The following is a 55653-nucleotide window of genomic DNA, read 5'->3' as shown; positions in this document are numbered from 1 at the left end:
TGGCCGACATGGGCTTCATGCCGCAGGTCACCGCCCTGCTCGACCAGGTCCGTCCCGACGGGCAGCGGATGCTGTTCTCCGCCACCCTCGACCGCAACGTCGACCTGCTGGTCCGCCGCTACCTCACCGACCCGGTCGTCCACTCCGTCGACCCGTCCGCCGGCGCCGTCACCACGATGGAGCACCACGTGCTGCACGTGGAGGACACCGACAAGCACGCCACCACGGCGGAGATCGCCGCCCGCGAGGGCCGCGTGATCATGTTCCTGGACACCAAGCACGCGGCGGACCGGCTGGCCAAGAAGCTCCTCGCCGTCGGAGTCCGGGCCGCGGCCCTGCACGGCGGCAAGTCCCAGTCCCAGCGCACCCGGACGCTCGCCCAGTTCAAGGACGGCCACGTCACGGCACTGGTGGCGACCAACGTCGCGGCCCGCGGCATCCACGTCGACAACCTCGACCTCGTCGTCAACGTCGACCCGCCCACCGACCACAAGGACTACCTGCACCGCGGCGGCCGCACCGCCCGCGCCGGCGAGTCCGGCACCGTCGTCACGCTGGTCCTGCCGCACCAGCGGCGGGACATGACCCGCCTGATGGCCGACGCCGGCATCACCCCGCAGACCACCCGGGTCCGCTCGGGCGAGTCCGAGCTGAACCGCATCACCGGCGCGCAGGCGCCCTCGGGCGTGCCCGTCGTCGTCACCCCGCCGGTGGCCGCCGAACGCCCCAAGCGCACCGGCTCCCCCGCCGGCGGCCGGCGCGGCCGTCCCGGCCAGGGCCGCCGCCGGTCCGCCCCGCAGGCCGGCGGTCGCTGAACGGGTCCCGGCCGCCCCGGAGTTCCGGGGCGGCCGGACCGATCCTGCCCCGCGGCGCCCGGTCCGGCACATCACTGGAGTAGGCTCCTGACCCATGTCGCACCCTGATGACCTGCTCGTCGACCTCGCCGCGAGAGTGGAGTCGGAGCAGCACAGTCGGATGTCCCTCACCGTGGTGATCCCCGGAGCCGTCATCACCGGACGTCTGGCCCCGGAAGCCATGTGGAAGCAGCGCGTGGCCGAGGTGCTGCGGGACTCCGCCCAACTGGCCCCCTTCTCCGACGTGTTCACCGCCCCGGACCCGGACAGGGACCCCGGCGGCGAGTCACCGGGACAGCGCGCCCGGCCCACGCACCTCCACTTCCACGTGGCCCGCATCCTCCAGGGCAACTTCGGCATCCCCGACACCGGCGGCATGTACCGCGTCGCCCTGGAGGACGTCAACGCCTGGACCGTCGGGGACATCAGCTACTCGGACCAGTGAGCGCACCGGGCCGACGCTTCGCGTGAGCGGCGGGCCGTCCCTCAGGGCTTGTACGGAGCTGGTCGCGTACGGGCGGCGGGCGTCCGGTGAGGGCGTCCCGCCGCCCGCCGGACGTGCCGCCCCCCGTCGCACCGGCGCACCTCACGGCGCGGCGCAGCCCGTCGTACCGGCGCACCTCACGGCGCGGCGCAGCCCGTCGTACCGGCGCACCTCACGGCGCGGTTAATTTTCGCTCAACCCCTGGTTGCGGGGCGGTGAGCGGGTGACCATGGGGCCATGACTCTGGCCGAGCGCGCCATGGAACGACTGGAAGTCTGGCCCGACCTCAGTGCGGGCCTGCCCAGTTGTGGCACCGGGCGGGCTCTTCGTTCCGTCCACCACGAGATCGTCCACTTCCACTCGGGCCGGGACGTCGACCTGCATCTCACCGTCCCCGCCATCGAGCGGTTCCGGGACGATCTACGCGGGTCGACCGCCGTACACCTGATGCCGGGGTCCCGCTGGGTCACCGTCCACCTCGACTGCGACGGGGACGTCGACCTGCTGATGAGCCTGGTCAGCGTCGCCCTCAAGGCCCATCTGGCCGAGGGGCCCGACGCGGTCCCGCTGCCCGCCTCGTGCAACTTCCGCCGCGTCACGGTGGTGCCGCGCGGGCACGCCGGCGACCGCTGACCCCACGGGCCGTGGCGGCCCCCTCCGCAGAGGACCGCCGGGTGTAGCGGGCTACACCCCCGGTCGGGGAGAGCACACCCTCGTGACGGCCGGCGCGGCACGGGATCGTTGATCTCACCAGGTCGACGGCTCCCCGCCGGGGAAGTCCACGGCCCTCACCGAAAGGCCCGTCCCATGAAGGCGCTGCTCTCCTCCAAGCCCGTCCTGTGGTTCCTCTTCCTGTTCAACCTCGCCGTGGCGGCGGTCGCGCCCTTCGCGGTGGACGGCGGGCAGGGCCTGTTGACCAGCGCCGGCATGGCCGTCGTCGCCGCCGGTGCGGGGGTCGCGCTTGTTCAGGGGCGGGGCCGGCGGACACAGGGCTGACCCCCCTTTCCCGTTCTACTTGCTTAACTCAATCAATTCTGTTTAAGCTTGAGTAACTCAAGCAAAACCATGTGTCCGACGGAGGTTCCCGCCATGTCCGACGCCCTTCCCCGACCCGCCGAGGCGGCCACGCCCGCCCCGCCCGGATCGAACGCCGTGGTGGCGGTGCTGGCCCTGGCCGGAATCGTCGTCTCCCTCATGCAGACGCTGGTCATCCCGATCGTCCCCGAGCTGCCGAGGCTCCTCGACGCCCCCGCCTCCGACACCGCCTGGGCGGTCACCGCCACCCTCCTCGCGGCGGCCGTGGCCACCCCGGTGGTCGGACGGCTCGGCGACATGTTCGGCAAGCGGCGCATGCTGCTGGTCAGCATCGTGCTGCTGGTGTCCGGCTCGGTGGTCTGCGCCCTGGCGGACTCCCTGGTCCCCATGGTCGTCGGGCGTGCGCTCCAGGGACTGGCCGCCGCGGTCGTCCCGCTCGGCATCAGCATCATGCGGGACGCGCTGCCCGCCGAGCGGCTGGCCGGCTCCACCGCCCTCATGAGCGCCTCCCTCGGTGTCGGCGGCGCCCTCGGCCTGCCGGCGGCCGCTTTCATCGCCGACAACTTCGACTGGCACCTCCTGTTCTGGCTCTCCGCCGCCCTCGGCACCGTCGCGCTCGTCCTGGTCGTCCTGCTCGTGCCGGAGTCCACGGTGCGCGCCGGGGGCCGCTTCGACCTGGCCGGCTCGCTCGGCCTGGCGGCCGGGCTGCTCTCCCTGCTGCTCGCGGTCTCCAAGGGCGCCGACTGGGGCTGGACCAGCGCCACCACCCTCGGCCTCGCCGGCGCGGCCGTCGCGATCCTGCTGTCCTGGGGCTTCTACGAGCTGCGCGCCGGGCAGCCGCTGGTCGACCTGCGCACCACCGCGAAGAAGCAGGTCCTGTTCACCAACCTCGCCTCCGTCGCCCTCGGCTTCTCGATGTTCGCGATGTCGCTGGTGCTCCCGCAGCTGCTCCAGCTGCCCACCCGGACCGGTTACGGCCTCGGCAGGTCGATGATGACCGTCGGCCTGGTGCTGGCCCCGCAGGGCTTCGTGATGATGGTCATGTCCGCCGCGTCCGCCAGGCTCACCAGGGCCAAGGGCCCCAAGGTCACCCTGATGACCGGCGCCCTGATCGTGGCTGCCGGATACGGCCTGAGCATCGCCCTGATGAGCGAGGTATGGCACCTCGTCCTGGTGTCCTGCGTCATCGGCGCCGGCGTCGGCTTCACCTACGGCGCGCTGCCCGCCCTCATCATGGGTGCCGTCGACCCCACCCAGACCGGGGCCGCCAACAGCCTCAACACGCTGATGCGTTCGCTGGGCACCTCGTTCGCCAGCGCCATCGCCGGCGTCGTGCTGGCCCAGATGACCACCGACTTCGGCGGCTACGCCCTCCCGGCGGAGAACGGCTTCAGGACCGTCATGGCCATCGGCGCCGGAGCGGCCCTGCTCGCCTTCGCCCTCGCCACCTTCATCCCGAAGCGCCCGGGCCCCACCACCGACCCGGCGCCCACCCCCCGGCCGACCGCCGAGGCCAGGGCCTGACCTGAGACGGGCCCACCGCGCCACCGCCCGTGCAGCCGCCCCACCCGGCCGTCGCTCCGCACCCTCCGGGGTCGCCCGTCCCGCCTCCGGAAGGAACGCCCATGTACACGCTGTTCTCGCCGGAGCCCGCGGCGGCGCACGAGGTGCGGCGCGCGGAGCGCCCGGAGACGACGACCCCGGCCGCCGCCGCTCCCGGCCCGCTCGCCTGCTTCCTCCGGTTCACGGTGCTGGGCGGCGGTGTCGGCGTGCTGTCCAGCGGCGCGGTGGCGGTGCTGGCCGGGCTGCTGCCCTGGGCGGTGGCGAACGCGCTGGTCACCGTCGCGTCCACGCTGCTGTGCACCGAGCTGCACGCGCGGTTCACGTTCGGGACGGGCGGCCGGGCCGGCCGGCGCCGACACTGGCAGTCCGCTGGTTCGGCGGCGGTCGCCTACGCGGTGACCTGCGCGGCGATGCTCGTCCTGCACCTGGTGCGGCCGTCGCCCGGGACGGCGGCCGAGCAGTTCGTCTACCTCGGCGCCGCCGGGCTCGCGGGCCTCGGCCGCTTTCTGGTCCTGCGGCTCGTCGTCTTCGCCACCGGCCGCACCCGCGCCACGACGACGGCGACGCTCGCGCACGTCGGGGAGAGGCCGTACACCCTCGGCCGTGCCCGGCGGACACCCCGGGAGACGCGGGCCCCCCTCACAGCGTGGGCGAGGCGGACGGCGGCAGCGTTCGGCCGGTCGCACCCCGCCTCACCCTGGACGGCCTCACCGGCGGCCTCGGGGTGACGCGGCTCACACACCGCCAAGGGCGGCCGGACACCGCACCGTTCGCGGAGGTCCGGCCGCCTTCCGGTGCGGGCCGGCGGTGGTCGACGGTGAGGTGTTCCCGCCCGCCACGTGGGTCGCGCGGGAGGGCCCGGAGCGCGAGGTGCACGGTGAGGCCGTACCGGTCGCCGGCGGCCGTACGACGGTCCTCCCTGCCGGCGGCCGGGGTGCGCGGACGACGTCCGCCACCGGCACGGGACGGCCGGGTCGCCGCCGTCCCGCGCCGCCCGGAGGACCTCCGCCGGCCGGCCCGAGCGGGCGGGGAGAGACTCCGGCGGTGGGAGCGGTACCACCGGCAGGCGGGCCCGCCGCGGCTTCCGACCGGCGGCCCCGCGAACCACTGGAGAAAACCCCCTCCTCATCTGTCACAGGCATGCCATACGCTGCGCATAGCAGCCGCGCCCCGGACGCCACCGCGATCAGCGGTCGGTTCCGGGCGTTGCGCGGCGCTCTCAACTACCGGTGTCCCACCGGTTTCCTTGTGGGGGTAACAGCAACTGTGCGTACGCGCAGCATCTCTACCGCGACGGCGCTCGCGGTTCTCTTCAGCTCGGCGGCCCTGAGCGTCGTCGCGGCCGGTACGGCGTCGGCCGCCTCGGCGACCGTCACCTCGCCGGGCGGCATCGTCGCGGACGGGGCCCTTCAGCGGGTCTTCGTCGGCGACAGCTCGGCCGGCCGGATCGTCGCCGCCACCTACTCCGGCAGCCTTGTCGACTCGGTCAGCGGCATCGGCCAGATCTCCGACCTGGCGCTGTCCGAGGACGGCGCCACCCTGTACGCGGCCGCGCCCGACCTGCACGAGATCGTGGCGCTCGACGCGGCCACCCTCGACGTCAAGCACCGCTACACCGTCTCCACCACCACCGGCCCGCGCCACGTCGCCTTCGCCGGCGGCAAGCTCTGGTTCTCCTACGGCGACCAGTGGGACGGCGACCTGGGCTCGGTGGACCCGGCCCTGGACCCGGCGGGCGAGACCGACCCGGTGGCGCTCGGTCAGTACTCGAACAAGGTGTGGGGCCAGGCGCTGCTGGACACCGACCCCAGCCAGCCCGGCGTGCTCGCCGTCGGCGAGACCGGCCTCTCCACCGACTCGATGGCCGTCCTCGACGTGTCCGGCGCCACCCCGCAGCAGGTCGCCCTGTACGGCGGCGACTACACGCTGAACAGCGGCATCGGGGACATCGACCTGATACCCGGCGGCAAGCAGGTCCTGGTCAACGGCCACGACCGGGACGCCTACGCGGACGGCACGTTCAAGGCGGCCGGCTCCTACCCGGCCGGGCAGCGCGCGGACGTCGCCGCCGACGGTCTCATCGCCCAGATCGCCGGCGACAAGGTGGCCGTCTACAAGCCGAACACCACTCAGCCGGTGCGCACTTACACCACCGGCAGCGGCGGCACGGGCGACCTGGCCTGGGCCCCGGACTCCTCGCGGGTCTTCGCGCTGGTCCCCTCGGGCGGCGCCTACGTCCTCAAGGCGCTCACCGGTCCGACGCTGAACGCGCCGACGCTCACGGTCAGCGCCCCGTCGTCCGCCCCGCGCTCCAAGCAGCTCACCGTCAAGGGCAAGCTGTCGGCGACGGTTCCGCTGCCCGCCGGCGTGAAGGTCCAGGTCACCCGGACCGACATGGAGAGCCCGGACGGCAGGGCGCTGCCCTCCGTCACGGTGAAGGCGGACGGCACGTACTCCTTCACGGACACCCCGCCGGCCGGCGGCACGGTCACGTACAAGGTCAGCTACGCGGGCGACGCCGAGCACTCCTCGGCGAGCGGCTCCGACAAGGTCGCGGTCTCCCGCGCCTCGACGGCCCTGTCGCTGAACAAGAACGGCAACCTCTACAACTACGGGACCGACGTCTCGTTCACGGCGCACCTCGGCACGACGTACAAGAACCGTACGGTCGAGATCTGGGCGGACCCCTTCGGCGGCGACAAGCCGAAGAAGCTCGTCAAGACCGGCAAGGTCAACTCCCACGGCAACCTCTCGGCGACCGTGGACATGACCCGCGACACGACCGTCACCGCCGTCTTCAAGGGTGACGCCCGCTACGCGCCGAAGTCGGTGAAGTCCACGGCGTACGCCCGCGTCAAGGTCTCCACGTCCGTCTCCAGGCACTACAAGACGGGCAAGATCGGCTCGCACTCGTACTACTGGTTCCACAAGAGCACCGACCCGCTGCTCACCACGACCATGACGTACTACCCGGGCCGCCAGCAGCGGTTCGACCTGGACGTCTACTACAACGGCACGTGGCACTCGGGCGACTCGGAGTACTTCGGGCTGGGGACGAACGGCAAGTCGGCCGTGCGTCTGGAGGCTCCCGGCCAGGCCGGGATCAAGGCGCGGATGCGCTCGGTGTACGTCAACGGTTCCTCCGGCGACTCCGTGAACTCGACGACGTACGGCGCCTGGAAGTACCTGTACTTCTCCAACTGACCCGCTGTCGGGCCCTCGGGCGGCGGTTTCCCCCGCCGCCCGTGCTCGCCGTCGGCCGTCGCCGACGTGAACTAGCGGGCCGGGCGGAGACCCCGGCCGGAGACCGGCCCGGAGGCCGGGCGCCGAGGGCATCGGGAGGGGCGGGGAAGCGCCCGGAAGAACAGAAGTAGAACTCTTAAACAATTCTGGAAAACAGCCAGGGGCCCGCACCGGAAGGTGCGGGCCCCTGTGTTACGCCGGGTGAGCGCAGATCAGGCGGGGACGATGTTCTCCGCCTGCGGGCCCTTCTGGCCCTGCGTGACGTCGAAGGTCACCTTCTGGCCTTCCTGCAGCTCACGGAAGCCCTGGGTGGCGATGTTCGAGTAGTGGGCGAAGACGTCGGGACCGCCGCCCTCCTGCTCGATGAAGCCGAAGCCCTTTTCCGCGTTGAACCACTTCACAGTACCGGTGGCCATGTCATAACTCCTGAGACAGTGCTGGGAGCTCACACCGCGTGAGCCCCGCTCATCGCCGTGATGATCACCTGCCAGGGAAAAACCGTCAGCAAAATGGCAACCAAAACTGCAACTGGGACCCAAGCCTAGCACCCGAAAAGCGCGGAAAGCATAAGTGGAAAAACACACGCCCGGTCCCGGTGGAATTCCTGTTCCGTCGACATCAGATTTTCCTTCGCGGCCCCGGCCGGATCTCTTCGCCAGGGGTCACAGGTCCCCGCCGTGACGCTACGAGATGCCCTGGGGGCCGAAGGTGAGGGCGTGTCGTGGGGCGGGGTGCGCATGTCACCCGTACGGCCGCCGCCCGAACGGGGCGACCGGAACGTCGGGAAAGGAGCGGCGCGGAGTCGCTATTGCACCCGTACGGGCGAATAATCAAGGTATGAGCAATATGACGTTCGAACTGGCGGCCTCGTCGGGTGAGGTGCTGGACGTGCTCGCGGCCTTCGCGGGTGGCCTGATCATCGCCGGCGCCCTGGTGGGGGCCGTGTTGCTGGGCGTGAGGCTCGGGGACAAGGAGTCCCCGAGACCCAGGCCGGAGGAGCAGCCCCGGCTGCCCGCGACCGGCGCGATCCGCGAGACGCGGGAGATGCGGGAGGCCGAGGAGGTCCCCGTCGCGGCGAACGAGACGGAACGGCTCATGCCGTACCAGCTCCGCCACGCCGGTACCAGACGGGGCGAGGACCAGCGGCGGCGGCGCTGGCTGCCGGGCTCCAGCGGCTCCTTCGGCAGCGGCGGCCTGGGGCACACGTAACGGGCCCCGACGACGCGGGGGCCGCCCCGCCGTCCGCGGTGGACGGGGGCAGCCCCGCCTCGGGTGCCTCGGATCAGGTGGTCCGGGATCAGGTGGTCCGGGATCGGGCGACCTCGGATCCGGTGGTGTCAGACGCGGCTGTCCGCCGGGCGGTAGACCGCCAGCGCCCAGATCACGAAGAAGTCGATCGCGATCACGACGAGCGACCAGATCGGCGCGTAGGGCAGGAACAGGAACTGCGCCAGCATGCTCAGCGAGGCCAGGAAGATACCGGTGACGCGCGCCCAGGTCTGGCCCATGAGGATGCTCGCGCCTGTCACCACGGCCAGCACGCCCAGGACGAGCAGGATCCAGCCCCATCCGGTGAGGTTGATCTTGTAGACGTAGTCGCCGATGCGGGCGTACACGTCGTCCTTGGCGAGCGCGGAGATGCCCTGGAAGATCGCCAGGACACCGTTCATCAGCATCAGGACACCGGCGAAGACGATGCCGCCGGAGGCCCAGGCGGAGTTGGTGTGTCCCGCGCCGGGGCTGCCGGCCTCGGGTGCCGAGCCGGCCGGCCGGTGCCCCTCGGCCCAGGCCGAGGAGGTCTGCTCCTGGCCGGTCGGCGGCTTCGCGTGCGGCTGCTGGGTCATGGCCGTACCCCATATCTTCCGGGGCGTCGGGTGTCGTACGCCGTCCGCCCGTATGTCGTCGGTTCTCCGACGATCCGGCCGGAGCCCGGCCGCCACCACGGGAGCTGGGCCGAACGGGTGACGCCCGGCATGCGGCCGGGCGCCCGCCGATCTTCACTGGAACGGAAGACACCCACACGGGCCCGGCAGGCCCGGGGCGAGGCTTCTGGAGGCGAGATGGCCGGTTACCGCGCGCGCCGGACGGCGGCCGGAGCGCTGACCGCCACCGTGGTGGCCGTGGCCGCCGCGCTGGCCGGCTGCTCCAGCGACGACAGCCCCTCGGACGCGGTCAGCAAGGCCGCCTCGGCGGCCCGGTCGGCGGGCGCCGAGGTGACGGCCGCGGCGTCCTCCCTGGCCTCGCGGGCCTCGGAGGCGTACGCGTCGGCGACGGCCGAGGCGGGCCGCACGTTCGACGACATCAAGGGCGGGGCCGACGCCAGGGGGTCCGTCACGCTCGGCGCCCCGGCCACCGACGCAGACGGGCGGACGACGGTCGACGTCACCGCCGCGAACACCGCGGGCTCGGCGAAGTCCTTCGCCGTGCAGGTCGACTTCACCGGTCAGGACGGCGGGCTGCTCGACGTGGTCGTCGTCACCGTCTCCGACGTGCCGGCCGGCGGGTCCGGCAAGGCCACCGCCCGCAGCAACCGGAAGCTGACCGGCACCGGCACGGGGGAGGTCCGGACGAAGGTGGCGCGGGCGGTGCGGTACTGAGCCGGCCGGCCGCCGCGCGAACCGGGCGACGAGGCACCGAGGCACCGAGGCACCGAGGCAGGCGATGAGCGAGACAGCGGAGGTCTTCACGGAGGCGGACTACGCGGCCCGGATGACCCGTGCCGCGCGGGAGGCGGCCCTCGCCGGGCTCGCCGGACTGCTCGTCACCCCCGGGCCCGACCTGGTCCGGCTGTGCGGCTACCGGCCCGCGGCGGTCACCGGGCGGCTGACCCTGCTGGTGCTGGCCGCCGACTCCGAGCCCCGGCTGCTGGTACCGGCGCGGGAGCTGCCGGACGCCGAGGCCGCTCCCGGCGCGGGCGCGCTGCGCACCTTCGTCTGGCAGGACGGCCAGGACCCGTACGCCGCCGCGGCCGGGCTGCTGCGCCCGCACGGCCACTACGGCGTCTGCGACTCCACCTGGGCACTGCACCTGCTGGGGCTCCAGGAGGCGCTGCCGCTGACCACCTACCGGCCGCTGACCGTCGTGCTGCCGCTGCTGCGCGCGGTCAAGGACGCGCACGAGGTGGCCCGGCTGGCGGCCGCGGGCGCGGCGGCCGACGCGGCGTACGCGGAGATCCTCTCGGTGCCCTTCGCCGGGCGCCGGGAGTCCGAGGTGGCCGCCGACCTGGCCCGGCTGCTGCGCGAACACGGCCACAGCCAGGTCGACTTCACCCTGGTCGGGGCCGGCCCCAACGGCGCCGACCCGCATCACGAGGCGGGCGAACGCGCCATCGAGGACGGCGACATGGTCGTGCTCGACTTCGGCGGCCTGCGCGACGGCTACGGCTCCGACACCACACGCACGGTCCACGTCGGCGAACCGACCCGGGAGGAACGGCGGGTGCACGCGGTCGTCCGGGCCGCACAGCAGGCGGCCTTCGAGGCGGTACGGCCCGGCGCACCCTGCCGGGAGATCGACCGGGTGGCCCGCACGGTGATCGAGGACGCCGGCTACGGCGACCGTTTCGTGCACCGCACCGGGCACGGCATCGGCGTCACCACCCGCGAACCGCCGTATCTGGCCGAGGGCGAGGACGAGCCGCTGGTCACCGGTATGTGCTTCTCCATCGAACCCGGGATCTACCTGCCCGACCGTTTCGGGGTGCGCATCGAGGACGTCGTGACGTGCACCGAGGAGGCCGGGCGCCGGCTCAACACGACCCCGCACGACCTGGCGATCGTGTCCTGAGCGGTCGTCGGGCCCGCCCGGTGTCCACGACCGGGGCTCACGCCATCCAGAAGAAGACCGCCGTCATGCGCTTCTCCTCCAGTGTGGTCCCGCAGTAACCGGTCGCGCTGTGCACGAGGTTGGCGCTGTACAGGAGCAGCCGGTTGTGGCGGTGCGGCACCCGTACGTCCTCCTCGAAGGCGTCGGCGGACACGAACCGGGTGCCGAGCGCGTCGACGAGGTTGTTGTGCGGGGCCTGGACGACGTTGCCGCCGAGCCGTCCGCCGGGCAGTGACTGCCGGTAGAAGCTCGTCCCGCAGTCCTTGGGCACCGACGGGTTGAGGTAGAGCACGGCGGCGTACCGGCATAGGGCCCGTGAGTCGGTGTGCGGCCGGGGCTCGCTCTCGCCCTCGCCGACGACCTGCACGCAGTTGTGGTTGAGCGTTCCGCCGCCGGGCGCCTGCTGCACCCACAGCCGGCCGGCCCCGGTCGCCTGGCGCACCAGCCGCTCCACGCGCCCCAGTTCGGCCTCGTCGAGGCCCGGCATGGCCCGCAGTCCCGGCCAGCTCTCGGGTTTGTGGGGGTGGCCCTCGATCCAGTCGTCCTTGGCGAGGCACCGCTCGCGGACGGCGTCCGGATCGGACAGGACGTCGTCCAGGACCCAGTAGTCGCGCCCCTTGGTGGGCTTGCGGTAGGGCAGGACGGGGAGAGAGGGGAGGGAGGGGAGAGAGGGGAGGGCGGGACGGCCCGGGGGGAGTCGGTGGGGCTGTGGGGGCATGCGGCCGAATGTAGGACGGGGGATCGTCTCGACTCTCCCGCAGCGCGGTCAACGTTCCGTCAACTCGGGCGCACGTCAGGCGACTTATGCGCCCTTTGACCGCCGGCGCCGGACGGCCGCACCGGGCCCGGCTGAGGTCCTCGTCACACCATCCGGCCTCACTCTTTACCAATTCAAAAGGTTTCCGGTGGCGCCGCCTCCGTATTTCCCTGCGTCCGACCCGCTCCACGGCGGGACCGCCACGAGGCAGGAGGCATGGTGCGCTTTTCGCGGAACGCGACGGGAACGATCTTCGTGGGCGGTGCCTTGGGCCTGACCCTCGCCGCGCTCGCCTATCCGTCGATGCTGGGCCTCAGTACGGTCTCGAGCGCGCCGGACCGGATCATCGCCCAGACGCAGTGGGGGCCGCTGACGGAGTCCGACCGCGACTTCGTGGTCAAGGTGCGCGCGGCCGGCCTGTGGGAGTACCCGGTGGGCCAGATCGGCCTGCAGAAGGGGACCACCAAGGGGGTCCTCACGGCGAGCCGGCACCTGATCGACGGGCACGCCGGGCTGGACGCCACCTGTCGCAAGATCGCCCCCATGCTGAACATCACGCTCCCCAACGTGGCGAGCCCGCAGCAGCAGGGCTTCGTGTCGCAGTTGAGCGCGGACACCGGCAAGCAGTTCGACATCGACTTCGCCAACATCCTGCGCGTCACGCACGGGTCGATCTTCAACGGGATCGCGAAGATCCGTTCCACCACCAAGAACTCCCTGGTGCGGGCGCTGGCCGACCAGGCCAACCAGACCGTTCTGGACCACATGACGGTCATGGAGAAGACCGGTCTGGTCAACTTCGACCAGGCGCTCTTCACGCAGACCACCCCGCCGAAGCTGCCCAAGTCGGACCTGACGCCGCCGGTCCCGCCGGCCGGTCAGCCGGAGGTCGTCCTCACCCCGCCGGCGAACAGCACCTCGACCCCGCAGCCGCTGCCGACCGTGGGGTGACGGCCGGTCCCCGCGGGCCCCGGCTAACCGCCGAGCCACACGGTCGTGTCCGGGCCCAGGAGGCCGCCCTCCAGCGGCCCGCTGGCCAGCAGCACCTCCCCGGCCGGCAGCGGGACCGCCTCGTCCGACAGGTTCGCCGCACAGCGCCAGCCCTCGTGCCGGGCGAACCGCAGGAGTCCGGGCGGGGCGTCGTCCGCCCAGGTCAGCGTCTCCCCACCGAGCAGCTTGCGGCGCAGCTTCAGGGCCGTGCGGTAGAGCTCCAGCGTCGAGCCCTCGACCCCGTCCTGGGCCTCGACGGCGTACGCCGCGAAGCTCTCCGGCTGCGGCAGCCAGGCGGCGCCCGCCCCGAAGCCGTACGACGGCCCCGTGCGCGTCCACGGCAGCGGCACCCGGCAGCCGTCGCGCCCCTTGCGGACCCGGCCCGTCTGCTCCCAGATCGGGTCCTGGAGGACCTCGACGGGCAGGTCGGCGACCTCGGGCAGACCGAGTTCCTCGCCCTGGTAGACGTACGCCGATCCGGGCAGCGCCAGCATCAGCAGGGTGGCCGCGCGGGCCCGGCGCAGGCCCGCCACCGGGTCGACGGCGGGGGCGTGGCCGCCGGACAGCAGCCAGGCGTTGTCGTCGGTGCCCGGCGGGAGCATCAGACGGGAGGCGTGCCGGACGACGTCGTGGTTGGACAGGACCCAGGTGGCCGACGCCCCGGCCGACGCGGCCGTGGCCAGCGAGTCGGTGATCACCTGGCGCAGTTCGGCCGCGTCCCAGCCCGCCTGGAGGTACTCGAAGTTGAAGGCCTGGCCGAGTTCGTCGGGCCGGGCGTACAGCGCGCGCCGGGCGCCCGGCACCCATGCCTCGGCGACCGCGGCGCGGGGCGGGCGGTAGGTGTCGAAGACGGTCCGCCAGTCGCGGTAGATCTCGTGCACCTCGTCCCGGTCGTAGAAGGGGTGCGTGCCGGGCGGGAGGGTGGCGAGCGCGGCCTCGCCGGCGCTCTCCGCGGCGGCGAGGTCGCGCAGCGGCTCGCCGAGGTCCTTGGCCAGGGCGTGCGCGACGTCGACGCGGAAGCCGTCGACCCCGCGGTCGGACCAGAACCGCAGGGTGGTCCGGAAGTCGGCGCGGATCTCCTCGTTGTCCCAGTTCAGGTCGGGCTGCTGGGGGGCGAACAGGTGCAGGTACCACTGTCCGTCCGGCACCCGGCGCCAGGCGCTGCCGCCGAACACGGACTGCCAGTTCGTGGGCGGCAGCTCACCGTGCGTGCCGCGGCCGTCGCGGAAGACGTACCGGTCGCGGGCGGCGGAGCCGGGCCCGGCCCGCAGGGCCTCCTGGAACCAGGCGTGCTGGTGCGAGGTGTGGTTCGGCACCAGGTCGACGATCACCTTCAGGCCCAGCCGGTGGGCCTCGGCGCCCATCGCGGCGAAGTCGTCGAGGGTGCCCAGGCGCGGGTCGACGTCGCGGTGGTCGGCGACGTCGTAGCCGCCGTCGGCGAGCTCCGAGGGGTAGAAGGGGCTGAGCCACAGCGCGTCGACGCCGAGCGCGGCAAGGTGGGTCAGGCGCCCGGTGACACCCCGGAGGTCGCCGAGCCCGTCGCCGTCGGCGTCGGCGAAGCTGCGCGGGTAGACCTGGTAGACGACGGCCTGCCGCCACCAGTCGGGGTCCTTGCCGGAGAGGTCGGGCGTGGTGCGAACGGTCACGCGTGTTCCTCCGTGCCGGGTAGGGGCGGATGCCGGGCGGGCGATATCAAGAATCCTGTCCACTTGGCCGGAAAAGTGAACATCCGGCCTGCCTCCCCACTGCCCGGAGCGAGCTGTTCCCTATGTGGGGGAATGGTGATGGCCGGCTCAACCCCCTTTGTGTCGGCGCAGGTTGACAGCCCTGAGCCGGGAGATCCACGATGTCCGCACGCTGTGGCGCATGTGACCTATGAGCCCAGTGTTTCTTCGGGTTATTCACCCCCCGCACACGCCAAGATGGGATACGCATGTCCATAGCGAGACGTGTCACCGTGCGCCGCCTGCTGGGGACGGGCGCCGCGACGCTCGCCCTCTGTACCGCCTCCGTCGCCGCCGCCTCCGGCGCCTTCGCCACCGGCACGCCCGGCGGTGACGGCTGGAGGTCCGCCGACGGCTACCGGCCGGGTTCGGGCGCGGGCACGATCACGGAGACCGACCGCTGCCAGTTCTCGCTGGACGGCTCGAACTTCTACGACTCCGTGAAGGTCGACGACCAGAACCTGCGGCCCACCGACGACGGCAAGGTCCACATCAAGGTCCGTACCGCCGGGGACGCCACCACCTGCACCGCCTCCCTGGCGTCCTACCTCGCCCACGGGTCCAGCTTCCGCACCTCCGGCGAACAGGTCTTCGTCGACTTCGACAGCGTGACGGTCGAGCCGGGCCGGACCGAGTCCCTCGACATCGCCGTGCCGGACGCGGGCTGCTTCGCGCAGATCGACCTGTACCGGGGCGCGGTGAAGTTCGACGGCCAACTCGACGCGAAGGACGGCTTCGACCACGGCGACCTGCCCAAGGGCCCCGACCACCCGGTCATCAAGGACAAGCTGATCGCGGCCTGGAACGGCGGCACGAAGGACTGCACGACGGCCCCGTCCCAGACGCCGTCCACGCCGACGCCGACCCCGGCGGCCCCGGGATCCTCCGAGCCCTCGCAGCCCGCGCGGGAGTCCACGCCGCCGGCCGACGAGACGCCGTCGAGCGGGGGCGACACCCCGGTGCCCGCCACCACCGCGCCGGCCACCACGCCCGACGGTGGCGGCGGTGACCTCGCCGAGACCGGTGCGAGCAGCACGACGGGGCCGATCGCGATCGGGGCGGCGGTCCTGCTCGCCGGCGGCGCGGGTCTGGTGATCGCGACGCGTCGGCGTCGGAGCACGGGTGCGTGAACCCTTCCAGGGGGCTCGGCCCCCTGGACCCCGGCTCCTCGGACGCGGGAGGGGCTGAAGGTCACGCGCGCGGCTGAGAACTAGGGGGCGGCCTGGTCGAGCAGGGTGGCGACTGTCGCGTCGACCAGCCGGTAGCGCACGATCCGGCCCTCCTTCTCGCCCTCGACGACCCCCGCCGCCCGCAGCAGCCTGAGCGCCTGCGAGACGGCGGGGTCGTTCATCCCCGTCGCGATCGCGAGGTCGGACACGGCGAGCGGTCCGGTGCGGTGCAGGGCCAGCAGCAGGGCGAGCCGCCGGGGCTCCCCGAGCAGCGCGAAGCGGTCGGCCCAGGCGCGGACATGGCCGGGTTCACCGATGGCGGCGATGGCGTCGCACACCCGGTGGCCGTCGATGGTGCGCCGGTCCGCGCGGTCGGCCGGGACGAGATGCATGGCGCCATCCTCGCAGGCCCGCCATGTGATCTTCCATACCTGCGCAGGTGCGCAGCTATGCAGCGGAGCGCCCGCCGCCCTACGGTGGTCGGGCCGTGGTGCTCGGGAATCCGGTGACGACCCCTCAAAGGTCCATGCCGGAGCGGCCCTCGCCACTGTGATCGGGGAGTTTCCGGCCCACCGTCCCGCGAGGGACAGCCACTGGTCGCCGCAGGGTGACCGGGAAGGCGGGCCGGCGGCGCAGACCCTCCTACGCTCCCGGCTTCGGTCGGGCGGGAGGTACCCGTAAGCCAGGAGACCGGCCACGGCATCTCACGAAGTGATCCACGAGGTGCTGGAGCGTGACCGCATGACCCTGCCCGAGCCTGCCCAGGCGTCCGGACCCGCGTCCTTCAGGTGGCGCCGGGAGGACACCGTCAAGACCGCCGGCCTGCTGACGGCCGTGGCCGTCCTGCACGTCGTCGCCTTCGGGATCCTGTTCCTGCTGGTGGTGCCGGAGCACTACGAGGTCGGCACCAGGGCGTTCGGCGTCGGCCTCGGCGTCACCGCCTACACCCTCGGCATGCGGCACGCCTTCGACGCCGACCACATCGCCGCCATCGACAACACCACCCGCAAGCTGATGGCCGACGGCAAGCGGCCGGTGTCGGTGGGCTTCTGGTTCGCGCTCGGCCACTCCAGCGTGGTGGTCCTGCTCGCCGCGCTGATCGCGGGCGGCACCCAGCTCGCCGGCCGGGTCATGAACGAGGGCTCGCGCACCCACCAGGCCCTCGGCTTCATGGGGACGACGATCTCGGGGACGTTCCTCTACCTGATCGCCGCCCTCAACCTGGTCGCCCTGCTCGGCATCCTGAAGGTCTTCAGGGCGATGCGCGCGGGCACCTACGACGAGCGGGAGCTCGAACAGCACCTGGATTCGCGGGGGTTCATGAACCGCATCCTGGGCCGGCTCACCAGATCCATCACCCGCCCCGGGCAGATGTTCCCGCTCGGTTTCCTCTTCGGTCTGGGCTTCGACACCGCCACCGAGGTCACGCTGATGGTGATGGCCGGCTCGGGCGCGGCGGCCGGCCTGCCCTGGTACGCGATCCTGTGCCTGCCGCTGCTGTTCGCCGCCGGAATGAGCCTGTTCGACACCCTCGACGGCACCTTCATGAACTTCGCCTACCAGTGGGCCTTCTCCAACCCCGTGCGCAAGGTGTTCTACAACCTGACCATCACCGGGCTGTCCATCGCCGTCGCGTTCTTCATCGGCACCATCGAACTGGTCGGCGTCCTGCACGAGAAGCTCGACCTGCGCGACGACCTCAGCGGCTGGATCGCCGGCCTCGACCTGGACAACGTCGGCTACGTCATCGTCGGCCTGTTCGTCGTGGTGTGGGCGGCGGCCGTGACGTACTGGAAGGTCGCCAAGGTGGAGCAGCGCTGGGCGGTACGGCCGGCGGACGGCAGCTGAGCCCGGCCGGGCCGCCCCGGTCGTGGCCTACGGGCCCTCGACCGTCGTCAGCCACAGCTTCACGTACCGCTCCACGTCCACGCCGAGGCCGACGTCCACCAGGGTCTGTTCCCGTACGCCCTCGTGGATCTCGGACTCGCCGGGGCGCGGACGGCGGTCGACGAGGGTCTGGCCGCGGGTCGGGCCCGGGGCCAGCGCGACCTCCACCGGCAGGCGTTCGGTGGTCAGCCCCGCCGGGTCGACGACGGCGCACACCGCGCCCGCGTCGCCGAGACCACCCGTCGGGGTGGGGTCGCCGGAGGTGGCCGGGTCGCGGTGGGCGAGCAGCTCACCGGCCAGCCGCAGCCGGGGTTCGGCGCTCGCGCGCAGCCGCTGCACGTCCCCGGCCGGGACCAGGACCCGCTGGAACACGTCGAGGCCGTACATGGTGATCGGCACCCCCGCGGTGAGCAGGACGGCGGCCGCCTCCGGGTCGTGCCACACGTTGAACTCGGCGACCGGGGTGGCGTTCCCGGTCGCGACCGCGCCACCCATGAACACGATCCGCTCGATGTTGCGCACCACCTCCGGATGCGTCCTGAGCAGCAGCGCGATGTTCGTCAGCGGGGCCGTCGGGATGAGGGTGACCGGACGCGGGCAGGCGAGGATCTCGCGGCGCAGCAGCGTCACCGCGTCCACGTCCACCGGCACGCGGGTCGGCGCGGGCAGCCCGAGGTCGCCCATGCCGTCCTGCCCGTGCACGTGCCGGGCCGTGCGCACCGGCTCGATCAGCGGGCGCTCGGCGCCTCGCGCGACCGGGATGCCGGGGGCGCCTGCCTGCTCCAGCACGGTCAGGGTGTTGCGTACGACGCCGTCCACGTCGGTGTTCCCGGCCACGCAGGTGATCGCCCGCACGTCGAGTCCGGGGTGGCGGACGGCGAACAGCAGGGCGAGGGCGTCGTCGACACCGGTGTCGCAGTCGATGATCACCGGGATGGGCTGACCGTTCACGGCGGGGCTCCTGTTCCTACGACCGTCCCAGCACGGGCTCTACGGGAGCGACCTTACGCAGCCCGGCGGGCTCCCCGTGGTCCGCGCGGGGGCGCGGGCGGGCGTCCGGGCCGGGCGGGGGCCCGCGCCGGTAACCCGGACGGACCGTCGCGCTGGTGGCGGAAGCGGCGCGGTGGTGCTGTGGGAACACCCGTACCGGATCTTCGCCGCGCGCAGGAGGCCCCCGATGACCCGTCCGCAGGAGGCCCCTCGATGACCCGCCCCCCGGCCCGCCGTCTCCTCGTGGGCGCCTCGGCCCTGTGCCTCGCCGGTCTGCCGGTGCTCACCGCCTGCTCGGCGGGGGCCACCGCCCCGCCCACGGCCCGCCGCTCCCCCGCCGCCTCGCCCTCCCCGTCCGCCGCCGCGCTCACCACGGCGCAGGCCGAGGCCGCGCTGGTCACCGCCGCGGATCTGGGGGAGCCCTGGGAGCCGACGCAGGGCGCCGCGACCTGGCGGGACACGCTGCTCAAGGCGAAGGCCGACCCGCCCGACTGCGGGCGGCTGCTCGACGCCGTCTACACCGAGGAGGTGTTCGGCCCCGAGACCGCCGTCCACGCGGTCGCCGGCCTCGACGACGCCATGGACCAGGCCCAGTTGCGCTACCAGGTCCTCGCCCACGACCCGGCGGACGTGGACCGCACCCTGGCCTGGCTGCGCTCGCTGCCGGGCAGGTGCGGGCAGTTCACGGCCGCGTCGGCCGGGGGTGCCGTGCAGGGGGCGCGGGTGGCCGACGCGGCGCTGCCGGCCGTCGGGGACGCCCGGGAGGGTCTGCGGATCACGCTGGCCGGCGAGAGCGCCGACGGCGAGCCGACCACCCTCACCGTGGACCTGGCCGCCGTCCGGGTCGGCGACGACGTGATCGTCCTGACCAACGGCGGCCTCGGCAACGTCTCGGCGGACGTCACGGCGGCGGTCGTACAACTGGGGGCGCAGCGGCTGACGGACGTCCGCAGACAGGCCCGGCTGGAGGTGTGAGCCGCGGCGGGGCGGCTCAGGGACGCCCCGCTGCCCGCTGGAACAGGGCCGCCGGTTCCATGGTGCGCTCGGCCAGCCGGCGGGCCACCGCGGTGAGAGTGGTCCCCGTGTTCTCCGCGTGGCGGCGCAGGATGTCCAGCGCCTCGCCGAGGGAGACGTCCGCGTACTCCGCCAGCAGGCCCTTGGCGAGTTCGACGGTCGCCTTCGCCGAGACCGCCGCCTGGAGGGACGTCAGCAGGTCCTGCGGGCGCCGGGACTCGGCGGGCCAGTGGGTCAGGGTGAGCGCGACGATGTCGCTCAGGCCCTGCGCCACGGCGAGGTCGCTGTCCGGCAGGGCCTCGCGGCGCCGGTTGGCGAGGGTCACCGCGCCGATCGCCGTCCCGTCCAGCCGCAGCGGCAGGGCGTGCACGGTGAGACAGCCGGACTCCAGGGCGTGGGCGGTGTACGCGGGCCAGCGGCCGTCGGCCCGCAGGTCGTCGGCGGTGACCTGCTCGCCGGTGCGGTAGCAGTCGACGGAGGGTCCCTCGTCGCGCCGCACCTGGAGCACGTCCAGGCCGCCCAGGTCGTCGGCGGAGGCGGCCATCGTGCGCAGCCGGCCGCGCGCGTCGGCCATCACCACGCCCACCGCGTCCACCTCCAGCAGGGCCACGCAGTGGTCGCCGAGCCGGGCGAACAGGTCGAGCGGGTCGAAGTACGCGCCGAGCGTGTCCGCCAGGTCCACGAAGGCGCGGGTGAGCCGCAGTTCCCGGTTCATCCGAGCCTCCTCGCACCGTCACGCCGCACGTGAGCCGGTCGTCCGGTGGTCTCCCGCCCGGTCCCTTCCCAGCCGGTCGGTTCCCGGCCGGTGGTTCCTTGCCCGGCCGGAGCGTGCCTAGTCACGGTCGAACCTCTTCCTGTGCGAGACCACATCGCGCGCCAGCTCCAGGGCGGTCCGGTTGTGCGCGAAGGCGTGGGCGCGCAGCAGCGCCAGCGCCTCGTCCGCGCCGATGCCCGACTGCACCATGATCATTCCCACGGCCTGGTAGACCTCGTCGTGATCGGTGGCCAGACCGCTCAGCCACGCCTCCTCCCCCTCCGCGCCGTTCTCCGCCCCCTGCGGGAGCGCCATCAGGGCCATCGTCATGATGCTCGACACCAGGAGCGCGGTGCGCAGTTCGGGATGGCTGAGGCCGCCGGGCGTGGCCCGGTACAGGTCGAGCGTGCCCACGCACACGGCGTCGTTGCCCAGCGGGATGGAGTACACCGCCTGCACGCCGACGGCCGTCGCCTGCTGGGCGAAGACCGGCCAGCGGCGGGCGTCCCGGCCGTTGGTCAGGTCGGAGGCGAGAACGGGGGCGCCGATCGCGGCGGCGTACGTGCAGGGACCGTCACCCAGCGTGGCCTGGACGTCCGACAGATGCGCGGCCTGGTCGTCGCTCGCGCTCAGCTGGATGGGCATGCCGTCGGCGCGCAGCGAGACGCTCGCGCCCACCACCGGCAGCAGCTCGACCGCCACCACGCACAGCCGGCCGGGCATCTCCGCGGGGCCTGCGCCCCGCACCCCCTCCGCGATGACGTCGGCGGCCCGCAGCCGGGCGCGCTCACCGGCGTTCTCCCGGTCCGGCGGGCCGGGGCCGCCACCGCCCGGTACGCCGGGCGGGCCGGAGTCGTCGCCGGGGGAACCGTAGCGGTCGTCCCTGGGCCGCACGGCCACCGCCTCCTTCGATCAGCGCGGCCATCATCGTCCGTGAACTCCCGCAGCGCCCTCATCTGAGCTGGGAGCACGACTCGTGGCGGGCCGCCCAGGGGCCCCACCCGACTACCCGTCCCCCCACCCCCGAAACCGCGTCCGCCACAGCCGCGGCGAACGGACTCCGCGGCTACGGGGAGCGCCGAACGGGGATCGCCGATGGCACCGCGCCCGGGGGCCGGGGGGGGCGCGGTTCGAGCGGCGGCCCGGGGGTGCCCGGCGGCGGGGACTCCCGCGACCCGCCCCGGCCGTCGGCCGTCCCCGTCCTCACAGCGGGGGCTGGGCCGGGGCCGGGCCGAGGGTGGTGGTGCCGGGGGCCGTGCGGTGGCCGAGGCCCGTGCGGTAGGCGTCCAGGGCGGCCTCCACCCGGCCGGTGCGGCGCAGCAGGTCGCCGAGCAGCCGGCACAGGTCGGCCAGGTCGCCGACGGCGCCCGCCCGCTCCAGGAGGCTCAGCGCCCGTACGTAGTGCTCCTCGGCGGCCTCGGTGTCGCGGGCGTCCTCGGCGATGATGCCCAGGAGCCGGTGCGCGGCGGCGGAGTGCAGGGCGCCGCGCTCGGGGCTGAAGTCGCTGAGGACGTGCCGCAGCAGTTCGGCGGCCTCCTCGGACTTGCCGCGCCGGCGCAGCACGTCGGCCAGTTCCACGGCGACCTGGCTGGAGTAGAGGGAGGCCCGCTTGGCGGAGAGCATCGTGAGGGCCTCGCGCATCTCCGCCTCGGCGCGCTCCAGTTCGCCGTTCTGCGCGTACACGTACCCGCGCATCCAGTGGCAGTTGGCGAGCTCGGTCCGGATCTGGAGCTGCCGGTACAGCTCGGACGCCTTGGCCAGCGAGACGTCGGCCTCCGCGAGGCGGCCCTCGGCGAGCAGGGTGCGGGCCACGGACCGGTGCATCCGGGCGACCAGCGCCGGGTCGCCGGACTGCGGGGCGAGCGCGAGGGCGAACTCCGCGGCCTGGGCGGCGCGGGCGTGGGCGCCCATGTCCATGTAGGGCCCGATGACGCTGGCGTAGAGCAGGAGCAGCGCGTCGGGATCGTGCAGGCCGCCGCGGTTGAGCTCGTCGAGGGTGGACTCCAACAGGTAGACGGCGTACCGCAGTTCACCGGCCAGGTAGTGGGAGACGGCGCGTCCGCGCAGGGCCGGGACCCGGGCGGGCAGCGGGGCGTCGGCGAGGACCTGTTCGGCCTGCTCGAAGTACTCCCGCCCGGCGTCGAGTTCACCGGTGTCGAGCCCGCACTCGCCGAGCCCGAGCAGCGCGGCCGCCTGCACCTCGACGATCCCGTGCGTCCGGGCCTCGCCGAGCAGCGCCGCGTACTGCTCCGCCGCCTCCTGCGCCTCTCCGGTGGCGAGCGTGCGCTGCGCCTCGGTCAGCCGCAGCCGCAGTCCGGTGACGAGGTGGGCGGGCCGGCCGGTGGCCAGTTCCTCGAAGGCCACGCCGAGCCGCTCGGCGAGATGGCGCAGCGCCTCGTCGGAGGGCCGCACCCGGCCGGACTCCAGGGTGGAGATGTACGCGGGCGTGTAGGCGGGTTCGGCGAGCTGCCTCTGCGTCAGTCCCCGTTCGACCCGCAACTGCTGCACCCGCCGCCCTATGGTGCCCGGTTCGTCTCGGTCGGACATGGGCCAACTCCCCCTGTGGGTCTTGCCGTTCGGGTTCGAGAGCCCCTAGGTTAAACGGCGTATTAAACGTGCTTAACACAATGTCGCTGTTGTTGCCGTGGGCATTGCCAAGACCGTGGTCACTGCCGTCGCCGTTGTCACTGCCGTTGCCCGTTTGCCGTTGCTGCGAGGTCGCCGTGCTCGAACGCCCCAGCACCACCACGCGATACACGAGGGGGGCCGCCGCCGCCGTGGTGGCCGTCGTGACCCTGGTACTGGCCGCGAACGCGGGCCCGACGAGAGCGGCGGACGAGAACTCGCCGCACCATCGGGCGCGGGTCGAGCGGGCCGAGCGGATCGGGCAGTCCGGCGACGGCCTCCCCGGCCCCACCGGCACCTCCTCCGCCACCCGCCGCTGACGTGACGCCATCGTAGCCATGGCGCGACCCCGCGGTCCCGGCCATGGACGGGCTCGTCCCGCCCGGCGCGGACGCCCCGCGTACGCTGCCCCCGTGACCTCTCCCGCCGCCCGCACCGCGCTGGACCTCACCGCCGGCCTCCCGGTCCCCGCCCTGGAGGACTTCTACCGCGACCTGCACCGCCATCCCGAACTGTCCCTCGGTGAGTACCGCACCGCCGGAAAACTCGCCGAACGCCTGCGCGCCGCCGGGTACGAGACCACGGACGGCATCGGCGGCACCGGCGTCGCCGGGGTGCTGCGCAACGGTGACGGGCCGGTCGTGCTGCTGCGCGCCGACATGGACGCGCTGCCCGTCCAGGAGGAGACCGGGCTGCCGTACGCCTCGCTGACGCCCGGGCTGATGCACGCCTGCGGACACGACCTGCACGTGACCTGGCTGGCGGGCGCGGCGGACGCGCTGGCCGCCGGACGCGACGCCTGGTCGGGCACGCTGGTGCTGGTGGGGCAGCCCGCCGAGGAGACCGGGCGGGGAGCCGCCCGCATGGTCGCCGACGGGCTGTACGAACGGGTCCCGCGCCCCGACGTACTGCTCGGCCAGCACGCCGTGCCCGGTCCCGCCGGGCTGTACGGCCACACACCGGGCCTGATCCTCTCCGCCTCCACCGACATCGAGATCCTGGTGCACGGGGTGGGCGGGCACGGCTCCCGGCCTGAGTCGGTGGTCGACCCGGTGGTGACGGCCGCGTTCCTGGTGACCCGGCTGCAGACCGTCGTCTCGCGCGAGATCGCCGCCGGTGAGGCGGCCGTGCTGACCGTCGGCCGCATCGAGGCGGGTGCACGGCCCAACATCATCCCCGGCGAGGCACGTGTCTGGCTGAACATCCGCACCCGGTCGGAGGCGGTCCGCGCGCGCATGATCGCGGCGGTACGGCGGATCGCGGCGGGCGAGTGCGCGGCGGCCGGCTGTCCGCGCGAGCCGGAGATCCTGGTCGGCGACTCCTTCCCGCTCACCGTCAACGACCCGGAGACCGACCGGCGGGTGGCCGCCGTGCACGGCGAGGTGTTCGGCGCCGGCACGGTCCTCGACCCGGGCCCGGCGATGGCCAGCGAGGACTTCTCGCACCTGGCCGAGGGAGGGCTGCCGTACTCCTACTGGTTCGTGACCAGCACCCCGGCCCAGGTGTGGGACGCGGCGCCCGGCGAGGACCTGGGGGAGAAGCTCGCCGCGGTCCCCGGCAACCACAGCCCCCACTTCGCCCCCGACCTGTCGACGGTGGCGCCGGGCGTGCGGACGCTGGTGTCGGGCGCGCTGGCGTACCTGACCGGCTGATCGACCCGGCACCCGTCCCGCTGATCGGGCCCCGCGTGCGGCCGACCGACCGGCCCAGCGCCCTGCCGACCAACCGTGCGTGCGCCCCGACCGACCAGCCCGGCGCCAGTCCGGCTGATCGGGCCCCGCGTGCGCCCGACCCGACCAGCCCAGCGCCCTGCCGACCAACCCTGCTCAGCGCCCGGCCGGTCAGCCCTGCCCCCAGCCGACACGACCAGCCCTGCCCCCAGCCCACCGACCGGCTCCGCGCACCGGCCGACCGGTCAGCCCTGGGTCTGGAGTTGCCGTAGCTGACGCCGTACGTGGTCCAGCGCCCCCTGTCTGCGGCCCGGCACCCGCAGGCGCAACTCGGCCAGTGCGAGGCCGAGTTCGCGGGCCCGGGCCGGGTCGCCGATCAGCCCCCACTGGTGGTGGGCCCGGTCCACGGCCGTCTCCACACCGGGCGCGTCCGGCGCCTGCCCCGCCGACAGCCGCGCGGTGGCCACCGCGAGCCAGGCGCGGCAGCTGCGCGCCGGGTCCCCGGCGAGCATCGCGAGGTCCGCGCGGACCTCGGTCCAGTGCAGGGCCTCCTCGGAGGCAGGACCGTGGGCGTGCGCGGCGGCCTGCTCGTGGTGCGCGGCCAGGGCGTCGGCGTCGGTGTGCCGCTCCGCGGCGACCGCGGCGGAGATGGCCGCGTGCGGATCGGTGTCCCGCGGGCCGTCCGCCGCCGGCGTGCGCGGGGCCGGTGCCCGGTGCGGGGCCGCGGGCGCCCGCGCGGGTCCGGCGGCGAAGCCTCCGGCGGCGGACGGCGCCGTCAGCACCAGGTCCGCGTAGCCCTCCACGCCGAGCCGTGCCGAGGCGTGCTCGTGGAGTTGCTCCAGCGGCGGCCGGTGCCCGCTGCGCAGGATCGTCGCGACCGCCTTCATGTACGAGGGGACCGCCACCGTGCGCCGGGCGGGCGGCGGCCCGATCCGCCCGTAGACCGCGTTGCCGCGGCCCGAGTCGAGCGGGTTGGCGCGCAGCCACTCCCAGGTCTCCGGGTCGGCGCGCAGATCGAGGAACAGCGTGGTGGTGCCCGGGGACCGCAGCCGCAGTTCCTCCCGGACCCAGTGCCAGGGCAGCGCGGTGTAGCGGACCGAGGCCGGTGTGGTGCGGGCCAGCGCGAGGTGCGGCAGCCGCTGGCGCCGGTCGAGCTGGAGCTGCCCGGTGACGAAGACGGTCAGCGGGCCGGGGGCCGCCGCGGCCGCCCGCAACCGGGTCAGGACGGCCTGCGGCTCCAGCGGGTCGACGAGTTCGACGACGTTCGCGGTGTCGGTGCCGGACAGCACGGCCGGCGGGACCGCGGCGAGGACGGGGAGCACGGACGCCGCGTCCACCAGACACCCCTTGCCCGCCGGTGAGGCGGCGAGCAGCAGCACGGTCCCGGGCATCGGTCCCTCCCCATCCCCCGTCGATCACGTATGGCAGCACCGTAACGGGTGCGGCTGCAAAGCAGGGTGCCAGCACGGAGAAGCCCCCCACTCGGCCCCGCCCCGCCCACCGGTTCGACCACTGGTGCGGCTTTGGTTCGGTCCGGCGGGCGGCTACGGGCCTCGGGAGTGGGGCAGTTGGGGTGCGGGATGCGGGTCGGCCGCCGGGCGGGGCTCGCTCCTGCGGACCGCGAAGACCGTGGTGTCGTCGCCGAGGCGGCCGGCGCAGTGCCGGAGGGTGCCGTCCCGGACGAGGGCGACCAGGCGGTCCGGCGCTGCGGTGCGGGCGTCGGCGGCGACGGCCTCGGCGACCCGGTCGGCCAGGGCGTAGAAGCGGCCGTCGCCGTCCCGCGCCTCGGTCACGCCGTCCGTGGTCAGCAGCAGCGTGTCGCCCGGGGCGAGGGGGACCCGCAGGGTGGGCGGCGTCCGGAGCGAGCCGGTCAGATCGCCGAGGCCGAGGGGGAGTCCGTCACCGGCGGGCAGGGCGCGGACCCCTCCGGCGCCGACCCGCAGCGGCGGCTCGTGGCCGAAGTTGACGATCTCGACGTGGTCGGCGGCGCGGGCCTCCGGTACGGGGAAGCCCAGCAGGAGGGCGGTGGCGAAGCGGTCGCCGTCGTCGCGGCCGAGAGCGGTGCAGTGCAGGCCGTGCCGCCGCATCCGGATCTCCAGCCGCCGGGCGACGGTCCCCAGTTCCGCCTCGTGGTAGGCCGCCTCGCGGAAGGTGCCGAGCAGCGCGGCCGCCGCCTCCACAGCGCCGAGGCCCTTGCCCTGGACGTCGCCGACGAGGACGCGGGTGCCGTGCGGGCCGGGCTGGATGTCGTAGAAGTCGCCGCCGACCCGGGCCTCGCTGTCCGCGGCGAGGTACACGGCCGCGTGGTCGAGGCCGCCCCAGCCGGGCGGCAGGGGGCGCAGCACGGTACGGCGGGTGGTCTCGGCGATGTCCCGCATGTGCAGCAGCCGGCGCTCGCCGCGCAGGCGGACCACGCAGGCGAGGACGGCCAGGACGCCGCCCACGGCGACCAGGATGAAGTCGGGCAGGCCGGTCTGGTACTGGTTCGGCCAGGCGCTGTCGGCGAGGACGTACGTGACGAGCGCGAGCACGGCGAAGGCGGCCGTGCCCCACACCCCGCAGATCGCGGCGGCGATGCCGGGCACCAGCACGATCCAGGTGATGGTGCGGAACTCTCCGCCGGTGTCGAGGTCGATCAGGGCGATACCGCACAGCAGCAGCAGCGGCGGCACCCAGGCGACACTGCGGCCCCTGACCCGCAGCAGTTGCTGGCCGGCCACCCGGGCGTCCGCGCGGGCCCTGCGCGGCAGCCGGGCGACGAGCCCGCGGCGCCCGTCGTCACCGGCGGGCCCCGCGCGGCGACCGCTCACGAGGCCGGGCCCGGGCGCGCGGCCGGCGTCGGACGGCCGCGTACCGCGACGTCTTCGGTGACCGCCTGTGCCGCCTCTCCTCGGGTGCCGGGCGCGCCGGGGCGTACGGGCTTCATGATCCCCAGCGAATCACGGGCCGGGACGGCTCGCACCCGGGCGGAAACACCGTGTCCGCCGACTTGCCAGGGCCTGCCGCCAGGTGTGCTCTGGAAGACGGGGGCGAGGAGAGAGGAGTGCTCTCATGGCTCATGCGGCACCCAGGTCCCGCGGGGCGACCCGGCAGATCCGTCCGATCCGGACGCCCGACATCTTCGACGAGCGGGTCCACCGGGCGGCGGAGGTGGGCGTGCCCGTCGTCCTCGGACTCGTCTACGGCTACTGGGCCGCGGCCAACCGGCGCGGCGGCGGGCCCGTCACCGGCTGGAACATCCTGTTCGGCTTCGTCACGGCGCTCGCGTTCATCGTGCTGTGCCTCGCGGTGGCGCGGTGGGCCCCGCTGCTCAAGCGCGAACTGCACTCGCTGACGAAGTCGGCCTTCGCCGGCGCGTCCGTGGGCTTCCTCTACAACCAGAGCGGCGAGAGCGTGCTGCGGTCGGTGGCGCTGGGAGCGGTGGTCACCGCGGGCGTCTTCGGCGTCTTCTTCTACCGCTACTACACACGCGAGGACGGAGCGGGCAACCGCATCCGCTGACCGGCTCTCAGGAACGCCTCACCGGCCGTGCCCCTGGGCCGCGCCGGTGGGGCGTTCACGTGTGGGCCCCGGCGGGGTCGGCCGGGGCCCACACGTTTCCCTCATCCCTCCACTCACCAGACGACGGGCAGCGTGCCCCAGCCGTCCGACGAGGCTCCGGACGCCACGGTGAAGTTCCACGAGCCCGAGAAGCTCCAGGAGAAGGAGCCCGAGACGGCCCAGGGCCGGCTCCAGGCGGGGTCGTTGTGGTCGGCGTTGGACCAGGAGCCGTTCTTCCACTGCGGACACGGGTCGGCACAGGGCGCCACCCGCGTGCCGCCGGTGTCCACGAACGCGGCGCTCGCCCAGCCCTGTGCGCCGACGAGCCAGTACCAGTACGGATTGCCCTCGACGCGCTGTCCGCGCACCTTGCACTGGACGCGGTCCTGACTGCCGGGTGCGAGCCGGTCGACGGTCGCCGACCGGGTGGTGGGCTCCGCCCTCACGTGGAGCGCGGTGCCGGAGACGACGGTGCCCGGGACGGAGCCTGATCCGCCGTCACCGTTTCCTTCCGCGTACGACGGTGCGGTCGCGGCCGACGCGGAGGTACCCGCTCCGGCGGCGACGAGACCGCCGCCGGCGAGCAGGGCCGCGGCGACGGCGCGCAGGGCCACAGTGGTGCGCATGAATCGACCTCCTTCTCCCCAGAACCAGGTAACACCCGTTCGGGTGAACCCTCCACCGGAGAGCGGAGTGCCCGGTCGTGCCGGGGGCCGTGGCGGTGACCGCCCGTTCGGCTTGCCGGGTGCGCCCGAATGCAGTACCCCCGCTCGCGCCGGCCGCCGCCCGGACGTTGCCTGACAGCGTGGCACCTCGACCCGCACGAACCCGGAGCGCCCTGTCGGCCGTACTGATCGCCCTGTCCTGCCTGTTGCTGCCGTTCGGCACCCTGGCCGCCTGGGCGGCGTACGGGCTCACCGACACGACCCGCTACGTCACCACGATGGCGCCGCTGGCCACCGACCCGGACGTGCGCGACGCCGTCGTGGACACGGTGGGGGCCGGCATCATGCAGCAGGTGGGCGACCGGCTGGACGCCGGCCCGACGCGCGCCACCGTGCGCCCCTTCGTGCACGACGCGGTGCGCTCCTTCACCCGGACCGAGGCTTTCCGCACGGCGTGGGACGCGGCCAACCGGGCCGTCCACGACGCCGTGCTGCGCGCGCTGCGGGACGAGGACGAGGGCGCCGCCCCGCGCGCGGTGACCGTCGACCTCGCCCCCGTCACCGCCCAGGTCAAGGTCCGACTCGCCTACGACCACATGCCGTTGGCCGGCCGCATCCCGGTCGAGCACACCGAGGTCGCCGTGCTCCCGGCCCAGGACCTGGTCCGGCTCAGGAAGGGATACCACGTGCTCGACGTCGCCGGTTTCTGGCTCCCACTCGCCGCGGCGGCCCTCGCGGTGGCCGGGATCGCCGTCGCCACCTGCCGCCGCCGCGCGGTCACGGCCACCGCGCTCGGCACCGCCCTCGGCGGCGGCCTGCTCGCCCTCGCCGTCCGGGTCGGCCGCAGCCTCACCCTCGCCGACCTGCCCGACGCGGCCCACCAGCCGGCCGCGGGAGCCGTCTACGACGCCCTCACCGCCACCCTGCGCACGGTGTCCTGGCTGCTGGTCGCCCTCGGCCTGGCCGTGGCGCTGGCCGCCTGGCTCAGCGGTCGCTACGGCCACCTCCTCCGGCGTCCGCGGCCCCGGCCGGCCACCGTCGTCCCCCCGGCCCTCACCCCGCAGCACTCGGGCCCGCCACCCCGCGTCTGAGGGAGGATGCGGTCATCCGATCCGTGAGCGGAGGGCCGGGACGTGGACACTGCGACGACGGCCGTACGGGCGCACCCCGGCGGTCCGCGCGGGCGGCGGGCCAAAGTCGGGTGCGCCGTGGCGCTGTTCGCCGGGGTGAGCGCGGTCGTCGGCTGCCGGGCCGCCGACACCGACGGCATCACCCCCGTACCGCAGCTGCTCGCGTTCCTGCCCTGGCTGCTCGTCCCCACCGGCCTCGGGCTGCTCGCCGGGCTGCTGGCCCGCTGGTGGGCCGGGCTGGTGTGGGGAGTGGTGCTGCTCGGTCTCCTCGCGTGGTTCATCGAGCCGTACGGCAGGGCCGGCGAGCCGTCCGGGCCCGCCGTCGCCGAACTGCGCGTGCTGACCTCGAACGTCGAGTTCGGGCGGGCCGCCGGCCCGCTCGCCGCCGCGGTCCGCCGGGAGCGACCGGACCTGGTGTTCGTCGAGGAGTGCGAGTACACCTGCGAGGCACGGCTGAAGCGGGCTCTCGGCAGGGACTACCCGCACCGCCGGGCTGTCGAGGGCGGCGGCTCCAAGGGCTCGGTGATCCTCAGCCGCTTCCCGCTGCGGGCCGCGGCGGGCGTGCCCGGCACCATGGGCATGCCCGGGGCCGTCGCAGACGTGCGCGGTCATGCCGTACGGCTGCAACTCGCGCACCCCATGCCCCCGTTGCCGGGTCAGCTCGGCCTGTGGCGCCGGGAACTCGGGGCACTGCGCGACTACGCCGCCGCCGACCGCAGGACGCCCACCGTCCTGGCCGGCGACTTCAACGCCTCCCAGGACCACGCCGTCTTCCGCCGCGTCCTCGACACGGGACTGCGTGACGCCGCCCGGCTGTGCGGAGCCGACCGCGTGCCCAGCTGGCCGGCCCGCACCGCCCCCACGCTCGGCGCGCAGATCGACCACGTCCTCGTCTCATCCCGGTTCGCCGCGCGCGACGCCCGCTTCCTGGACTTCCCCCACACCGACCACCGCGCGCTGCTGGTGGACCTCAGCCTGCACGCCAAGGGATGACCGGAAACTCCCGCACTTTACCTTCCCATTGCGTGCCCTTGGCATGAATTTGAAAGTAGGGGCGGGGGGGCGCGGGGGCGCGGCGACCTGGTGAAAGAGGAGTGAACTGCCGGGGTCCGAGGCGGTGTTGACACGGGCCGCCAGTCACATCTTGCCCCTGCCGAAGATCACCCTTCGGGGCCGCTAACCTTACGTGTCCGTCCTGGCCAGGGATTGACGGGCTTCAACTCACTCGAAGGGTTGCGCACATGGGCATTCTCACCTCCCTGCGGAACGCGTTCGGCAGGTCACGCAAGGGGCGTGCCGCCGACGCGGAGGGTGCGGAAAGCACCCCTTCGCCGGCACCGCAGCCGACCGTCCCCTCCCCGTCCCCGGAACCGCGCCCCACACCGACGGCGACGGTCCCCGAGCCCCGCACGTCCGCGATGGACGACGACGAGCACGACCTCGTCACAGCGGCATTCGACAACGTGCCCGCCCAGCCGAAGGCACCGGTGACGGCGAAGGCACCGAAGACGGAGGCAAACCCTCCGGAGCCGGAGCCGGAGGCCACCACCGCACCCGCCCCGGAGCCGGAGCCGAAGGCCACCACCGCACCCGCCCCGGAGCCGGTGGCCACGACGGAACCCGAGCCGGCCGCAGAACCGGTGGCCGCGACGGAACCGGAGCCGGTGGCCGCCACCATCGAGCCCGAGCCCGAGCCCGCCGCCGAACCGGAACCCGAGGCTGCCACGGAGCCGGAGCCGGCCGCTGAGCCGGAGCCGGTGGCCGCCACCATCGAGCCCGAGCCCGCCGCCGAACCGGAACCCGAGGCTGCCACGGAGCCGGAGCCGGTCACCGAGCCCGAGGCTGCCACGGAGCCGGAGCCGGTCACCGAGCCCGAGCCGGCCGCTGAGCCGGTGGCCGAGGTGGCTCCCGAGCCGGCCGCAGAGCCCGAGGCCGAGGTCGAGGTCGAGGCCGAGGCACCCGCGGCCGCCGACGGCGAGGACGCCCCACAGGGGCCACCCGCAGCTGACGACGAAAGCAGCACGGGTGGTGCGGGCGGGAACACCAAGGCCGACGGCGAAGCCGAGGCCGCACCCCGGACAGCGGGCGTCACAGACGCCTCCCCCGTCCCCCCGGGCCTGACCACCGCCTACACCGCCGCCGCCACCACCCTGAAGAACACCGACCTCACGGGTACCAAGGCCAAGGTCTACCTCGTCCTCGACCGCTCCGCGAGCATGCGCGCGTACTACAAGGACGGCTCCGCCCAGGCCCTGGCCGACCAGACCCTCGCGCTGGCCGCCCACCTCGACCCCGGGGACACGGCGACCGTCCACGTCGTCTTCTTCTCGACGGAACTGGACGGCACCGCCGACCTCACCCCCGCCGACCACGAGAACAAGATCGACGAGCTGCACGCCTCCCTCGGCCGCATGGGCCGTACGAGCTATCACGTGGCCGTGGAGGAGGTCCTCGCGCACCACCGGAAGTCGGCGGACGCCGCCACCCCCGCCCTGGTGATCTTCCAGACGGACGGCGCCCCGGACGCGAAGACCCCGGCGACCCAGTCCCTCACGGACGCCGCGAAGAAGCACCCCTCGGTGTTCTTCTCCTTCGTGGCCTTCGGCGAGCAGGACAACAAGGCGTTCGACTACCTCCGCAAGCTCAGGACGGGCAACACGTCCTTCTTCCACGCGGGCCCGACCCCGCTGGAGCTGACGGACACGGAGCTGTACGAGGGCGTCCTGGCGAACTGGCGGCCGTAGCACCCGGGTGGTGCGAGAGCTGTTCGGGGGGTGGACCGGCACACGGGTCCACCCCCCGAAACGCAGGTGAGACGATCTGCGCGGGGCCAGTAGGATTTCGACCATGGCGGCCACTGGATCCGAGAAGCAGGGTGGAAAGGCGTACTACGTCACCACCCCCATTTACTACGTCAACGACGCTCCTCACCTGGGCCACGCCTACACGACCGTCGCAGGCGACGTGCTCACCCGCTGGCACCGTCAGCGCGGCGAGAAGGTGTGGTACCTCACCGGCACGGACGAGCACGGTCAGAAGATCATGCGCACCGCGGAGGCGAACGGCGTCAGCCCGCAGCAGTGGGCCGACAAGCTCGTCGACGAGTCCTGGCGCCCCCTGTGGGAGCACCTGGAGATCGCGAACGACGACTTCATCCGCACCACGCAGAAGCGGCACACCGACCGCGTCCAGGAGTTCGTGCAGGACCTGTACGACAAGGACGAGATCTACAAGGGCGGCTACGAGGGCCCGTACTGCGTCGGCTGCGAGGAGTACAAGCTGCCGGGCGAGCTGCTCGACGGCGAGGGCCAGTTCGCCGGTCAGAAGCTCTGCCCGATCCACAAGACGCCGGTGGAGATCCTCAGCGAGGAGAACTACTTCTTCAAGCTGAGCGAGTACGGCGACAAGCTCCTCGCCCATTACGAGGCGAACCCCGGCTTCATCCAGCCCGAGTCCGCACGCAACGAGGTGCTGAACTTCGTCCGCCAGGGGCTCCAGGACCTGTCGATCTCCCGCTCGACGTTCGACTGGGGCATCCCGATCCCGTGGGACCAGAAGCACGTGATCTACGTGTGGGTCGACGCGCTGCTGAACTACGCGACCGCGGTCGGCTACAACGAGAACCAGGAGAAGTTCGAGTCCACGTTCCCGGCCGACGTCCACCTGGTCGGCAAGGACATCCTGCGCTTCCACGCGGTGATCTGGCCCGCGATGCTGATGGCGCAGGGCCTGCCGCTGCCGGGGAAGGTCGCCGCGAACGGCTGGCTGATGGTCGGCGGCGAGAAGATGTCGAAGTCGAACCTGACCGGCATCAAGCCGCAGGACCTGACCTCGCACTTCGGCGTGGACGCGTACCGCTGGTACTTCCTGCGGGCCATCGCCTTCGGCCAGGACGGCTCCTTCTCGTGGGAGGACTTCTCCGCCCGCTACACGAGCGAGCTGGCGAACGACTACGGCAACCTCGCGTCCCGCGTGGCGGCGATGGTCGGCAAGTACTTCGGCGGCGCCCTGCCGGAGTCCGCCGCCGACGGCGACGCCGAGAAGGCGCTGCACGACGGCCTGGCGAAGGCGGCCGCCGAGGCCGACCGGAAGATCGGCGAGGAGCTGGACTTCCAGGGCGGCATCCTGGCCGTCTTCGACTTCGTCAAGCAGGTCAACGGCTACATCACGGAGCAGGAGCCGTGGAAGGTGGCCAAGGACGACAGCCCCGAGGGCAGGGCCCGGCTGGCCACGATCCTCTACACGGCCGCCGAGTCCCTGCGCGGACTGGCCGTCCTGCTCAACCCGGTGATGCCGGACACCTCGCAGAAGCTGTGGGACTCCCTGGGCGCGGAGGCGTCCCTGGGCGCCCTCGCGGACCAGCGCGTCGGGGAAGCGGCCGACTGGGGCCGCCTCCCGGCCGGCTCCACGATCACCAAGGGCGCGGTCCTGTTCCCCCGCCTGGAGGAGAAGCCGACCGCGTAACTCCGTACGGCGAAACGAGGGGTACGGGCACGCCGACCGGGCGTGCCCGTACTTCGGGGGATCAGCGTTCCGAGGCGTACGCGACGAAGCGCGCCCAGGCGCCGGAGGCCAGCGCGAGCCGGGGACCCGCGACGTTCTTGGAGTCGCGGACGTGGACGGTGCCGGGAGTCAGGGCGAGCTCCACGCAGGAGTTGCCGTCGTTGCCGCCGCTGTAGCTGCTCTTGAACCACGCCAGCTCGGAGGTGTCCCCGGAAGTGGTCTTGTGGATCATGTTTCTCCCAGCAGATGTTCGATGACGGCCAGCGACTCCCCTGGCGAGAGCGCCTGAGCCCGGATGGTGCCATACCGCAGCTCAAGGATGCGCAGGTGTTTGGGTTCGGAGGTCGGGCGGCCGTTGAACGCCCCGTCCGAGCGCCCCACGGCGGTGCCGTCCGGAAACTTCAGCAGCTCGATGCGACCGTCCAGACCGGAATGGGTGTCGCAGTTCATCGGCATCACCTGGAGCACGACGTTGTGCAACCGCCCCACCTCCAGCAGACGTTCAAGCTGCTGACGCCAGGCCATTGTGCCCCCGATGGGTCGCCGTACGACCCCCTCTTCCAGGACGAAGCTGAGCGCCGGCGCCGGTGAGCGTTCGAAGACCGACTGCCGGGCCAGACGAGCGGCCACCATGCGCTCCACATCGTCCGGCGAGTACGGCGGCTGCGCCGCCCCGATCACGGATCGCGCGTGCTCCGAGGTCTGCAACAACCCGGGGATGATGTGGCACTCGTACAGACCGATCTCGACGGCCTGCCCCTCCAGCTTGCCCAGTTCCCGAACCTTCTTCGGATACCGGACCTTCTTCACGTCCTCCCAGGCCGCCGCGATGAGCCCACCCGCGCCCAACACCGCGTCGGCTTTGTCCAGGTACTCCTGCCGGGGGATCCGCTTCCCGCCCTCGATCTTGTAGACGAGGTCCTCGCCGTAGCCGACGGCCACCCCGAAGTCGGCGGCCCGCATGCCCACCGCCTCCCGCCGCAACCTCAACTGCCGCCCCACCGTGGTGATGACGGCCACCCCCCACTCGTCGTCCGGGTCCACCTCCCACCCCGGCTCGTCCGCCTCGGTCCTGAGTCGCCGTACCTCGCCGTCCACCGACATGCCGCACCCCTTAGTCGTCCCGCAGTGCCGCGACGCCCGCACCCGTGGAGCCCCCTCCGACAGCCCGGACAACAGTGGACAAGCCCCGGACAGTCACCCTACGCATCGGCGTCGTCACAAGTCGCCCCTCTTCGAGGAGGTCCGGGCCGAGGGCGAGACGCGCCGCGCCGCCGAGGACGTCCTGGCCGTCCTCGGCGGCGCGTGGCATCGACGTCCCTGAGGAGACCCGGGAGCGCATCACCGGCTGCGGAGACCTGGAGACCCTGAGTCGCTGGCTCCGGCGCGCCGTCACCTCCCCAACAGCCAAGGACCTCTTCGAGAACTGACCGCTGAGGCGGCAGCCCGCAGACTCCCCGACCGGAACGACCGCTCACCGTAGGCGGGCGGCCGTTACTCCGGCCGGACCACGAACGTCGACACCCGCCGCATCCGCACCCCGGCTCCTTCTGCGGCCTCCACTCCCACAGTTCGGCACCGGACAGGTCACGTTCCGCGTTCCAGCCCTCGCCGCTCACGCCGAACTCGTCGTCGCCGACCGGCATACCGCACTACTGGGCAGCGCCAACCTCACAGACCGGGCCTTGTCCGACAACATCGAACTGGGTGTCGTGTTGCGGGATCCGCACCTGGTGGAATCGCTCGTCGACCATTTCCGCTGGCTTCTGAAACTCGAGAACAACATCATGCGCCCCGCCCGACACGGGCGAAGAGAAGCTCCGCCGACATGAGGAGGCCGGCGGCCCGGGACAGGATGACACCGGGCCGCCGGCCGTATGGGGGGTCAGGAGGCGGTGAGGACAGCCGCTCCGGTCGTCGTCGCCAGTTCCGCCGGGAGGTTCTTCGCCGAGGTCAGGCCCGCGGTGAGGGTCGGCGTCCAGTTGACGGTCGTCCTCAGCTTCTTCGAGGACGCGGCGTTGTACGCGGCGACGAGGTCGGTGGCCGTGCCGTTGACCAGGTTGCCGCGGCCCGCGACCGAGCCGGTCCCGTCTCCGCTGAGGAGCCTGGCGAGCTTCGCTCCGCTCGGCACCTTCCAGTAGTTGTCCTCCGCGACGACCTGGGCCCTGGCGCGGGAGTTGATGCTGTAGAGCGGGGCGTAGCCGTTCAGCGTCGTCGTGTCGTAGACGTTGTCGTAGATGTGGACCTGGCCGATGCGGGCCAGCGGAGCGCGCTGCACGATGCCCTTCCACACGTTGTGGTGGATGGAGACCCGCAGCTTGCCGGTGCTGTCGGTGTCACTGCTGCCGATCAGCATCGTCTTGTCGTGGTTGGTGAACTGGTTGCGCTCGACGGTCACCAGGTCCGAGCCCTTGGTGATGTCGAGGGCGCCGTCGTGGATCTGGTACTCGCGGCCGTAGTACTTCGGGTTGGCCCTGTCGAAGTGCGCGGCGTCGGTGAACGAGTTGTGGTCGGCCCAGACATGGGTCGCGCCGCGCAGGGTGAGCGAGTCGTAGTCTGAGTTCCAGTTGCCGTCGTCGCCGTCCGTCGGGTCCCACTGCGGAAAGCAGTCCTCGGTGGCGGAGAAGGCGAGGTTGCGGACGATGACGTTGTCCACGTTCTGCACCTGGAGCATGCCGCCGGTGATCCCGGCCTTCGTGCCGGGCACGCCCACGACGCTGGTGTTGGCCGGCACCTTGAAGACGATGTTCTTCGCCTGCTTGGACTGGGCGGCGGCGCGGGCCTTCTCCTGGGTGCCGGACGGCAGCTTCGAGGTGCCGTAGGAGGCGGGGTCGTACGCCTTGAGGTAGGCGGACAGCGAGTAGCCCGTGCCGGCGGAGTAGTCCGCGCAGGTCAGCTTCCTGCCCGAGTCGTCGGTGTTGGCGTCGATCGTGCCCTTGACCTTGATGATCCGGGGCGCGGTGTCCGACACGGAACCCAGCGCCTTCACGAGCTGCGCGCGGGTGCTGACGGTGAACACGTGCGCGATGTCGGCTGTCGCGCCGCCGGTCGTACCCGCACCCGAGGACGCCCAGCCGTCCTTGGCGGCCAGCGTCTGGCGGTACAGGTCGACGCCACCGGCGTTCGCGTTCATGACGAGGGTGGCCGCGCCGGCCCCTGCGGCCACGACGGCGGCGGAGACGACGAGGAGGCGCCGCGAGCGGAGGGACCGGCGGTGGGAGGGGGTTGCCACGGGGGAGTCCTTACGTTCCGGTGGATCACGTGCGAGGTGTGCGGCTCCGCTGAACGGCGCCCACAACTCCTCAGTGGCCGCGGCCCCTTGAAAGGTTGCCGCGCGCTTCCACGGGTCCCGCGCCCCCACCTCCCGCGCCCGGGCTCACGCCGATGGCCGCCTCGGTCCGCCGCTTCGCGTACGCCGTCCTCGACCGCTCCGCCTCCATCGGCGTCCGCGGCGAACTCACGGCCGGCCACCTGAAGAGTGAACTGCCCGCCGACACCGACCCGCGCGACCTGGACGACGACGCCGGTTTCTCGGCGATGATCAAGGGCCACGGCGAGCGGTTCGAGCGGATCACCGCGTTCCTGGACCGCAACGGCCCGCAGAACACCTACACCCACGGTGACGGCGGCGCCGCCTTCGACGCCCGCCTCGCCACGCTGGACCTGCCCGCGTCGATGCCCGTCTGGGACCGCTCGGACGACGGGCAGACGCGCTACCGCCTGAGCCGGCTGCGCGAGCGGATCACGACGACCGAAGCCGAGCTGCGGCTCCAGGCGGAGAAGCGGGTGCGGTCGACCAGGGAACTCCGCGTCCGGCTGCGCACGGCGGAGAAGCTCCCGAGCATCCAGCGCCGCCCACAGCTCGACGCCATGCGGGCGGAGCTGGAGGCCGCGCGCAAGCAGCTCGCCGCCGTCGAGCGCCGGGTCGCCGGCATCGAGCGGCGCGCCGTGATCCGTATCGGCCCGTTCCTGCGCCGCCGCACCCGGAAGCCTGCGGGCGGCGACAGCGCGGGCTGACCGTGTGACGCCGGCGGCCTTCCCCCCGGGCCCTCCGGTGTCAGCCCGGTGGCCTTCCGCTGTCAGCCCGGGGTGGCCGATGCCGCGGCACCCGGCGCCTGCCGGGGGTTCCTCGCTCGTGCTCCACCTAGCGCCGAGGGCTCGGGCGGCGCGGCGGCAGGGGCGGTCGCCAGGGCCGAGCGGGCCACGCCCAGATGGCGCAGTCCCTCCCGCGCCGTCCGCGTCACCCCGTCGTAGTCCGCCGCCGTCCGGGCCGCCGCCAGCCGCTCCCCGGCCTCGCGGTGGCACTCCGCCGCCTCCGTCAGGGCGCGGGCCGCGTCCTCGTCCGCCGCCGCCCAGGCCCGTACGTCGGACGGAAGGAGACCGCCGCCCAGCCGTACGAGCCACCGGTTCGCCTCGACCTCCGCGTCCAGGCCGGACAGGGTACGGCTGTGGTGCCGCCGCTGAGCGACGACCGCGAACACCGCCCCGCCGACGAGCAGTACGGCGAGCACGAGCGTGAACCCCATGGTTTCCTCCCCTGCGTGGCGATCCGGGGCGGGCAGCGGTCCCGTGACCCCGTACTCCCATGGGACGACGGGCCGTTGTGCTCTCGCCCCCAGGACCGCTGTGCGTCGCCGGTGAGGTCACCGGGAGCGGACGACGGGCCGTGGAAGCGGGATGTCCTGCGCCGAGTACCCCCGCTTCCACAGCCCACGCCGTTCTTCCCCCGTTCAGCCGCCTACGACGCCGACGCGGACGCGGACGCCGACGTGCTCGGCCGGGGCGGGGCGGCCTGGCCGTCCTCCGTCACCTCCGGATCGACGCCGACCGTGAGGGACGCGTGCACGCCCCTGGCGATGTCCCGCCGGTCGTAGCGCAGCCTGAGCAGACCGCCCCGGGCGCCGCTCTGGTCGTAGATCGTGTCCTCGGTCAGGGTCGTGCGTTCGGCGGCGTTGCTCGCGTACGGCTCCACCTCCGCCGAGGCGAGGACGGACTCCTCGTCGAAGAAGAACTGCCCGGTGTGGCAGGCGTGGCCGCCCTCGTAGCCGGCGTCGGTCCACTCGCCGTCCACGTGGACCTTGACGTGGATGTGCACGCACCGGCCCCGGTACCAGCCCGGGAACACCGTCCGGAAGGTGACGTGGCCGTGCCGGTCGGTGCGCCAGGTGCCGCGCAGGTAGCGCGAGTCGTCCGTGGGTTCCTGGTGGCCGCCGCCACCGCCGCCGGGACCGCCGGTCGGGGGTTCGCCGGTGGGCGTGCCGGTCGGGGGCTCTCCCGTGGGGGCGGGGCCGCCGCCACCGCCGTTGCCCTGGTTCTCGTAGCCGGAGTAGACGCCGGCCGCGTCGCAGTGCCAGATGTCGACGGCCGCGTCACGCAGCGGCCGGCAGGTCTCGGAGTCGATCAACGCGAGGTCGAGCCGGAGCGGGATGCCCTCCCGGTCCTCGGTGATGTTCCGGCGGAGCTTGTCAGCGTCGATGTAGTAGGGGCCCTCGACGGTTTCCGAGGTGAGGCGATAGCAGACGTCGTCCCGCGCCGGCGTGCCCGCGCCGGTCCCGCCGTCTCCCGCGAAGGCGTTCGTGGCCAGGCCGCTGCCGACGAGGCCCGCCGCCGCGAGGCCGCCCGCGCCGGCGGCCACGACCGTGCGGCGCGTCAGTTCCCGTTCCCTGTGTGGTTCCTGGTGATCCGTCATGAGGCCGGGACGCTAGGGACGGAACCTGTCAGGAGCATGGGAGAGAGCTGTCAGCGACCCGGGAACGCGAAAGTGGCTCGGAACCGACCACGGTTCCGAGCCACTCGCGCTGCCGACGCTACTTCGGCTGCGGCTTGCGCACCGAGAGGTGCAGCTCCCGCAGCCGGGTCTCCTCCAGCTCCGTCGGCGCGCCCATCATCAGGTCCTGGGCGTTGCCGTTGAGCGGGAAGGAGATCGTCTCGCGGATGTTGGGCTCGTCGGCCAGCAGCATCACGATGCGGTCGACGCCGGGGGCGATGCCGCCGTGCGGCGGGGCGCCGAAGCGGAAGGCGCGCAGCATGCCGGCGAACTTGTCCTCGACGGTCTCCCGGTCGTAGCCCGCGATCTCGAAGGCCTTGAGCATGATGTCGGGCTCGTGGTTACGGATCGCGCCGGAGGACAGCTCGACGCCGTTGCACACGATGTCGTACTGCCAGCCCAGGATGTCCAGCGGGTCCTGGGTCTCCAGGGCCTCCAGACCGCCCTGCGGCATCGAGAAGGGGTTGTGCGAGAAGTCGATCGCGCCGCTCTCCTCGTCCTTCTCGTACATCGGGAAGTCCACGATCCAGCAGAACCGGAAGACGTTCTCCTCGAACTGCCCGGCGCGCTTGGCGGCTTCCACCCGCACCGCGCCCATGATCTTGGAGACCTCGTCGAACTCGCCGGCGCCGAAGAAGACGGCGTGGCCGGCGGCCAGGCCGAGCCGCTTGGTGAGCTCGGCGACGTTCTCCTCGGTGAGGAACTTCGCGATCGGGCCGGTCAGCGACCCGTCCTCGGCGACCCGCACCCAGGCCAGACCCTTGGCGCCCTGCGAGACGGCGAAGTCACCGAGCTGGTCGAAGAACTTGCGAGGCTGGCCCGAGACGTCCGGCACCGCCAGTGCCCGCACGTGCTTGCCCGCGAACGCCTTGAACTCCGAGCCCTCGAAGACATCGGTGATGTCCACGAGCTCCAGCTTGGCGCGCAGGTCCGGCTTGTCGGAGCCGTACTTGAGCATCGACTCGCGGAACGGGATGCGGGGGAACGGGGAGGTGACGTGCCGGCCGCCGCCGAACTCCTCGAACAGCTCGGTCATGAGCTTCTCGATCGGCTGGAAGACGTCCTCCTGCTCGACGAAGCTCATCTCGACGTCGAGCTGGTAGAACTCACCCGGCGAACGGTCCGCACGGGCGTCCTCGTCACGGAAGCAGGGGGCGATCTGGAAGTAGCGGTCGAAGCCCGAGATCATCAGCAGCTGCTTGAACTGCTGCGGCGCCTGCGGAAGGGCGTAGAACCGGCCCGGGTTCAGCCGGGACGGGACGACGAAGTCGCGGGCGCCCTCGGGGGAGGTGGCCGACAGGATCGGCGTCGCCATCTCGTTGAAGCCCAGCGCCGTCATCTTGTGCCGGATCGCCGAGATGACCGCCGTACGCAGCATGATGTTGCGGTGCATGCGCTCGCGGCGCAGGTCGAGGAAGCGGTACTCCAGACGCCGCTCCTCGTTGACCCCGTCCTCGGCGTTGATCGTGAAGGGCAGCGGCTGGGCGGCGCCGAGCAGTTCGACCTCGCCGACCTCGACCTCGATCTCACCGGTGGGCAGGTCCGGGTTCACGTTGTCCGTGCCCCGGGAGACGACCTTGCCGTCGACGCGGACCGTCGACTCCTTGGTGACCTTGTCGAGGGCCTCGTAGGCGGGGGTGCCGGGCCGGGCGACGAGCTGCGTGATGCCGTAGTGGTCGCGCAGATCGATGAAGAGGATGCCGCCCAGGTCGCGCCGATTGTGCAGCCAGCCGCTCAGCCGGACGTCGGTGCCGACGTCAGAGGCGCGGAGCTCGCCGCAGGTGTGGGACCTGTACCGATGCATCGTCGTTCATCCAGTCTTTGCGGATCGGGGGCTGTTTCACGTGAAACACCCCCAGCGTACCGGGCACCCAAAGATCGCCTCCCCACCATTTGCCGGGCCGTTTCAAGATCGCCCACTCGGTCGCCGTACGCCATCAGTGGCATTCTTCGAGTCCTTCTTCTTAAAGTGGGGCAATGCGCACTCGTGAGCCCCTGCCCGCCGTGGGGGACGTCCTGGCCACGCTCGCGACCGGCGTCTGGCACTGGGACACGGCGGACGGGCTGGTCACGGTGGATTCCGAGGCGGCTCGGCTGCTCGGGCTGTCCGGCGGCCCGGCGACCCTCACGGAGGCCCAGGCACGGGCCTGCCTCCATCCCGTCGACTGGAACGAGATCACCGGAGTCGTGCAGCTCGCCGTCGCCGAGGGCACCCTCGCCGAGGTCCGCATCCGGATCATGGACGAGCGGGGCCGGGTGATCCGCACCGTGCGCAGCCGCTCCAAGCCGTCCTACGACCCCGAGCGGCGGGCGTTCCTGCTGACCGGCACCCTCCAGGAGGTCACCGAACCGCCTCCGGGGACCCCGTCCGGACGGACGGCGGTCACCGGCGACTGGCGGCGCTCCCGGGAGGCGTTCCTGCTGGACGCGGGCCGGGCGCTGGCCGAGGCCCGGTCCACGGAGGAGGTGCTGCGGGTGGCGGCCGGCCTGTCGATGCCGGGCTTCTCCCCGGACGGCCTCGCGGTCTTCGGGGTGGAGGGCGACCGCCTGACGATCATCGGCCACCACGGGCAGCAGCCCGGCGACGAGGGCCCCTTCACCCACATGAACCTGGAGACGGACTACCCGGCGGCCGAGGTGGTCCGCACCGGCCGGGCGGTCTATCTGTCCTCGCCCGAGCAGTACAAGGACCGCTATCCCGTCACCTGGCCGCTCGCCCGCTACTTCGGCCGCCAGTCCTGGGCGTTCGTACCGCTGACCGTGGCCGGTCGCACGATGGGTGCCTGGATGGCGGCCTTCGGCCACCCGGTCGCCTTCACCCCCGACGAGCGCTCGGTCCTCACCACGGTCGCCCGCATGCTCGCCCAGGCCCTGTCCCGGGCCGGGGTCGCGGAGTCGGAGCGGGAGCTCACCGACGGCCTCCAGCGCTCCATGCTGCCCACCCTGGGACCCCAGATCCCGGGCATGAGCGTGGCCGCCCGCTACGTCCCCACCGGCGGCGGCCTCCAGGTCGGCGGCGACTGGTACGACATGATCCCGCTGCCCGGGGGCACCTCCCGGTCGCAGTCCGGCTCGGGCCGCTTCGCCCTGGTCATCGGTGACGTCCAGGGCCATGACGTGCGGGCGGCCGGGCTGATGGGCCAGCTCCGGATCGCGCTCAGGGCGTACGCCTCGGAGGGCCACCGCCCCGACGCGGTGCTCTCCCGCGCCTCCCGCTTCCTGCACGGGATGACCTACGAGGACCCCGACAGCACCGACCTGCGCTTCGCGACCTGCCTGTACGTCGAGGTCGACCCGGGCACCGGCATCCTGGAGATCGCCCGCGCCGGCCACCCGGACCCCGCGATACGCATGGCGGACGGGACGGTGCTGACGCGACCCACGGCGGGCGGCCTGCCGCTGGGCATCGACCCGGACGGCGACTACCCGACCACACGACTCGCCCTCGAACGCGGCGAGACCATGCTGCTGTGCACCGACGGCCTGATCGAGACCGGCGGCCACGACCTGGAGACCGGCTGGAAACGCATCCGGGCGATCCTGGAGACACACGACGGGGACCTGGAGGAACTCGCCGACGCCCTGGTGCAGGGTGTGCACGGACCCTCCTCCCACCACACCACCGGCCCGCTGGCCGACCGGCGGGAGGACGACATAGCCGTCCTGCTGCTGCGCCGGCAGGGCCGCGACGAGGGCGGCGACTTCACCCGCGACGGGGACGACGCGACACGGCACACCGTGCGGCGCACGATGCTGGCGGTCGCCCAGGCGGAACCCGAGCGGGTCGCCGTGGCCCGGCACCAGCTGCGGGAGCTGCTGCACGACTGGGCCTCCCCCGAGCAGGTGGACTCGGCGGTGCTGCTGCTGTCCGAGCTGCTCACCAACGTCCTGGTGCACACCGACGCGGACGCGACGCTGCTGGCCGAGGTCAGGGGGGAGCCCGGTATCCGCCGGATGCACGTCGAGGTCACCGACACCAGCGACGACCTGCCCCACAAGCGCCGCCCGGGCGAACTGGCGTCCTCGGGCCGCGGACTGGTGCTGATCGAGATGCTCGCGGACATGTGGGGGGTCGACCCGCGGGGCGAGGGCAAGAGCATCTGGTTCGAGCTCTACGAGGCGGACGCCCCGGAGGACGGGGCGTAACGCGCACGCAGCTCGTGCACCACCCCGGACGCGGCCGCGGTGAGGGGCACGGCCAGCAGCATCCCCAGGATCCCGGCGACGGACGCTCCCGCGGTGATCGCGAGCAGCACCACCGCCGGATGCATCTGCACGGTCCGGCTCTGGATCACCGGCTGCAGCACGTGTCCCTCGATGACCTGCACGGCGAGCACCACCCCGAACGTCCACAGCGCGATGACGACCCCCCGGTCAGCGAGGGCGACCAGGACGGCCACGGCGCCGGACAGGAAGGCGCCGAGATAGGGGACGTAGGCGCCGACGAACACCAGCGCGCCGAGTCCGACGGCGCCCGGGACCTTGAGGATCAGCAGACCGACGGTGATGCAGGTGGCGTCGATCAGGGCGATGAGGGTGGTCCCGCGCATGAACCCCTCGACGGCCTCGAAGGCCCGGCGCGCCATCGCCTCCAGGACGTCGGCGGTGCCCTGCGGCGCCATACCGCGCAGCGCGCCGACGGCCCGGTGCGCGTCCCGCAGGAAGAAGAAGACGAGCAGCAGCGCGAGCACGGCCATGGCGATGCTCTCGCCGACGACACTGACCCCGCTGATGACGTTCGAGGCGGCGGTCCCGCCGAACTTGGTCAGCAACTCCCGCGCGTTGGACGCCACGTCGTCCAGGGAGGTCCCCGCCGCCCCGAAGTGCTCGGCGACCGAGGTCGCGGCGTCCTTCAGCGAGGCGACGATCTGGTCCCCGGTGTCGATCAGCGCGGCCACGACGATGTAGACGGCCCCGCCGACCACGGCGACCACGGCGACACAGGTGAGCCCGGCGGCGACCGACCCGTTGACCCCGGCCCGCACCAGGCGCCGGTACAGCGGCCGCAGCAGCGCGGTCCCCAGCAGCGCCAGCAGCACCGGGGTGACCGCGGTCCGCAGCGCCGCGCACACCTGGATGCCCACGTAGACGACCCCGGAGACGAGCAGCACGACGACACACCAGGCGGCCAGCCGTCGTACGGACTCGGGAAGCAGCGCTCGGGGTACCTGCACCCCTCCCATCCGGCCACATCCCGCCCCGCCTGTCACCCGGGAACAGCCGAACGGGTCCGGGCCGGCGGGCCCCGGACACGGCGACGGGCCCGAAGCCGCGAAACCACTCGCTCCTTCGGGCCCGTTGCCACGGTCGCGGGGACCGGGGGGTTAAAGGCCGCCCTCGGTCATGCCGTGGACCGCGGGGATCGTGCCGAGGCGGCCCTTCTGGAAGTCCTCGAACGCCTGCTGGAGTTCGTCGCGGGTGTTCATCACGAACGGCCCGTAGTGCGCCATCGGCTCTCGGATCGGCCGGCCGCCCAGCAGGACGACCTCCAGGTCCGGGGTGTTGGAGTCCTGCTGCTCGTCCGCGCGGACGGTCAGCGAGGAACCGGCGCCGAAGACCGCCGTCTGGCCCTTGTGGACGGGACGCCGTTCGGTGCCGACAAAACCGCGCCCGGCCAGCACGTAGGCCAGCCCGTTGAAGTCCTCCCGCCACGGCAGCGTGAGCTCGGCGCCCGGCGCGACCGTCGCGTGGATCATGGAGATCGGGGTGTGCGTGACACCGGGACCCTGGTGGCCGTCGAGCTCGCCCGCGATGACGCGCAGCAGCGCGCCGCCGTCGGGCGTGGTGAGCAGCTGGACGTTGCCGCCCCGGATGTCCTGGTAGCGCGGCGCCATCATCTTGTCCTTGGCCGGCAGGTTCACCCACAGCTGCAGGCCGTGGAAGAGTCCGCCGGACATGACCAGCGACTCCGGCGGCGCCTCGATGTGCAGGAGGCCCGAACCCGCGGTCATCCACTGGGTGTCGCCGTTGGTGATGGTGCCGCCACCGCCCTGCGAGTCCTGGTGGTCGAAGATCCCGTCGATGATGTACGTCACGGTCTCGAAGCCGCGGTGCGGGTGCCAGGGGGTTCCCTTGGGCTCGCCCGGCGCGTACTCCACCTCGCCCATCTGGTCCATCATGATGAACGGGTCCAGGTGGCGGTAGTTGATCCCGGCGAACGCTCGGCGCACCGGGAAGCCCTCACCCTCGAAACCGCTCGGTGCGGTCGTGACGGTGAGCACGGGACGGGCCACGGCGTCTGCGGACACGGCGACGCGGGGCAGCGTCAGCGGGTTCTCGACGGTCACTGCAGGCATGTCGGTACCTCCTTGTGCTCCGAGTTTAGTTGAGCGTTGAACTTTCTGCCACCCCTAACCGCGAAGGAGCGGAGCGCATTCCCTCCGGAGACAACAGACGGCCGGCGCCCCTCGTCGGGGCGCCGGCCGTCGTCCAGGAGGACCGGACCGGATCGGGCGGCGACTCAGCCGTACATCCGGCGCATCGCGAACTCGACCATCTGCTCCACGGCCTTCGCGTCGAAGACCATGCGGTGCTCGCCCTCCATGTCGAGGACGAAGCCGTAGCCGGTGGGGAGCAGGTCGATCATCTCGGCGCCGGTGATCACGAAGTACTTGGACTCCTTGCCCGCGTACCGCCGCAGCTCCTTGAGCGAGGTGAACATCGGGATCACCGGCTGCTGGGTGTTGTGCAGGGCCAGGAAACCGGGGTTGTCACCGCGCGGGCAGTAGACCTTCGAGGTCGCGAAGACCTGCTGGAAGTCCTCCGCGGTCACCTGGCCGGTGGTGAAGGCGCGCACCGCGTCCGCCAGCGAGGGCGGGGACGGCTCGGGGTAGAGCGGCGGCTGCTGCCCGTAGGCTCCGGCGCCCCCGGGCATGGGCTGCTGCGGCGGGGCGTACTGCTGCTGAGCACCGGCGTTCTGGTCGTAGCCGTACATGCCCGAAAGAGTAACGGCTCACAGATGACCCCTTCGGGGTTGCGTCTTATTACCGACGGGTAGCATCATCGTAGCTACTAGTTGGTACGTGAACCAGATCCATGTGAACCAAGAACCGGCGCGAGGAACCACCGCCTCGCCGATCTCGCTACGGAGCCGTCGCCATGGGGCACTACAAGTCGAATCTCCGCGACATCGAGTTCAACCTCTTCGAGGTCCTCGGGCGCGACAAGCTGTACGGCACCGGCCCGTTCGAGGAGATGGACACCGAGACCGCGAAGAGCGTCCTCGAAGAACTGACCCGCCTCTCGGAGAACGAGCTGGCCGAGTCCTTCGCGGACGCCGACCGCAACCCGCCGGTCTTCGACCCCGAGACGAACACCGCCCCGGTCCCGGCGTCCTTCAAGAAGAGCTACAAGGCCTTCATGGACTCCGAGTACTGGCGCCTGGGCCTGCCCGAGGAGATCGGCGGCACCACCGCTCCCCCGTCCCTGATCTGGTCGTACGCGGAGCTGATCCTCGGCGCCAACCCGGCCGTGTGGATGTACTCCTCCGGCCCGGCGTTCGCCGGCATCCTCTTCGACGAGGGCAACGCCGTCCAGAAGAAGATCGCGAAGATCGCCGTCGACCGGACCTGGGGCTCCACCATGGTGCTCACCGAGCCCGACGCGGGCTCGGACGTCGGCGCCGGCCGCACCAAGGCCGTCCAGCAGGAGGACGGCTCCTGGCACATCGAGGGCGTCAAGCGCTTCATCACCTCCGGTGAGCACGACATGGAGGAGAACATCCTCCACTACGTCCTCGCCCGCCCCGAGGGCGCCGGCCCCGGCACCAAGGGCCTGTCCCTCTTCCTCGTCCCGAAGTACCTCTTCGACTTCGAGACCGGCGAACTCGGCGAGCGCAACGGCGTCTACGCCACCAACGTCGAGCACAAGATGGGCCTCAAGGCGTCCAACACCTGCGAGATGACCTTCGGCGACCGCCACCCCGCCAAGGGCTGGCTGATCGGCGACAAGCACGACGGCATCCGCCAGATGTTCCGCATCATCGAGTTCGCCCGGATGATGGTCGGCACGAAGGCCATCTCGACCCTGTCGACCGGCTACCTCAACGCGCTGGAGTACGCCAAGGAGCGCGTCCAGGGGCCCGACCTCGCGAACTTCATGGACAAGACCGCGCCCAAGGTCACCGTCACCCACCACCCGGACGTCCGCCGCTCGCTGATCACGCAGAAGGCGTACGCCGAGGGCATGCGCGCCCTCGTCCTCTACACCGCGTCCGTCCAGGACACCATCGCGGTCAAGGAGGCGGGCGGCGAGGACACCTCCGCCGACCACGCCCTCAACGACCTGCTGCTGCCCATCGTCAAGGGCTACGGCTCCGAGAAGGGTTACGAGCAGCTCGCCCAGTCCCTGCAGACCTTCGGCGGCTCCGGCTTCCTGCAGGAGTACCCGATCGAGCAGTACATCCGCGACGCCAAGATCGACACCCTGTACGAGGGCACCACCGCGATCCAGGGCCAGGACTTCTTCTTCCGGAAGATCGTCCGCAACCAGGGCGCCGCGCTGAACTCGCTGGCCGAGGACATCAAGAAGTTCCTGGCGCTCGGCACCGGCGGCGAGGACCTGGCCGGGGCGCGCGAGCACCTCGCCAAGGCCGCGGTCGAGCTGGAGGCCATCGTCGGCCTGATGCTCACCGACCTCGCCTCGACCGAGCAGGACGTCAAGAACATCTACAAGGTGGGCCTCAACACCACCCGCCTCCTGCTCGCCTCCGGTGACGTGGTCGTCGGCTACCTGCTCCTCAAGGGCGCCGCGATCGCCGCCGAGAAGCTGGAGACGGCCACCGCGAAGGACCGGCCGTTCTACACCGGCAAGATCGCGGCGGCGAAGTTCTTCGCGGCCAACGTCCTGCCCGGCGTGACCCTCGCCCGCAAGGTCGCCGAGGGCGTCGAACTCGACCTGATGGAACTCGACGAGGACGCGTTCTAGGACGCAGCCGTACAACCCCGTACAGCCTCGCGGAACTCCACACCGTCCTCACGAGGGCCCGCTCCCCGTCACCGGGAGCGGGCCCTCGTACGTCGTTAAGGTGAACCCATGAGCGCACCCTCCCGCTTCGACCGCGGCCTCACCGATGACCTCATGGCCTTCCTCGCGGCCAGCCCGACGCCGTACCACGCGGTGGCCAACGCCGCCGAGCGGCTGGAGAAGGCCGGCTTCCGCCAGGTCGCGGAGACGGACGCGTGGGACGGGACGAGCGGCGGGAAGTACGTGCTGCGGGGCGGCGCGATCGTCGCCTGGTACGTCCCCGAGGGCGCCGACCCGCACACGCCGTTCCGCATCATCGGCGCGCACACCGACTCGCCCAACCTGCGGGTCAAGCCCCAGCCCGACACCGGCGCGCACGGCTGGCGCCAGGTCGCCGTCGAGATCTACGGCGGCCCGCTGCTCAACTCGTGGCTCGACCGCGACCTGGGCCTCGCCGGCCGGCTGACCCTGCGGGACGGCTCCACCCGGCTGGTGAACGTCGACCGGCCCCTGCTGCGCGTCCCGCAGCTCGCCATCCACCTGGACCGTGCGGTGAACTCCGACGGCCTCAAGCTGGACAAGCAGCGGCACCTGCAGCCCGTGTGGGGGCTCGGCGCCGCCGGCGACGGCGACCTGATCTCCTTCCTGGAGGAGGAGAGCGCACTCGCGGCCGGCCAGGTCACCGGGTGGGACCTGATGGTCCACTCCGTCGAACGGCCCGCCTACCTCGGCCGCGACGAGGAGCTGGTCGCCGGCCCGCGCATGGACAACCTGCTGTCCGTGCAGGCCGCCGTGGCCGCCCTGAGCGCCGCCGCCGGCGGCTCCGCCCTGTCGTACATCCCGGTGCTGGCCGCCTTCGACCACGAGGAGAACGGCTCGCAGTCGGACACCGGCGCGGACGGGCCGCTGCTCGGCGGCGTGCTGGAGCGTTCGGTGTTCGCGCGCGGCGGGACCTACGAGGACCGGGCGAGGGCCTTCGCCGGCAGCGTCTGCCTCTCCTCCGACACCGGTCACGCCGTGCACCCCAACTACGCGGAACGGCACGACCCGACCCACCACCCGCGCGTCAACGGCGGCCCCATCCTCAAGGTCAACGTCAACAACCGCTACGCGACCGACGGTTCGGGCCGCGCGGTGTTCGCCGCCGCCTGCGAGAAGGCCGGCGTGCCCTTCCAGTCCTTCGTCTCCAACAACTCCATGCCCTGCGGCACCACGATCGGACCGATCACCGCGGCCCGGCACGGCATCAGGACCGTGGACATCGGCGTGGCCATCCTCTCCATGCACAGCGCACGGGAGTTGTGCGGCGCCGACGACCCCCACCTGCTGGGCAACGCGCTGGTGGCGTTCCTGGAGGGATAGAACGGGCGCCCGCTGCATGGGGGTTGACAGCCGGGGTACCCGCAAGTCCGGGCCGGAACGACCGGTCCGGACAGGGAGGCAACAGCCATGGGCCTCGGCGGATGCATCATCCTCATCGCCGCGGGAGCCATCCTCACGTTCGCGACCGACTGGGAGATGAAAGGGGTCAACCTCGACCTCGTCGGCATCATCCTCATGATCGTGGGACTGATCGGCGTCTCGACCTTCAGCAGCATCGCCCGGCGCCGTCGGGTCATGGTGCCGCCGCCCACGACGACGGTCGTCGAAGAGGACCGGCACCGCCCGCGTGACGGCTACAGCGACGGATACGGCGTCTGACCCCCGGCCGGTTCAGATGTCCTGGTCCGCCAGGACCAGGGACAGGCGGTCCGTCCCCTCCCGCGTGAGGCGGACGGGCACGCCCCAGTCCTGCTGGTGGACATGGCAGGCCGGGTACGCGACGGCGGGGTCGTCGTCGCAGGTCGCGGCCCACGCCGAGACATGCAGGACGCCCTCCGCCACCTCCGGGTCGAGCCGCAGGGTGCGGGAGAGACCGGTGCCCGCGCCGCCGCCCGACAGCAGCAGACCGGGCGGGGTGGCGGACACCAGCAGGCGCGTGGCCGAGCCGCGGGGAGTGCCCGCGCCTTCGCCTTCACCCGTCCCCCCGGCCGGATCGGTGAGCGTGTCGAGCCTGTGACCCGCCGGAACCCGGAACTCCACGTCCAGGGCGAGCCTGCCCGGTGCCACCTCGGTGCTCCCGCGCCGGGTACGGCCGGCCGCGGAGGGCACCCGCGCGGCCTCCGGCGGCAGACGCAGCCGGGTCAGCCGGTGCCGCGCCGACTCCACGACCACCAGGTCGCCGCCCACCAGCACCGCGCCGCTCGGCTCCCTCAGGTCCGTGGCGAGCGTGGTGACCTGCCCGGTCGCGGGGTCGTACCGGCGCAGGGCGTTGTTGTACGTGTCGCAGACGGCGACCGAGCCGTCGGGCAGCGCGGTGACCCCCAACGGGTGCTGGAAGAAAGCCTGTTCGGCGGGGCCGTCGCGGTGACCGAAGTCGAACAGCCCCGAGCCGACGGCGGTGTGCACCGCCCCGCCGTGATCCACCCAGCGCAGCGCCGAGGTCTCCGAGTCGGCCAGCCACAACCGGTCGGCGGTCGCCGCGAGCCCCGAGGGCTGCGCGAACAGGGCCCCGGCCGCGGGCCCGTCGAGCAGCCCCTCCTCGGCGGTGCCGGCCATCACGGCGACCGTGCCGTCCACCGGGTCGTACGCCCACAACTGGTGCACGCCGGCCATCGCGATCCACACCCGCCCGCCGAACACCGCCAGGTCCCACGGCGACGACAGGTCGACCTCCCGGGCCGGCCCGGAGGTGGGCGACCCCCGCCACCACTGCCGGCCCGTGCCCGCGAGTGTGGTCACCTCCCCGGTGCCCAGGTCGAGGCGGCGCAGGGCGTGGTTGACGGTGTCGGCGACGACGACCGAGCCGCCGACCGAGCCGCCCCCGCCGCCCTCGTCATCCTCGCCGAGGAGGGCGAGGCCCTGCGGCTCGTCGAAGGCGGCCGTCTCCGCCGTGCCGTCGGCGAACCCCCTCTCACCGGAGCCGAACCGCCGGACGACGGTCTCCGCGTCCGCGGCCAGCTCCACCAGCTGATGCCGGGTCGTGTCACTGACCAGGAAGTTCCCGCCCGGCAGCAGCACCACCTTGCCGGGGAAGCGCAACACCGTCGGTTCGGGCTCCGGCGCCACGTACGGCCCGTCACCGCGCCGCAGCGTGCCCTTCGCCCCGTGCTCCGCCTCCAGCTCCGTCACCAGCCGCTCGATGGCCGGCACATGCCCCTCGCCCGAGTGCTGCGTGACGACATACCCCTCCGGGTCGATCACGACGAGCGTCGGCCAGGCCCGGACGGCGTACTGGTTCCACGTCACGAGCTCGGGGTCGTCGAGCACGGGATGCGCCACGCCGTACCGCTCGACCGCGTCGACGACCACCCCGTGCTCGGCCTCGTGCACGAACTTCGGCGAGTGCACCCCGACGACCACGACGGTGTCCCGGTGCCTGGCCTCCAGATCACGGAGCTCGTCGATCACGTGCAGGCAGTTGATGCAGCAGGACGTCCAGAAATCCAGTACGACGATCCGTCCGCGCAGGTCGGCGAGGCTGTACTGCCGGTCACCGGTGTTCAGCCAGCCGCCCCTGCCGGTGAGCTCGGGGGCGCGGACGCGGGCCCGGCGGCGGGAGGGGGGCGGGGACGAGTCGGTCATGGCTCCAGCGTGCCACCGCGCACCGACATCCACGCCGGAGCGCCGGCCCGGCCCCGCCCTCGCGGCCTGGCGCGGGCCGCGAACGTGCGGCCGGAGTCAGTCCGTCGGCCTACCGGCGGCGTTTGCTCACGGTGGGTGGGGAAGCGGTAACGGTATGAGATTCCTCGTACGCGACCGGCTCCTCGGCTTCGGTGACGACTACTGGATCGAGGACCAGCACGGCAACAAGGTGTTCCTCGTCGACGGCAAGGCGATGCGGATGCGGGACACCTTCGAGTTGAAGGACACCCACGGGCGCGTCCTGATCGACATCCACCAGAAGATGTTCGCGCTGCGCGACACCATGGTGATCGAGCGGGACGGCGAGCCACTGGCCACCATCCGGCGCAAGCGGCTGTCGCTGCTGCGCAACCACTACCGCGTGTCCCTGGCGGACGGCAGCACCGAGCTGGACGTCAGCGGCAAGATCCTCGACCGCGAGTTCGCCGTCGAGTTCGACGGCGAGCTGCTCGCCGTCATCTCCCGTCGCTGGCTGCACGTCCGCGAGACCTACGGCGTCGACGTCGTACGGGAGGACGCGGACCCGGCGCTGCTGATCGCGGTGGCCGTGTGCGTGATCCACCTGGCGGAGAAGGAGCGGGGGGAGGACTAGGGACCGGAGGGCGGTGTCCCGGCGGGCACCGGGGCGGTGTCCGCGCCCCCGCCCGTCCCGGCGGGTAGGCGGGGACGGTGTCCCGGCGGGTACCGGGGGGCGGTGTCCGAGGCCCGCCCGTCCCGGCGGGTGGGCGGTGTCCGTGGCCCCGCCCGTCCCGGCGGGTGGGCGGGGGCGCGCGGAGCGCTCAGAGCACCCGGTCCTTCAGGGCCGGGAACTGCTCACGGGTCCTCGCGACCTTCCCGGGGTCGAAGTCGACCGTCAGCACCTGCTCGCCGGGCCCGGCCTCCGCCAGGACCTCGCCCCACGGGTCCACCACGATCGAGTGACCGGCCTGCGGAACTCCGGCGTGGGTCCCGGCCGTTCCACACGCGAGCACGAACGCCTGGTTCTCCACCGCCCGCGCCTGCGCCAGCAGCGTCCAGTGCGCCCGCCGGCGCTCCGGCCAGCCCGCCGACACGACGAATGTCTCGGCGCCGGCGTCGACGAGACCGCGGAAGAGTTCGGGGAAACGGAGGTCGTAACAGGTGGCCAGGCCGAGGGTGGTGGTGGGCAGACGCACCGTCACCAGGTCGCGCCCCGCGCCCATCAGCACGGCCTCACCCTTGTCGAAGCCGAAGCGGTGGATCTTGCGGTAGGAGGCGGCCAGTTCACCGGAGGGGGAGAAGAGGAGAGAGGTGTTGTAGAGCGGGCCCTGGCCGGCGGGCGTACCGCCGGGGGACCCGTCACCGTCCGGCGTCGCGCGTTCCGGGATGGAGCCCGCGTGCAGCCAGACGCCCGCGTCGCTCGCCGCCTTCGCCATCGTTTCGCAGGTGGGCCCCTCGAGCGGCTCGGCCTCGCGCGCGAACTCCTCGTAGGCGAAGGCGCCGGTCGTCCACAGCTCCGGCAGGACGACGAGGTCGGCCCCGGCCTGATCCCGTACCAGGGACGCCGCCCGCTGCCGCCGTTCGGCGACCGGTTCGGCCTCGTCCACGGTGATCTGGATCAAAGAGGCGCGCACACTACCACCGTCCTGGCATTCGAGTCGTTCACACGGGCCTACGATCGTCACACGAAAGCACTGCCGGGGTGCCTCACAGCAGCGTAACTTAGCGTTCCAAGACACCCGCCGACAGCAGCCGCCTCCCGCTGGCAACGCCGCCACAACCACCCGTGTACCGACCGCCGAGGGGTCCCGTTCCGTGAGTCTGCATCCCACCCTCCAGCCCTACGCCGACGCCTGGACCCACTCCATCGAAGCGATATCCGAGCTGGTGCAGCCGCTCGCGGAGGCCGAGTGGAACCGGCGCACCCCGTGCCCCAGCTGGTCGGTCCGGGACGTCGTCTCCCACGTCATCGGACTGGACAACGAGATGCTCGGCGATCCGCGGCCCATCCACACACTGCCCCGCGACCTGTTCCACGTCACCAACGACCACCAGCGCTACACGGAGATGCAGGTCGACGTCCGCCGTCACCACACGGCACCGGAGATGACCTCCGAGCTGGAGTACACGATCATTCGCCGCAACCGGCAGCTGCGCAACGACTCGCGTGACCCGGGTACGAAGGTGCGCGGTCCGCTGGGCACGGAGCTGACCCTGGAGGAGTCGATGCGCACCCACGCGTTCAACGTGTGGGTGCACGAGCAGGATCTGCGCACCGCGCTCGGCAGCCCGGGCAACCTCGACTCCCCCGGCGCGCACGTCACCCGTGACGTGCTGCTCGCCCGGCTCCCGCGGCTCATCGCGGAGGACGCGGGCGCCCCGCGCAGCTCGGCGGTCATCATCGACGTGCACGGACCCGTCGAGTTCCTGCGCACGGTCCGCGTCGACATCCAGGGGCGCGGCACCCTGGAGACGGCCCCGGCACTCGGCCCGGCCGCGGTCTTCACCCTCCCCTGGGAGACGTACGTCCGCCTGGCCTGCGGCCGCACCACACCGGAGGCCGTGTCGGACCGACTGAAGGCGGACGGGGACCCGATGCTGGTCAAGGCGATCCTGGACAACTTCACGGTGACGAACTAGCCGGGAGCCGTCCGGCCGATCATCGCGGAGGAGGGCGACGGGGCCCGTCGGGCGCCGGTGAACGAGGGGAGGCCGACCCCGGGTGGAAAACGTCGGCGCCCCCGGGCGGTACCCACCGGCACCACCCGGTCCCGCTCCCGTCACGCCGGTACGTGCACCGTCTCCACCCGGCTGGCCACCAGCCGCTCGCGTTCGCGCCGGGCGGCGCGCCCGCGCAG

Annotated in this window: 53 protein-coding genes and 1 riboswitch (2 of these 54 running past the window's edge); of the genes, 29 read left to right on the top strand and 24 right to left on the bottom strand. The window is 72.6% G+C overall.

Features of this window, described 5'->3' with window-relative positions; translation table 11 throughout:
• From ABZT03_RS01605 to ABZT03_RS01575, 7 genes are all read left to right on the top strand, one after another.
• On the top strand, positions 1–815 hold part of the coding region annotated (locus tag ABZT03_RS01605) for a DEAD/DEAH box helicase (RefSeq protein WP_356031932.1) (this coding region is incomplete at its 5' end). 570 nt of the annotated region lie to the left of the window's left edge; 815 of 1385 annotated nt are visible.
• A gap of 94 nt (positions 816–909) precedes the next feature.
• Entirely contained in the window at positions 910–1299 is a 390-nt protein-coding gene (locus ABZT03_RS01600) for a hypothetical protein (RefSeq protein WP_356031929.1), read from the top strand.
• A 276-nt stretch (positions 1300–1575) separates the two neighbouring features.
• Positions 1576–1971 carry a luciferase family protein gene (locus ABZT03_RS01595; RefSeq protein WP_356031926.1) on the top strand — a complete coding sequence of 132 codons (396 nt, stop codon included), beginning with the start codon at positions 1576–1578 and terminating at the stop codon, positions 1969–1971.
• A 174-nt stretch (positions 1972–2145) separates the two neighbouring features.
• Positions 2146–2334 carry a hypothetical protein gene (locus ABZT03_RS01590; protein WP_356031922.1) on the top strand — a complete coding sequence of 63 codons (189 nt, stop codon included), beginning with the start codon at positions 2146–2148 and terminating at the stop codon, positions 2332–2334.
• Positions 2335–2427: 93 nt separating this feature from the next.
• Positions 2428–3897 (top strand): MFS transporter, encoded by a 1470-nt coding sequence (locus ABZT03_RS01585; RefSeq protein WP_356031920.1) that lies wholly within the window; start codon positions 2428–2430, stop codon positions 3895–3897.
• Positions 3898–3998: 101 nt separating this feature from the next.
• Positions 3999–4664, top strand: a complete 666-nt coding sequence (locus tag ABZT03_RS01580) for a hypothetical protein (RefSeq protein ID WP_356031918.1) — start codon at positions 3999–4001, stop codon at positions 4662–4664.
• Positions 4665–5202: 538 nt separating this feature from the next.
• Complete coding sequence (locus ABZT03_RS01575; protein ID WP_356031915.1) at positions 5203–7140, top strand: Ig-like domain repeat protein; 1938 nt, start codon at positions 5203–5205, stop codon at positions 7138–7140.
• Positions 7141–7391: 251 nt separating this feature from the next.
• Here the strand turns inward: ABZT03_RS01575 and ABZT03_RS01570 are convergent, their stop codons facing one another.
• A complete protein-coding gene (locus ABZT03_RS01570; RefSeq protein WP_046247661.1) occupies positions 7392–7595 on the bottom strand; it encodes a cold-shock protein in 204 nt (67 codons plus the stop codon).
• 421 nt (positions 7596–8016) lie between these two features.
• Between ABZT03_RS01570 and ABZT03_RS01565 the strand changes: the two genes are divergently transcribed.
• Positions 8017–8388: a DUF6479 family protein gene (locus ABZT03_RS01565; protein ID WP_356031911.1), complete on the top strand. Its 372-nt coding sequence runs from the start codon at positions 8017–8019 to the stop codon at positions 8386–8388.
• Positions 8389–8516: 128 nt separating this feature from the next.
• Here the strand turns inward: ABZT03_RS01565 and ABZT03_RS01560 are convergent, their stop codons facing one another.
• Entirely contained in the window at positions 8517–9023 is a 507-nt protein-coding gene (locus ABZT03_RS01560) for a hypothetical protein (RefSeq protein ID WP_356031909.1), read from the bottom strand.
• 216 nt (positions 9024–9239) lie between these two features.
• Here ABZT03_RS01560 and ABZT03_RS01555 point away from each other — a divergent pair, with 216 nt between their 5' ends.
• A complete protein-coding gene (locus ABZT03_RS01555; protein WP_356031906.1) occupies positions 9240–9776 on the top strand; it encodes a hypothetical protein in 537 nt (178 codons plus the stop codon).
• A 64-nt stretch (positions 9777–9840) separates the two neighbouring features.
• Positions 9841–10965, top strand: coding sequence for a M24 family metallopeptidase (locus ABZT03_RS01550; RefSeq protein ID WP_356031904.1), 1125 nt, complete (start codon positions 9841–9843; stop codon positions 10963–10965).
• A gap of 37 nt (positions 10966–11002) precedes the next feature.
• On the opposite strand, the gene ABZT03_RS01545 is transcribed toward ABZT03_RS01550, so the two are convergent.
• Positions 11003–11722, bottom strand: a complete 720-nt coding sequence (locus tag ABZT03_RS01545) for a DUF6445 family protein (protein ID WP_356031902.1) — start codon at positions 11720–11722, stop codon at positions 11003–11005.
• A 294-nt stretch (positions 11723–12016) separates the two neighbouring features.
• On the opposite strand from ABZT03_RS01545, the gene ABZT03_RS01540 reads away from it, so the two are divergent.
• Entirely contained in the window at positions 12017–12712 is a 696-nt protein-coding gene (locus ABZT03_RS01540) for a DUF4142 domain-containing protein (RefSeq protein WP_356031980.1), read from the top strand.
• Between the two features lie 23 nt (positions 12713–12735).
• On the opposite strand, the gene ABZT03_RS01535 is transcribed toward ABZT03_RS01540, so the two are convergent.
• The gene (locus ABZT03_RS01535; protein ID WP_356031900.1) at positions 12736–14397 is read right to left on the bottom strand and encodes a glycoside hydrolase family 13 protein; all 1662 of its coding nucleotides are present in this window, start codon (positions 14395–14397) and stop codon (positions 12736–12738) included.
• A gap of 287 nt (positions 14398–14684) precedes the next feature.
• On the opposite strand from ABZT03_RS01535, the gene ABZT03_RS01530 reads away from it, so the two are divergent.
• On the top strand, positions 14685–15605 hold the full coding sequence (locus tag ABZT03_RS01530; protein ID WP_356031898.1) for an LAETG motif-containing sortase-dependent surface protein: 921 nt from the start codon (positions 14685–14687) through the stop codon (positions 15603–15605).
• An 80-nt stretch (positions 15606–15685) separates the two neighbouring features.
• Here ABZT03_RS01530 and ABZT03_RS01525 read toward each other — a convergent pair whose 3' ends face one another.
• A complete protein-coding gene (locus ABZT03_RS01525; protein ID WP_356031895.1) occupies positions 15686–16036 on the bottom strand; it encodes a metalloregulator ArsR/SmtB family transcription factor in 351 nt (116 codons plus the stop codon).
• Positions 16037–16115: 79 nt separating this feature from the next.
• A riboswitch (cobalamin riboswitch) is annotated at positions 16116–16358 on the top strand.
• A 27-nt stretch (positions 16359–16385) separates the two neighbouring features.
• Here ABZT03_RS01525 and ABZT03_RS01520 point away from each other — a divergent pair.
• Positions 16386–17492 carry a HoxN/HupN/NixA family nickel/cobalt transporter gene (locus tag ABZT03_RS01520; RefSeq protein ID WP_356031893.1) on the top strand — a complete coding sequence of 369 codons (1107 nt, stop codon included), beginning with the start codon at positions 16386–16388 and terminating at the stop codon, positions 17490–17492.
• A 27-nt stretch (positions 17493–17519) separates the two neighbouring features.
• On the opposite strand, the gene ABZT03_RS01515 is transcribed toward ABZT03_RS01520, so the two are convergent.
• Positions 17520–18482, bottom strand: a complete 963-nt coding sequence (locus ABZT03_RS01515) for a nucleoside hydrolase (protein ID WP_356031890.1) — start codon at positions 18480–18482, stop codon at positions 17520–17522.
• A gap of 252 nt (positions 18483–18734) precedes the next feature.
• Here ABZT03_RS01515 and ABZT03_RS01510 point away from each other — a divergent pair, with 252 nt between their 5' ends.
• A complete protein-coding gene (locus tag ABZT03_RS01510) occupies positions 18735–19496 on the top strand; it encodes a hypothetical protein (protein WP_356031888.1) in 762 nt (253 codons plus the stop codon).
• Positions 19497–19512: 16 nt separating this feature from the next.
• Here ABZT03_RS01510 and ABZT03_RS01505 read toward each other — a convergent pair whose 3' ends face one another.
• The 3 genes from ABZT03_RS01505 to ABZT03_RS01495 form a co-directional block, all read right to left on the bottom strand.
• The gene (locus tag ABZT03_RS01505; RefSeq protein ID WP_356031886.1) at positions 19513–20250 is read right to left on the bottom strand and encodes a GAF and ANTAR domain-containing protein; all 738 of its coding nucleotides are present in this window, start codon (positions 20248–20250) and stop codon (positions 19513–19515) included.
• A gap of 117 nt (positions 20251–20367) precedes the next feature.
• Positions 20368–21066, bottom strand: coding sequence for a GAF and ANTAR domain-containing protein (locus ABZT03_RS01500; protein WP_356031977.1), 699 nt, complete (start codon positions 21064–21066; stop codon positions 20368–20370).
• 426 nt (positions 21067–21492) lie between these two features.
• On the bottom strand, positions 21493–22836 hold the full coding sequence (locus ABZT03_RS01495; protein WP_356031884.1) for a tetratricopeptide repeat protein: 1344 nt from the start codon (positions 22834–22836) through the stop codon (positions 21493–21495).
• Positions 22837–23078: 242 nt separating this feature from the next.
• Between ABZT03_RS01495 and ABZT03_RS01490 the strand changes: the two genes are divergently transcribed.
• Both ABZT03_RS01490 and ABZT03_RS01485 read left to right on the top strand, forming a co-directional pair.
• On the top strand, positions 23079–23234 hold the full coding sequence (locus tag ABZT03_RS01490; RefSeq protein ID WP_356031982.1) for a hypothetical protein: 156 nt from the start codon (positions 23079–23081) through the stop codon (positions 23232–23234).
• Positions 23235–23327: 93 nt separating this feature from the next.
• Positions 23328–24566, top strand: coding sequence for an amidohydrolase (locus ABZT03_RS01485; RefSeq protein ID WP_356031881.1), 1239 nt, complete (start codon positions 23328–23330; stop codon positions 24564–24566).
• A gap of 263 nt (positions 24567–24829) precedes the next feature.
• Here ABZT03_RS01485 and ABZT03_RS01480 read toward each other — a convergent pair whose 3' ends face one another.
• Positions 24830–25975 (bottom strand): hypothetical protein, encoded by a 1146-nt coding sequence (locus ABZT03_RS01480; protein ID WP_356031879.1) that lies wholly within the window; start codon positions 25973–25975, stop codon positions 24830–24832.
• A gap of 153 nt (positions 25976–26128) precedes the next feature.
• On the bottom strand, positions 26129–27304 hold the full coding sequence (locus ABZT03_RS01475) for a PP2C family protein-serine/threonine phosphatase (RefSeq protein ID WP_356031975.1): 1176 nt from the start codon (positions 27302–27304) through the stop codon (positions 26129–26131).
• Between the two features lie 331 nt (positions 27305–27635).
• On the opposite strand from ABZT03_RS01475, the gene ABZT03_RS01470 reads away from it, so the two are divergent.
• On the top strand, positions 27636–28085 hold the full coding sequence (locus tag ABZT03_RS01470; protein ID WP_356031876.1) for a hypothetical protein: 450 nt from the start codon (positions 27636–27638) through the stop codon (positions 28083–28085).
• A 113-nt stretch (positions 28086–28198) separates the two neighbouring features.
• Here the strand turns inward: ABZT03_RS01470 and ABZT03_RS01465 are convergent, their stop codons facing one another.
• Positions 28199–28750: an SH3 domain-containing protein gene (locus ABZT03_RS01465; protein ID WP_356031873.1), complete on the bottom strand. Its 552-nt coding sequence runs from the start codon at positions 28748–28750 to the stop codon at positions 28199–28201.
• A gap of 179 nt (positions 28751–28929) precedes the next feature.
• Between ABZT03_RS01465 and ABZT03_RS01460 the strand changes: the two genes are divergently transcribed.
• The 4 genes from ABZT03_RS01460 to metG all read left to right on the top strand — a co-directional run bounded on the left by ABZT03_RS01460 (position 28930) and on the right by metG (position 34383).
• Positions 28930–29880 carry a hypothetical protein gene (locus ABZT03_RS01460; RefSeq protein ID WP_356031871.1) on the top strand — a complete coding sequence of 317 codons (951 nt, stop codon included), beginning with the start codon at positions 28930–28932 and terminating at the stop codon, positions 29878–29880.
• Positions 29881–29997: 117 nt separating this feature from the next.
• Positions 29998–30912, top strand: a complete 915-nt coding sequence (locus tag ABZT03_RS01455; RefSeq protein ID WP_356031972.1) for an endonuclease/exonuclease/phosphatase family protein — start codon at positions 29998–30000, stop codon at positions 30910–30912.
• 248 nt (positions 30913–31160) lie between these two features.
• The gene (locus ABZT03_RS01450) at positions 31161–32663 is read left to right on the top strand and encodes a VWA domain-containing protein (protein WP_356031868.1); all 1503 of its coding nucleotides are present in this window, start codon (positions 31161–31163) and stop codon (positions 32661–32663) included.
• Between the two features lie 103 nt (positions 32664–32766).
• Complete coding sequence (gene metG / locus ABZT03_RS01445) at positions 32767–34383, top strand: methionine--tRNA ligase (protein WP_356031866.1); 1617 nt, start codon at positions 32767–32769, stop codon at positions 34381–34383.
• Between the two features lie 61 nt (positions 34384–34444).
• Here the strand turns inward: metG and ABZT03_RS01440 are convergent, their stop codons facing one another.
• Both ABZT03_RS01440 and ABZT03_RS01435 read right to left on the bottom strand, forming a co-directional pair.
• Positions 34445–34654: a DUF397 domain-containing protein gene (locus ABZT03_RS01440; protein WP_356031862.1), complete on the bottom strand. Its 210-nt coding sequence runs from the start codon at positions 34652–34654 to the stop codon at positions 34445–34447.
• Positions 34651–35526 carry a helix-turn-helix transcriptional regulator gene (locus tag ABZT03_RS01435; protein WP_356031859.1) on the bottom strand — a complete coding sequence of 292 codons (876 nt, stop codon included), beginning with the start codon at positions 35524–35526 and terminating at the stop codon, positions 34651–34653. The genes ABZT03_RS01440 and ABZT03_RS01435 overlap by 4 nt, the downstream gene beginning before the upstream one ends.
• 329 nt (positions 35527–35855) lie before the next feature.
• On the opposite strand from ABZT03_RS01435, the gene ABZT03_RS01430 reads away from it, so the two are divergent.
• Positions 35856–36254 (top strand): phospholipase D-like domain-containing protein, encoded by a 399-nt coding sequence (locus ABZT03_RS01430; RefSeq protein WP_356031970.1) that lies wholly within the window; start codon positions 35856–35858, stop codon positions 36252–36254.
• Positions 36255–36307: 53 nt separating this feature from the next.
• Here ABZT03_RS01430 and ABZT03_RS01425 read toward each other — a convergent pair whose 3' ends face one another.
• Entirely contained in the window at positions 36308–37654 is a 1347-nt protein-coding gene (locus ABZT03_RS01425) for a polysaccharide lyase family 1 protein (RefSeq protein ID WP_356031856.1), read from the bottom strand.
• Between the two features lie 152 nt (positions 37655–37806).
• On the opposite strand from ABZT03_RS01425, the gene ABZT03_RS01420 reads away from it, so the two are divergent.
• Positions 37807–38439: a hypothetical protein gene (locus tag ABZT03_RS01420; RefSeq protein WP_356031853.1), complete on the top strand. Its 633-nt coding sequence runs from the start codon at positions 37807–37809 to the stop codon at positions 38437–38439.
• Positions 38440–38501: 62 nt separating this feature from the next.
• Here ABZT03_RS01420 and ABZT03_RS01415 read toward each other — a convergent pair whose 3' ends face one another.
• From ABZT03_RS01415 to aspS, 3 genes are all read right to left on the bottom strand, one after another.
• A complete protein-coding gene (locus tag ABZT03_RS01415) occupies positions 38502–38948 on the bottom strand; it encodes a hypothetical protein (protein ID WP_356031851.1) in 447 nt (148 codons plus the stop codon).
• A gap of 212 nt (positions 38949–39160) precedes the next feature.
• A complete protein-coding gene (locus tag ABZT03_RS01410) occupies positions 39161–40111 on the bottom strand; it encodes an intradiol ring-cleavage dioxygenase (RefSeq protein WP_356031848.1) in 951 nt (316 codons plus the stop codon).
• Between the two features lie 118 nt (positions 40112–40229).
• The gene (aspS, locus tag ABZT03_RS01405) at positions 40230–41993 is read right to left on the bottom strand and encodes an aspartate--tRNA ligase (RefSeq protein ID WP_356031845.1); all 1764 of its coding nucleotides are present in this window, start codon (positions 41991–41993) and stop codon (positions 40230–40232) included.
• Positions 41994–42166: 173 nt separating this feature from the next.
• Between aspS and ABZT03_RS01400 the strand changes: the two genes are divergently transcribed.
• On the top strand, positions 42167–44335 hold the full coding sequence (locus tag ABZT03_RS01400; RefSeq protein ID WP_356031843.1) for a SpoIIE family protein phosphatase: 2169 nt from the start codon (positions 42167–42169) through the stop codon (positions 44333–44335).
• Here ABZT03_RS01400 and ABZT03_RS01395 read toward each other — a convergent pair.
• The 3 genes from ABZT03_RS01395 to ABZT03_RS01385 all read right to left on the bottom strand — a co-directional run bounded on the left by ABZT03_RS01395 (position 44302) and on the right by ABZT03_RS01385 (position 47123).
• On the bottom strand, positions 44302–45363 hold the full coding sequence (locus ABZT03_RS01395) for an AI-2E family transporter (protein ID WP_356031840.1): 1062 nt from the start codon (positions 45361–45363) through the stop codon (positions 44302–44304). The genes ABZT03_RS01400 and ABZT03_RS01395 overlap by 34 nt on opposite strands.
• Before the next feature lie 150 nt (positions 45364–45513).
• Complete coding sequence (locus tag ABZT03_RS01390) at positions 45514–46485, bottom strand: pirin family protein (protein WP_356031837.1); 972 nt, start codon at positions 46483–46485, stop codon at positions 45514–45516.
• 164 nt (positions 46486–46649) lie between these two features.
• On the bottom strand, positions 46650–47123 hold the full coding sequence (locus ABZT03_RS01385) for an SseB family protein (RefSeq protein ID WP_356031835.1): 474 nt from the start codon (positions 47121–47123) through the stop codon (positions 46650–46652).
• Between the two features lie 164 nt (positions 47124–47287).
• Between ABZT03_RS01385 and ABZT03_RS01380 the strand changes: the two genes are divergently transcribed.
• From ABZT03_RS01380 to ABZT03_RS01370, 3 genes are all read left to right on the top strand, one after another.
• The gene (locus ABZT03_RS01380; protein WP_356031832.1) at positions 47288–49114 is read left to right on the top strand and encodes an acyl-CoA dehydrogenase; all 1827 of its coding nucleotides are present in this window, start codon (positions 47288–47290) and stop codon (positions 49112–49114) included.
• 108 nt (positions 49115–49222) lie between these two features.
• Positions 49223–50515, top strand: a complete 1293-nt coding sequence (locus ABZT03_RS01375; protein WP_356031829.1) for a M18 family aminopeptidase — start codon at positions 49223–49225, stop codon at positions 50513–50515.
• Positions 50516–50602: 87 nt separating this feature from the next.
• Entirely contained in the window at positions 50603–50854 is a 252-nt protein-coding gene (locus ABZT03_RS01370; RefSeq protein WP_356031827.1) for a DUF6458 family protein, read from the top strand.
• Between the two features lie 12 nt (positions 50855–50866).
• On the opposite strand, the gene ABZT03_RS01365 is transcribed toward ABZT03_RS01370, so the two are convergent.
• Positions 50867–52777, bottom strand: a complete 1911-nt coding sequence (locus ABZT03_RS01365) for an NHL domain-containing thioredoxin family protein (RefSeq protein WP_356031824.1) — start codon at positions 52775–52777, stop codon at positions 50867–50869.
• 154 nt (positions 52778–52931) lie between these two features.
• Between ABZT03_RS01365 and ABZT03_RS01360 the strand changes: the two genes are divergently transcribed.
• Positions 52932–53429 (top strand): LURP-one-related family protein, encoded by a 498-nt coding sequence (locus ABZT03_RS01360; RefSeq protein WP_356031821.1) that lies wholly within the window; start codon positions 52932–52934, stop codon positions 53427–53429.
• 187 nt (positions 53430–53616) lie between these two features.
• Here ABZT03_RS01360 and ABZT03_RS01355 read toward each other — a convergent pair whose 3' ends face one another.
• On the bottom strand, positions 53617–54429 hold the full coding sequence (locus tag ABZT03_RS01355) for a carbon-nitrogen family hydrolase (protein ID WP_356031819.1): 813 nt from the start codon (positions 54427–54429) through the stop codon (positions 53617–53619).
• Between the two features lie 181 nt (positions 54430–54610).
• Between ABZT03_RS01355 and ABZT03_RS01350 the strand changes: the two genes are divergently transcribed.
• The gene (locus ABZT03_RS01350) at positions 54611–55435 is read left to right on the top strand and encodes a maleylpyruvate isomerase family mycothiol-dependent enzyme (RefSeq protein WP_356031816.1); all 825 of its coding nucleotides are present in this window, start codon (positions 54611–54613) and stop codon (positions 55433–55435) included.
• A gap of 140 nt (positions 55436–55575) precedes the next feature.
• Here ABZT03_RS01350 and ABZT03_RS01345 read toward each other — a convergent pair whose 3' ends face one another.
• Positions 55576–55653, bottom strand: the final stretch of a protein-coding gene (locus ABZT03_RS01345; protein WP_356031814.1) for an MFS transporter. The gene runs 1239 nt beyond the window's last position; the window shows 78 of its 1317 coding nt (coding positions 1240–1317); the start codon falls outside the window, past its right edge — the gene reads right to left on this strand; the stop codon is at positions 55576–55578.

It is taken from the genome of Streptomyces sp. NPDC005574 (genome assembly GCF_040605435.1).
In the GTDB taxonomy this organism is placed as follows: Bacteria; Actinomycetota; Actinomycetes; order Streptomycetales; family Streptomycetaceae; genus Streptomyces.
Note: the sequence above shows the minus strand (reverse complement) of the source record. Positions and strands in the feature narration are given on the sequence as shown.

Coding starts and splice junctions, on each gene's coding strand:
- ABZT03_RS01380 (WP_356031832.1), top strand. CDS start 47,288: ATGGGGCACTACAAGTCGAATCTCCGCGACATCGAGTTCAACCTCTTC.
- metG (WP_356031866.1), top strand. CDS start 32,767: ATGGCGGCCACTGGATCCGAGAAGCAGGGTGGAAAGGCGTACTACGTC.
- ABZT03_RS01510 (WP_356031888.1), top strand. CDS start 18,735: ATGACCCGCCCCCCGGCCCGCCGTCTCCTCGTGGGCGCCTCGGCCCTG.
- ABZT03_RS01385 (WP_356031835.1), bottom strand. CDS start 47,123: ATGTACGGCTACGACCAGAACGCCGGTGCTCAGCAGCAGTACGCCCCG.
- ABZT03_RS01585 (WP_356031920.1), top strand. CDS start 2,428: ATGTCCGACGCCCTTCCCCGACCCGCCGAGGCGGCCACGCCCGCCCCG.
- ABZT03_RS01365 (WP_356031824.1), bottom strand. CDS start 52,777: ATGACCGACTCGTCCCCGCCCCCCTCCCGCCGCCGGGCCCGCGTCCGC.
- ABZT03_RS01370 (WP_356031827.1), top strand. CDS start 50,603: ATGGGCCTCGGCGGATGCATCATCCTCATCGCCGCGGGAGCCATCCTC.
- ABZT03_RS01470 (WP_356031876.1), top strand. CDS start 27,636: ATGGCTCATGCGGCACCCAGGTCCCGCGGGGCGACCCGGCAGATCCGT.
- ABZT03_RS01560 (WP_356031909.1), bottom strand. CDS start 9,023: ATGACCCAGCAGCCGCACGCGAAGCCGCCGACCGGCCAGGAGCAGACC.
- ABZT03_RS01360 (WP_356031821.1), top strand. CDS start 52,932: ATGAGATTCCTCGTACGCGACCGGCTCCTCGGCTTCGGTGACGACTAC.
- ABZT03_RS01525 (WP_356031895.1), bottom strand. CDS start 16,036: ATGCATCTCGTCCCGGCCGACCGCGCGGACCGGCGCACCATCGACGGC.
- ABZT03_RS01390 (WP_356031837.1), bottom strand. CDS start 46,485: ATGCCTGCAGTGACCGTCGAGAACCCGCTGACGCTGCCCCGCGTCGCC.
- ABZT03_RS01450 (WP_356031868.1), top strand. CDS start 31,161: ATGGGCATTCTCACCTCCCTGCGGAACGCGTTCGGCAGGTCACGCAAG.
- ABZT03_RS01435 (WP_356031859.1), bottom strand. CDS start 35,526: ATGTCGGTGGACGGCGAGGTACGGCGACTCAGGACCGAGGCGGACGAG.
- ABZT03_RS01400 (WP_356031843.1), top strand. CDS start 42,167: ATGCGCACTCGTGAGCCCCTGCCCGCCGTGGGGGACGTCCTGGCCACG.
- ABZT03_RS01415 (WP_356031851.1), bottom strand. CDS start 38,948: ATGGGGTTCACGCTCGTGCTCGCCGTACTGCTCGTCGGCGGGGCGGTG.
- ABZT03_RS01440 (WP_356031862.1), bottom strand. CDS start 34,654: ATGATCCACAAGACCACTTCCGGGGACACCTCCGAGCTGGCGTGGTTC.
- ABZT03_RS01420 (WP_356031853.1), top strand. CDS start 37,807: ATGGCCGCCTCGGTCCGCCGCTTCGCGTACGCCGTCCTCGACCGCTCC.
- ABZT03_RS01530 (WP_356031898.1), top strand. CDS start 14,685: ATGTCCATAGCGAGACGTGTCACCGTGCGCCGCCTGCTGGGGACGGGC.
- ABZT03_RS01570 (WP_046247661.1), bottom strand. CDS start 7,595: ATGGCCACCGGTACTGTGAAGTGGTTCAACGCGGAAAAGGGCTTCGGC.
- ABZT03_RS01375 (WP_356031829.1), top strand. CDS start 49,223: ATGAGCGCACCCTCCCGCTTCGACCGCGGCCTCACCGATGACCTCATG.
- ABZT03_RS01505 (WP_356031886.1), bottom strand. CDS start 20,250: ATGAACCGGGAACTGCGGCTCACCCGCGCCTTCGTGGACCTGGCGGAC.
- ABZT03_RS01495 (WP_356031884.1), bottom strand. CDS start 22,836: ATGTCCGACCGAGACGAACCGGGCACCATAGGGCGGCGGGTGCAGCAG.
- ABZT03_RS01600 (WP_356031929.1), top strand. CDS start 910: ATGTCGCACCCTGATGACCTGCTCGTCGACCTCGCCGCGAGAGTGGAG.
- ABZT03_RS01580 (WP_356031918.1), top strand. CDS start 3,999: ATGTACACGCTGTTCTCGCCGGAGCCCGCGGCGGCGCACGAGGTGCGG.
- ABZT03_RS01555 (WP_356031906.1), top strand. CDS start 9,240: ATGGCCGGTTACCGCGCGCGCCGGACGGCGGCCGGAGCGCTGACCGCC.
- ABZT03_RS01565 (WP_356031911.1), top strand. CDS start 8,017: ATGAGCAATATGACGTTCGAACTGGCGGCCTCGTCGGGTGAGGTGCTG.
- ABZT03_RS01590 (WP_356031922.1), top strand. CDS start 2,146: ATGAAGGCGCTGCTCTCCTCCAAGCCCGTCCTGTGGTTCCTCTTCCTG.
- ABZT03_RS01550 (WP_356031904.1), top strand. CDS start 9,841: ATGAGCGAGACAGCGGAGGTCTTCACGGAGGCGGACTACGCGGCCCGG.
- ABZT03_RS01520 (WP_356031893.1), top strand. CDS start 16,386: ATGACCCTGCCCGAGCCTGCCCAGGCGTCCGGACCCGCGTCCTTCAGG.
- ABZT03_RS01480 (WP_356031879.1), bottom strand. CDS start 25,975: ATGCCCGGGACCGTGCTGCTGCTCGCCGCCTCACCGGCGGGCAAGGGG.
- ABZT03_RS01595 (WP_356031926.1), top strand. CDS start 1,576: ATGACTCTGGCCGAGCGCGCCATGGAACGACTGGAAGTCTGGCCCGAC.
- aspS (WP_356031845.1), bottom strand. CDS start 41,993: ATGCATCGGTACAGGTCCCACACCTGCGGCGAGCTCCGCGCCTCTGAC.
- ABZT03_RS01410 (WP_356031848.1), bottom strand. CDS start 40,111: ATGACGGATCACCAGGAACCACACAGGGAACGGGAACTGACGCGCCGC.
- ABZT03_RS01545 (WP_356031902.1), bottom strand. CDS start 11,722: ATGCCCCCACAGCCCCACCGACTCCCCCCGGGCCGTCCCGCCCTCCCC.
- ABZT03_RS01465 (WP_356031873.1), bottom strand. CDS start 28,750: ATGCGCACCACTGTGGCCCTGCGCGCCGTCGCCGCGGCCCTGCTCGCC.